Source organism: Pseudoalteromonas sp. HL-AS1, assembly GCF_031198785.1.
Classification (GTDB): domain Bacteria; phylum Pseudomonadota; class Gammaproteobacteria; order Enterobacterales; family Alteromonadaceae; genus Pseudoalteromonas; species Pseudoalteromonas distincta.
The window spans coordinates 2,941,244-2,998,914 of sequence record NZ_CP133569.1 but is presented as its reverse complement, the minus strand read 5'-3'; the positions used below and the strand labels follow the sequence as shown (position 1 = coordinate 2,998,914).

Here is a 57,671-nt window from a genome sequence, read left to right as displayed (position 1 = left end):
ATAAGCGTCTTAGCAGCGCATTAGTTTTATCCATATTGTCTATGCCATCAGCCACCCAAATAATATCTTGTGAATGCTGGTGCTCTTCAATTTCTTCTTCTGTGTGTGCATAAATTATTTTAGCGCCCATGAACGATAAATAACGGTACATTGTTTTTTCACGTTCTAGGTGATTACTAACTACAACAATTTGCTTACCATTTAATGCACCTTTATGTGCGTACTTAATTTTACCCGATGTGCTAAAGGGCAGCTCTACTGTAAACTCACTGCCAATTCCCGTATGACTAGTTACATGAATAGTACCTAGCATAAGCTCAGTTAAGCTTTTACAAATAGAAAGACCTAAACCGGTGCCACCATATTCTCGGGTAATTGAGTTTTCGGCTTGAATAAATGGATTAAATATTTCGCGAAGTTGCGCCTGCGACATGCCTTTACCGTTATCAGTTACGCAAAAGCGTAAGGTAAAGTGATCAGTCGTATTATGAACCACCTCTGCTGATATTTTTACATGGCCTTGGGTTTTTTCATCAGTGCTAGTGAATTTAATTGCGTTGCTACATAGGTTATAAAGCACCTGACGTACACGCACACTATCACCAGTAAGATTGACTGGAATATCTGGTGCTATTGCTAGTTCTAAATCAAGCTCACGTTTTTTAGCAACTGATGAGAGCACTCGAGCAACTTCTTCAATGGTATCGGTTACCGAAAATGGGATCGGGTCAATATTTAGCTTTCCAGCCTCAATTTTAGAAAAATCTAAGATATCATCCAAAATGCTCAATAACGAAAATGCTGATTCACGAATAATTGTACTTAAACGATGTTGAGCGCCATCAAGTTCTGTCTGGCGCAGTAAATCAATAGTGCCTATAACACCATTCATCGGTGTTCTTATTTCGTGGCTCATTGTGGCTAAAAAAGTCGTTTTTGTTTCGCTTGCTCGCTCTGCTTTTAATGTGGCTTGCTCAAGCGCTATAGTACGATTTTGCACTTCGGCTTCTAGGCCATTTTGTAATTTATAAAGCTCTTTTTGTGCGGCGTCATTCTCACTCATCGCAGTCTGTACTTTTTGTAGCAGTAAGTTAATGTTTTTTGCCACTACACCTAAACCAATATCAAGCTGCTCATCAACACTACTATTGTAATTAGCATTTTCGGTGATTGCCTGCAGCTCTTGTGTAAGAGTGTCAGTACTTTTTCGTAAGCGACTATTAATGTACATATTAAACATTAAAGTAAATATAAATAATGCAGCTACGCTTGCTATAGCAATAATGTAGGCAATAACTTGAGAGTTTTGAGCGCTTAAAGGAGCGGTTGGTAGGTTTTGCTTAATAATAAGCTCGCCAATAGGTTGATCGTTTAACAGCAGTAAGTGGTGTAGGATGCCTTCTTCTACTAGATGCTTTTCAGTTTTAATTGAAGCGATAGCAGGTTTACTACTGCTATATACCAATTGAGTACCTGATGTTGGATTGAAGCGATATAGAGTATATTCAAAGTCATCATCTAATAACGACGTTAAATCAAGTAACTGCCTTATTTTACCTTGACCATACATAGTTAATGCATCAACCATAGGTAAGTCTAATCTATCGGCAAGCGTTACAATATTAACAGATGATGCAGGTTGGGCTGTCTTAACTTCAGTTTGTGAATAAAATGAGTGGGCAATAATAGCAAGCGCTGTTACTGCAATATTTATGATTAAAAAAAGAGGTAATAAGCCTTTGACTGGCGATGAAAATTTACTCTGCATTGATTGTTTCCAATTGATGTGATTTTACTACGATAAGTCCCTATCGTACGTATCTAAGCTAATCGTAACATTTACAAAAAATAATTCACTACGGTTTTAGTCTGATTTATTTATATTTATAGTTCGATTTGTGGTAAAAATGAACGTTATTAATAAAAAATACACTGAGTTGTCTGAAAACCGTTCAAACAGTTATAAAGAATAAAAAAAAAGTTGACTTGTAAGGGCAAAACTCGTTTAATACGCCGCACGCCCAGATAGCTCAGTCGGTAGAGATGAGTGGGAATTGCATTAAAAATACTTTAAGATTTTTAATTAGCACTGTTTAAGTGCCTCGATAGCTCAGTTGGTAGAGCAGAGGATTGAAAATCCTCGTGTCCCTGGTTCGATTCCGGGTCGAGGCACCATTTATTAAAGTAGTGGTGTTTAATCAACAGTTTAAACATTATTACGCGTGCCTTAGCACACAGTTTTGTGTGCCGACTTAGCTCAGCTGGTAGAGCAACTGACTTGTAATCAGTAGGTCAACCGTTCGACTCGGTTAGTCGGCACCATTTATATAAAGTTAATTGTAAAGTATCACAATTAATTAGCACAGTTTATGTGCCTCGATAGCTCAGTCGGTAGAGCAGAGGATTGAAAATCCTCGTGTCCGTGGTTCGATTCCGCGTCGAGGCACCATTTACTTTAAGTTCTCAATCTTTAAAATTGAACGTGCCTTAGCACACAGTTTTGTGTGCCGACTTAGCTCAGCTGGTAGAGCAACTGACTTGTAATCAGTAGGTCAACCGTTCGACTCGGTTAGTCGGCACCATTTATTTAAAGTAGTTTGAAAAGAAAAACTGTAATCAGTAGTCTGTTCAAATTACCTGTCGACTCGGTTAGTCGGCACCATTTATGAAGTTAAAGGTTAATTTTATTAATCGGTAACTAGCACAGTTTATGTGCCTCGATAGCTCAGTCGGTAGAGCAGAGGATTGAAAATCCTCGTGTCCGTGGTTCGATTCCGCGTCGAGGCACCATTTATTGAAAAGCCTTGCTTATGCAAGGTTTTTTTATTTTAAGTGCTTTATAAAAGTTCTCAATCTTTAAAATTGAACGTGCCTTAGCACACAGTTTTGTGTGCCGACTTAGCTCAGCTGGTAGAGCAACTGACTTGTAATCAGTAGGTCAACCGTTCGACTCGGTTAGTCGGCACCATTTATTTTAGGTAACTTGAAGCAACTGACTTGTGATCTGTAGTCTGTATAAGTTACCCGCTCGACTTTGTTAGTCGGCACCATTTATTTAAAAGCCTTGCTTATAGCGGGGCTTTTTTGTTTTTGTATAGTTAATCTCTTAAACACATTACAAAAAGTTAATTTTAGTATTAAAAATTGCTGATCATTTACTCATTTTTACCGTATAACTGGCTATTATGTTAATTCATCGCTAGCTATGTAATGTTATGTAAAGTAAGTTGAGCAAAATTTGCCAAAGTGCTTGAATTACGTTCATAAATAGCAGTAATTTAGGTTTAATTATGATTTGGCAATGCAAGCCAACCCTACTGGCAATTAGTGTGATGCTGCTGAGCGGCTGTGCGAGTGATTTAAACTCGTCTCAGCGCATGCAAGTCCCTAATAATATGCCTCAGCAATGGCAGCAAGAAATATCAAGCTCAGTATTAAAAATACAAGAGCAATGGCTTACACAATTACAAAATCCTACGCTTAATAAATTTGTACAACAAGCACTTAAAAACAACCAACAGCTTTTGCAAACGAGTTATGATGTTGAAATTCAAAAGCAGCAACTTATAGTCTCGGGCGCTGCACTTTGGCCAAGCCTCGATTTATCAACACGTACAAGCCGTAGTAAAGACAACCGCCCTGTAAGTTACGCCAACGCAAGCTCAGCTAGTTTAAACTTAACTTACGAGGTTGATTTATGGGGTAAGCTTTCGGATTCAAAGCGCGAAGCTAATCTTAACTATTTAGCCCAGCAGGCACGGTTTGAGCAAGCTAAACAGCAACTTGTTGCTGATGTGGTAACAGGTTGGTTTGATGTGGTTACGGCGCAGCAATTACTGGATTTATTTAAACGTCGTGAAGCCAATGCACAACAAAATCTCGATATTATTGAAGCTGGCTATCGCCAAGGCATAAACGAAGCGCTCGATGTGTATTTAGCGCGTAATGAGCTTAATAATGAACGCTCTCGCATTGCCACTCAAACAGCGAGTTTATCGGCATCAGCACGTGTACTTGAGCGTTTACTTGGTGAATACCCAAAAGGCGCTATTACTGCTAGTAGTGACTTACCTGTTATTAATACCGATATTCCTCTAGGATTACCTTCTGAACTTATAACGCGAAAACCTACTCTACGTGCAAATTGGTATGAGCTTTTAGCAGCCGATGCATCATTGGCATATGCGCACAAACAACGCTTTCCAAGTTTAGATTTAACGGCTTCATTAAGTGATAGCACCGACAGAGTAAGCGACTTGTTTTCTCCATCAAGCCTTGCATGGTCTTTATTAGGTAGTATTTCAGCGCCACTTTTTGAAGGTGGGCGCTTAAAAGCCAACGAAGAAATAGCGCGTCTTAACACTCAAAAGCAAGAGCAGCTTTATTTGCAAACGCTTTATAACGCATTTGGTGATGTGGAAAATGCTATTTCACAGCAGCAGTCCCTCAAAGCTCAATATACAAGCACGTTAGAGGCACAAGAAAACGCACTTGCTGCAGAGCAATTATCGTTTGAGCAGTATCAAAGTGGCTTGGTAACTTACACGACAGTGCTTGATGCCCAAGATCGCTCTTTCGATGCGCAAAGCTCCTTAATCGATATTAAAAACCAATTAATAGCCAATAGAATTAACCTACACATTGCCCTTGGTGGTGATTTTGCAAAGCCCTCAAGTGAACTAAAGAGCAATAACGATGAAAACTAAAACAGCAAAAATTATTATTCCAGCGGTGGTTATTGTTGCCACAATTTTAATTGTTATGTTTATTAAGGGGAATCCACCAGAGGCTAAACGCTTTGGGGCACCTCCTAAGGCATCAATAAGTGTGGCTGCGCTTGAGCTAAAACCACAAAATTATCAAGTTATGATAGACAGCTACGGTACGGTAAAACCACGTACACAAAGTTTGTTAGTGGCTCAGGCATCTGGACAAATAATTGAAGTAAGTGATGACTTTAGAGAAGGCGGTTTTTTTGAAAAAGGCGATGTACTTTTAAAACTAGACGACAGAGACCATCAGGCTGAAGTTAAATCTGCTCAAGCCAATTTATTAACTGCAGAGCAAGGTTTACTAGAAGAAAAAGCGCGTGGGCAACAAGCTATTACAGATTGGAAGCGCCTTGGCGGTTCAAATCAAGCAAGCAGCTTAGTACTACGAGAGCCACAACTAGCAGCCGCTGAAGCTGAGGTTTTATCGGCTCAGGCTGCACTTGAAAAAGCGATGCTTGATTTAGAGCGCACTAAAGTAACGGCGCCATATGCGGGACGTATACTTAGCCGCAGTGTTGATTTAGGGCAAGTTGTTACTAACAACACACAGTTAGCTACCATTTACGCAATCGATAGCGTTGAGATTCGCTTACCAATTAAAAATAAAGATCTCCCATTTGTAAATTTACCAGAGCAGTATCGCGATGGTGCTAAAAACCAAGCGGGTTCAATTGTTAAATTTACTTCTGACTTAGTAGGTGAGCAAACGTGGCAAGGTCAATTAGCACGCACAGAAGGTGCTATAGATGAAGGCGCACAGCAGCTTTATGTAGTTGCTAAAATTAATGACCCGTATAAAGCAACAGCAAATAACCAGTACCCAATAAAAATTGGGCAGTATATAAAAGCGCAAATTACCGGCAGAACAGTATCTAACGCACTTATAATTCCAAACAGTACAATTTATCAAGGAACGTACGTTTACATTGTTGAAGATGACGTACTAAAGCGCAAAGACATCACACTAGCTTGGCAAAATGCGACTCAGGCGATGATAAAAACCGGTTTAAACGCAAATGATAAGCTTGTTATTACTCCACTTGGTCAAGTAAGTTCAGGAACTCAAGTAAGTATTTTAGGTGAACAAAGCGCAGATCAACCTAAAAGCCGTGGAGCGAATGGACAAGGTAAAGGAAAGCGCCCGACTCCAGAGCAGCTTGAACAAAAAGCAAAAGAGCTTGGTATTAGTGTTGAAGAGTTAAAAAAACGCCGTCCAGCAAAGCAAGGAGATAAGCCATGATAGCTTGGTTTGCCAAAAACCATGTTGCAGCTAACTTATTGCTAGTAACACTGCTGCTGTCGGGGCTTTTTAGTTTATCGACTAAAATACCGCTTGAAGTATTCCCTTCATTCGAAACCGACATGATAAGCGTGAACGTAAGTTTGCGTGGCTCAACACCAGAGGATGTAGAGCAAGGCGTAACAATTCGTATAGAAGAAGCCGTACAAGATTTAGAAGGTATTAAGCAAATATTTAGCCGCTCTTCTGAAGGCTCAGGCTCTGTAACAATTGAAGTTGAAACGGGCTACGACCCGCGTGAGCTTTTAGCTGATATTAAAAGTCGTGTAGATGCAATTAACACCTTTCCAGCCGATGCTGAAAAGCCAATAGTCGCGCTTGCTGAGCGAATTCGCGAAGTTATCGCGGTTACCGTATCAAGTGATTACGGCGAAAAAGAAACCCGTGAATATGCAGAAACAGTACGCGATCAAATTCTACGCTTACCAAATGTGACGCAGGTAGAGCTAAGTGGTGTTCGTGATTACGAAATTGCCATTGAAGTAAGCCAAGACGTTCTTCGCCAGTACGATTTAAGCCTTGCACAAATATCGAGTGCCATTGCTAATTCAAGCTCTGATATTTCTGCTGGTAACTTAAAAACTGAAGGTGGGGACGTACTTATAAGCTCTAAAGGGCAAGCATATCGTAAAGATGAATTTGCCAATATTGTTGTTAAAAACCAAGCTGACGGCACGATTATTCGTTTAGGCGATATTGCAATAATTAAAGACGATTTTGAAGAAACCCCAGTACGTACTCGCTTTAATGGTAAGCAGGCTGCATTTATCGACGTATATCGAATTGGTCCACAAAGTGCGATTACTGTTGCTGACGAAGTTAAAAATTACATAAAAGAGCAACAAAGCTCCCTTCCACAAGGATTTGAACTAAGTTACTGGGATGATGATTCGGAGCTGGTTAAAAGTCGAATTGCCACACTAACGACCAATGCCCTACAAGGCGGTATTTTAGTACTTGCTTTACTTACTTTGTTTTTACGCCCTGCAATTGCATTTTGGGTATTTATTGGTATTCCAGTTTCGTTTATGGGCGCGTTTATAGCGATGCCTATTTTTGGCGTAACGCTTAATATTATGAGCTTATTTGGCTTTATATTAGTACTTGGGATTGTTGTTGATGACGCCATAGTTACTGGCGAAAATGTCTATACCCATTTAAAAACAGCTAAGTCGGGGGAGCAAGCTGCAATTTTAGGTACTCAAGAAGTCGCAACACCAGTAACATTTGGTGTATTAACTACCGTTGCCGCCTTTTTACCTTTGGCCTTTATTGAAGGGGCGCGCGGTGCTTTGTTTGCACAAATACCGGTAGTGGTTATTCCGGTATTATTGTTTTCATTGATTGAATCTAAATTTGTACTACCAGCACATTTAAAATATATAAAACTACGCCACGAAAAAGGCGAACCTTCAAAGTTTGATGTTATTCAACAGCGTTTTGCAGATGGATTTGAAAACGCGATTTTAAAATACTACCAACCCACTTTAAATTTAGCACTGCGCCATAAATTGGCTTCGGTAAGTTTGTTTGTTGGTGTGTTTATAATAATTTTAACTATGATCACTAGTGGTTGGACTAAGTTTGTATTTTTCCCGCGTATACCAAGCGAAACAGTCCGCGTTAACTTAACACTACCAACAGGTACGCCGTTTGAAGTCACTAATAAATACGTAATTGATATGTCGCAAAAGGCGCAGCAATTACAAGAAAAATACCGCGACCCAGATACAGGTGAAAGCGTTATTTTAAATATATTAGCCACAACAGGTGGGCGCGGTGGTGTATCTAATTCAGGTTCTGTACGCTTTGAAATAACACCGGCTGAAAAGCGTGAATCAGACATAGGATCAAGAGAGCTTGCCAGCGAATGGCGGGATTTAATTGGTGTCATTCCAGGCGTTGAAAGCTTAACGTTTAGAGCTGAAATTGGCCGAAGTTCTGACCCAATTGATGTTCAGCTTAGCGGGACTTCGTTGACTATTTTACAAGACGTGGCTGATCACATTAAAACCCGTTTATCGACCTACCCAACGGTATTTGATATTGCAGATAGCATGTCTGATGGTAAAGAAGAGTTACAAATAGAGCTTACGCAGCAGGGCTTAGCGCTGGGCTTAAATAGAGTCAATGTTGCAGGCCAAGTGCGTAACTCGTTCTTTGGCTCGCAAGTCCAACGTATTCAGCGCGGGCGTGATGATGTACGTGTAATGGTTCGCTTGCCTATAGACGAGCGCCGCTCAGTTGCCGATTTACAAAATATACTCATCAATACACCTACTGGTGGTTCGGTGCCGTTATCGCATGTTGCAACTCTTACCGCAGGGCAAAGTCCGTCAACTATTAACCGAATAGACCGCTACCGTACTTTAAATGTAACAGCGGATATCGAAAAAAATAACACCAATATGACCATACTCCAGGCTGACTTAACGGAGTATTTAGATGAATTAATGCAGCAATATCCTGGAGTAGATTACAAACTAGAAGGTGAGGCTAAAGAGCAGCGAGAGTCGTTTGGCTCATTGGCTTGGGCACTTGTGTTTGTATTTTTCATAATTTATGCGCTATTAGCGATACCGCTTAAGTCTTACTTACAGCCAATTATAGTAATGAGTGTAATTCCATTTGGCATGATAGGTGCTGTAGTCGGGCATTGGATTATGGGCATGGATTTAACCATTATGAGCTTGCTTGGTATGCTCGCTCTAACTGGGGTGGTAGTAAATGACTCCCTTGTACTAGTTGATTTTATCAATAAAAAGCGCAGTGAAGGCGGCAAATTACTAGATGCAGTTAAACTTGCCGGTGCATCGCGTTTTCGCCCTGTAATGCTAACAAGTTTAACGACCTTTATTGGCTTAATGCCGTTATTATTTGAAAAAGCAACTCAGGCGCAGTTTTTAATACCTATGGCGGTAAGTCTAGGGTTTGGGATTATTTTTGCGACCTTTATTACTTTATTGTTAGTGCCAATAAACTACATGATGATGGAGCGCTTTCAAGGTTGGTTTAAGTAAATAAGCGTAAGCATTTAAAATTTAGCTGTAAGTAAGAAATTGCTTGCAGCTTTTTTTTGCCAAAAATTATAAAAATAATGTACGAAGGTATAGCAAAAAAATGAATAAGTAATAAGAGGGGGTATTAAAATAAGAAGGTGTTCCCCAAGATACGGTACTCGGTTTCAGTCCTGAAACCAGAAGGTTTCAGGGCGGAAATCTGCGGTTTACCGTAGGCTTCTCGGTACATGCCGAGCTTGCACAATAGTAGACGAACAGAAATCCTGGTATAAAATTTATCGGCTCAGGGACTTAACCAAGCTCCGGTACCCCAGGGAACAATTTAAGTATATAAGACATAATCCAATCCTTAAACCCCAAACGTAAAAAATTAAACCGTTCGCTTAGTTTTCCCGCACCTTTAACTCGCCATTTACTTTATCGCATGGTTTTTGAGCTTGATCATACAATTAATTGGAGTTGCTTTTTATCGAGTGGTAGCATTGCCTTAACTTGCAAAGCGAAGATTCGATTATGAACGATTTACCCGATTACGAAAAAGCTCAACTGCTTTTAGAAAAAAACGAAATATTTGTATCACCTGCCGAAGCGCATGGTGTAATTAGTGGTTTACTTGCGTGTGGTTTAACCATTGACGACAAAGAATACTTAGGCCTTTTGAGCGATGTGTTTAACGATGGTGAATCATTTAGTAACGATTTAAAGCAGTTTTTTGGCACTATTTATAAGCAAGTAGTTGCGAGCTTTAATGATGACGAATTTCAGTTTGATTTATTTTTACCAAACGATGACGAAACACTCATCGATCAGGCTAATGGCCTCGTATCATGGGTAGCAGGCTTTATGCTTGGTTTTGGCTTAAAGCAAAAAGATTACGGTAAACTATCGAGCGATGTTAAAGAGGTTATTACTGACTTTAGCGAAATCACTCGCCTAGATACCACTTTTGAAGAAACCGAAGAAGACAGCCAAGCGCTGCACGAAGTGATTGAATATGTGCGCGTATCAGCACTACTTTGTTTTGCAGAGCTTGGTAAAGAGCAAAACACGCAAAGTACTAAAAAAACACTTCATTAGTTTAAAAAGTTAAACGGGTTGGTTAATAATGGTTGAAGTACAAAAGTCAGAATTTAAAGCACGCCGTGAGCGTTTACTTGCGCAAATGGATAAAAATAGCGTTGCTATTATTCCCGCTGCGAGCGAAGTTACCCGTAGCCGCGATACCGAATATGCATTTAGACAAGATAGCGACTTTTTCTATTTAACAGGCTTTAACGAACCCGACGCTGTACTTGTACTATGTAACAACAGCGATGCTCCCAGTACTTTATTTTGCCTAGATAAAGACAAGCTTGCCGAAATTTGGCATGGCCGCAGAGTTGGCTTTGATAAAGCTAAAAGTGACTACTTGTTTGATGAAGCTTACCCGCTAAGTGAATTAAACGATAAGCTACTGACTATACTAAATGAAAAATATGCGATTTATTTTGCACAAGGTGCTTATCCTTCATTTGATACTAAAGTGTTTTCGTTACTAGGTATGCTTAGAAGTGGTGCGCGAAAAGGCCTTAAAGCACCGAGTACTTTAAAAGAAATACGTGGCCTTATTCATGAAATGCGTTTGTTTAAATCGCCAAGCGAGATAGATGTTATGCGAGAAGGCTGTGAAATTAGTGCGCGAGGGCACATGCGTGCTATGCGCTATTCACATGCTGGGGCTACTGAATTTCAGCTAGAAGCAGAGCTACATCATCATTATGCCATGAATGGTGCGCCGCATCCTGCGTACGGCACAATTGTTGGTAGCGGCAACAACGCCAATATTTTACATTACACGCAAAATAGCGACGTATTAAAAAATGGCGACCTGGTACTTATAGACTCCGGTTGTGAGTTACAAGGTTACGCTGCTGATATAACGCGTACATTTCCAGTAAATGGGCAATTTAGCGAAGAGCAAGCCGCGCTTTACAATATTGTACTTAAAGCGCAAGAAGTTGCCTTTGATGAAGTAAAGCCAGGTGGTTATATGTCGCACGCTAATAAACTAGCAATGGAAGTAATGACCCAAGGTTTACTTGATTTAGGTATTTTAACCGGCGACTTTGACGAGCTAATGGCAAAAGGTGCATGTAAAGAATATTACATGCACGGCCTTGGGCATTGGCTTGGTTTAGATGTACATGATGTTGGCGATTACAAAGTAAATAACGTTGAGCGTGCATTTGAGCCGGGTATGGTACTCACCATAGAGCCTGGGCTTTATATAAGTGAAGACTCAAGCGCACCGCAAAAATACAAAGGCATTGGTATTCGTATTGAAGATAACTTGCTAGTTACCGAAACCGGCCATGAAAACTTGACCCTAAGCGTGCCTAAAAAAATTAGCGATATAGAAGCACTTATGCAAAGTGCTAAAAACGTATAAAGCTCGGAGAGTAAAGTGGCTAAGCAGTTTGATGTAGTTGTTATTGGCGGTGGTTTAGCGGGAGCAAGCTGCGCGTTAAGTGTGGCTAAAACTAATCCCGCGTTAAATATTGCCGTTGTAGAAGCTAATCAAGTAACCGGCGACTACCACCCAAGCTTTGACGACAGAAGCATTGCACTTGCTCAGCAATCGGTAGAGTATTTACAAAGCCTCAATTTATTTGAACAAAATGCCCCTTACACCGCAGCAATCAAAAAAGTGAGCGTGTCTGATCGAGGCCACTTTGGCAAAGCGCATATTAATTGCGACGAATTTGCTAAGCCTTCACTTGGTTACGTAGTAGAAGTTAACCCATTTGGCCGAGCGCTTCACCTGCGTTTAACGCAGTCAAACATTGCGCTTTACTGCCCCGATAGCGTAATTGCTATTGAGCAAACATTGCATAGCAATACACTTACCCTGCAAAGCGGCGAGCAATTAAACGCAGCGTTATTAGTTATTGCAGATGGTGCACAATCTCCCACACGTAATTTACTTGGGCTTGGTTTTAATACCCAGCCTTATGAACAAGGCGCAATTATTGCTAATGTAGAAGTGGCTGGTGGGCATAATAATCATGCCTTTGAGCGCTTTACACAAAGCGGGCCTATGGCGTTATTACCTATGAGCAATAACCGTTATTCGTTGGTGTGGTGTATGAGCCAAGATCAGGTTGAACAGCACATGGCACTCAATGAACAAGACTTTATAAGTGCCCTACAAAGTGCGTTTGGTTATCGCGGTGGTCAATTTACTAAAGTAGGCATGCGCACGAGTTACCCGCTCGTTTACGGGCAAGTCGAGTCTTTGACTGCGCACCGTACAGTGGTCATTGGTAATGCTGCACATGCTATTCATCCTATTGCAGGACAAGGTTTTAATTTAGGCCTTCGCGACGTGCAAGTACTTAGTAATTTAATAGCAAACAGCCAACACGGTTTAGGCAGCTATGCGTTTACACGTGAATATTCTAAAAAGCGCAGTGATGATATAAAAACCGTAATGAGCTTAACCGATGCACTTGTTAGGCTTTTTTCAAACTCATCGCGAGTGCTCGCATTGGGGCGCAGTATTGGGTTGTTTTCGATGGATTTATTTCCCGCATTAAAAGCGCCATTAGCCAAACAGTTAATGGGGCAAGTTAAACAAGGTAGGCGTTTATGAAGCAAGCACAGGTTTGTATTGTAGGTGGTGGCTGCGTAGGGCTAACACTAGCACTTGGATTGGCAAAAGCCGATATAAGCGTCGTTGTACTCGACGGCGCACCAACACAAGTGTTGCCAACTGACGAATATGGTTTGCGCGTAAGTGCGCTAAGCATTGCAAGTCAAACCTTGCTTGAGCAATTAAATGTATGGCCAGAAATTATCGCACAGCGAGCGTGCGCTTATACGCATATGGACGTACGTGATGCCGACAGTTTTGGCAAAATAGCATTTAATAATGAACAACTTGAGCTTGAGCATTTAGGCCACATTGTTGAAAACGACATTATCCGCTACGCGCTTATAAAAGAGCTAGAGCAACAAAGCAGCGCAACACTAATGTTTGATACGCAGTATCAGCAAATACATCAAAGCGAATCAGATGTATTTATAACGCTTAAAAGCGGCGAGCCAATTATTGCAAAACTGCTGGTGGCCGCTGATGGGGCAAACTCAGCTATACGTAAACAATTTAATATGGCGCTTAGCTTTAAAGATTACGATCACCATGCGCTAGTTGCGACTGTTAAAACTAAAGAGCCGCACGCGAATACCGCACGCCAAGTGTTTTTACCAACCGGGCCGCTGGCATTTTTACCACTGAGCGATGCAAATACCCATTCAATAGTATGGTCTACCAGCCCAAACCACTGCGATGAGCTGCTTGCAATGGACGACAGCAGCTTTAATAAAGCCGTAATGGCAGCCATAGATGGCCAATGCGGGCTATGTGAAGTGCAAAGTGCGCGCGCAGCTTTCCCACTTAAAATGCGATACGCTCAGCAATGGGTTTCAGGCAAAGTGGTACTCATTGGCGATGCTGCACATACAATCCATCCACTTGCAGGGCTTGGGATGAACCTAGGCCTAAAAGACGCCGCTTATTTAATTGAGCTTTTAACAAGTAATAATAAAGAATTTGCAAGCACGCGCACACTTCGCGATTACGAACGTACCCGTAAGCTCGATGCACAAAAGCACATAGCCATGATGCAAGGGTTAAAAGAGCTATTTGAAGGTGCAAACCCGGTTAAAAAACTTATCCGCGGAGTAGGGCTATCATTAGTTGATAATTTAGGCCCAATAAAACACCTGTTCGCCAAAGAAGCGATAGGCAAATAAGTAGGTTGGGTTGAGCGAAGCGAAACCCAACGCATAAAGTAAAGTGATGAGCTTGATTAAAAAACTGATGTTTAATTTAAACATCGGTTTTTGTTTTATGGTGGTTTTAAATATATTAAAAGCTTCGCTTTTCACGCGAGCAAGCTCGGCGTCTACATGCAAAGTTTCACACTGAGCTTAATTTTACCTGTAGGCGTTTAGCTTGCTGACGCGACGAGCGTTGCTCGTAATTACTATCGTTAGCTAAAAAGTGCTTTGCGTTAAATCAGTTACAAATTCTCTTGCGCTTCATTCACCATATCCTTGAGCGCATCAATTAACATTGGATCTCGCGAGTTTTGCTTAGCAAGTTCTAATGCGTGTTTCATACTGGTGACGGCCTCTTTGAACTGCTTATTTGCAGTATAGCCTTGCGATAAACGCATGTGAGAATAGGCTGCATTTGGGTAATGGGTAGTAAAGTGTTTAAGCGTGGTAATAGCTTTGGCTGTGTTACCAAATTTTTGCTGGCTATGAGCAAATTCTACATATACATCTTGTGGAATTTTAAGCTCAAACCCGTACTTATCACTCAGTGCTTGGTAGTAACCTGTAATGAGCGATACATCAGCAAATCTTCCGTGCTCGTCAGTAACGTTAAAAATTAGGTCGCCAAATAAGTGAATTAGGCTATCGCTAAGGGCTGGTAGTATGGTGCCCATATGACTAAAGGCAGGGTAATGCTTATATTCCCATTTTAGCTGTGTTGGCATTTGTTGTTCTAAATTTACTAAAGTATTTAATACACCTGTATAAAAGCGTGACCCTTCACTTGCTACACTAATAAATAACGATTGACCGCCTTTAGGATTTTTAGTGTATTTTATAATATTATTTTTTAATTCTTCATCACTCCACCAACTGTTTGGGCTTATAGCTATATAGTTATTAAATAACTCAGGCTGATTAACTAAAGTATAAAGCGCTAAAGTACCTGCATTAGAGTGGCCAATTAAGGTGTTGTAGCCGTTAGTTGAGTAATTACTGTTTATATAAGGCATGAGTTCATCAGACACAAACTTTAAAAACTTGTCGGTTTGCCCAGCATCAGGCCATTTATTTTTTACAAAGGTTTGAAACTCAGTTTTAGGCTCACCTTCTACTTTTGGTAAATAATCGCGAACACGGTTAGTTGTATCAATACCAACGAGCATGGCATTAGGTATCTGCTCGTAATCAACAAGGGATTTAATAACACCAGACGCCGTATGAAAGTGCTCAACACCATCAAGTAAATAAATAACATAAAGCGGCTGTTCGTCTTTTACAGTGTCAGGTATGAAAATTTTAATGGGTCTGTCTTCGTTAAGTATTTTTGATTGCAGAATGACTTTTTTACCAACGGTTATGTCGGTTGTATTGGTTTTTGCGTGGCTTAAAAATGGTGTACTAAAAGTAAGTATTAATACAAGCGATAGTAAGAGCTTCATAAATATCCTTATTTAATAATGTATTGCTTAATAATTGCACGGCTTTAAGTTTGAGTAAATACTTATATTTTGAGGCAGGTGTTAGACTTAAGTAATTCAAAGCTGCGCTTTATACGCGCGCAAGCTTGGCGTATATGATAAATATTAAACTGCGAGTTTAGCTTTTCCTTTAGGCCTACGGCTTGCTAACGGGATGAGCGAAGCTCGCAATAATTGCCTTTGAACTCTTATCTATAAAAGCTTAAAAAAACCTGCTTGCTTAATTATCCGTCTAAGCGTAAAATGCGCGCTCATTTCGGCTTTTAAACTATTAATTCCTTGCCTTAAACCGACCGGCCGAAACGGTAGAAGGCTCTATTAACCGTAAGGAATATCCATGCGTCATTACGAAATCGTATTCATGGTTCACCCTGATCAGAGTGAGCAAGTAACTGGTATGATCGAACGTTATACTGGTTCTATCACTGAAGCTGGTGGTACTATCCACCGTCTTGAAGACTGGGGCCGCCGTCAACTGGCTTACCCAATCAACAAGCTTCATAAAGCTCATTATGTTCTTATGAACGTTGAAGCACCTACTGAAGTAATCAGCGAGCTAGAAACTACTTTCCGCTACAACGATGCAGTGCTTCGTAACTTAGTTATGCGTACTAAAAATGCTGTAACTGAAGCGTCTCCTCTTGCAAGAGAAGAGAAGAAAGAAGCACCAGCTGCTTAATTGTTTTGAGTCCTAGCATGGCATGTAGTCAGCAGTTATTATAATGGTTAGCCCATATATGAATCAGCTGGTTATATCTGGGGTAGTTTGTAAAACTCCCAAGTTTAGCCAAAGCCCTGCTGGCATCCCGCATTGTATTTTTGTTGTAGAACATAAATCGATGCAAACCGAAGCAGACCTTAACCGTAATAGTTATGTGAGGCTTCAGGTAGTTGCCAGTGGAAAGCAAATGCAACAACAGACTCAACATTTGCACGTTGGGCAGGCATTGCAAGTGAGTGGTTTTTTAAATCGCCACGAAGGTCGTAACGGCCTTAGCCAATTGGTTTTGCATGCTCAGCATATAGAAAGAATTATTTGAGGAATTAATCTCATGGCACGTTATTTCAGACGTCGTAAGTTCTGCCGCTTTAAAGCGGAAGGCGTACAACAAATCGATTACAAAGATCTAGCTACTCTTAGAAACTATGTTACAGAAAGTGGCAAAATCGTACCTAGCCGTATCACAGGTACTAGCGCTAAATACCAGCGCCAGCTAGCAACTGCTATTAAGCGTGCTCGCTACTTAGCCCTTCTTCCATACACTGACTTACATAAGTAAGCAGCGGATTAACAGTTTTTAAAAGGTGTAGAAACATGCAAGTTATTCTACTAGATAAGATCGCTAACCTAGGTAGCCTAGGTGAACAGGTTGTAGTTAAATCTGGTTTCGCACGTAACTTCCTTTTCCCGCAAGGTAAGGCAGTTCCTGCGACTAAAGCTAACATTGAAACGTTTGACGCTCGTCGTGCAGAACTTGAAGCGAAAATCGCTGAACAGTTAGTTGCTGCACAAGCACGCGCTGAAAAACTAGAAGCATTAGCAGAAGTTACATTAGTATCTAAAGCTGGTGACGAAGGTAAGTTATTCGGTTCAATCGGTACTCGTGACATCGCTGACGCTATCTCAGCTGTTGGTGTTGAAGTTGCTAAGTCAGAAGTTCGTTTGCCTCTAGGTACTATCCGTGAGACTGGTGAATTTGACGTATCAATTTCAGTTCACTCAGACGTAACGGCTACTATCAAAGTAATCGTAATCGCTGAAGCTTAATTTTTAATTAAGCTAAAAAAGCCGTGCTATTAGCACGGCTTTTTTGTGCCTATAATTTGGCTAACTTCATTAGTTGAGGGCACAATTTAATACAACCTCGCATAAGCCCCTTTTTATTCAATTATTTTTTCATTCCTTTTAAACCTTTTCGAACTGTCATTACGTCTAACTTATCAATACACTTAAATAGCAACTCAACAATAATAATTAAAAGGCGGCATCACGGATGTTACACGTTAAACCCGAACCAACGCCTTTGTGCGAAGCTGCACTCATTGAGCGTGTTAAATCGGGTGATCAAGGCGCATACACAACGCTTTATGAGTTACATATAAAACGAGTATACGGTTTATGTTTACGCTTATTAGCAGACCAAGCACACGCCGAAGACGCCGCCCAAGAGGTATTTGTACAGGTATGGCATAAAATAGCATTGTTTGATGGGCGTTCGCAGTTTTCTACTTGGCTATATAGTGTTGCCAGTAATGTAGCGATAAGTTACCTGCGCAAGCAAAAAAACTGGTTACAAAAAGTAGTAAGTATTGAACACAGCGGTATGGATGAGCAATCAGCTAACGACTGCAAAGGCTTAAATGGCCTCGATAAGTTAATAGTAAGGCTTCCTGAGCGCGCACGTATGGTATTTGTATTATTTGCTATTGAAGGTTACAGGCACGAGGAAATCGCGGAGCAATTAGGTATGGCTGTTGGTTCAAGTCAGTCACAATATCATCGTGCTAGGCAGTTATTACAAGAGTGGTATGAAAATGAGTAAACCAAACTTTAACGACTACTTAAACAAGTCATTAAACACGCTTGATAAAGAAATTACGCCACAAAAAGATTTATGGGCGGGGATTGAGCGAGCAATTGTTAATAATAAGCAGAACCCAAACAGCACTATTATTTGGCCAAAACTAACGGCAATAGCAGCGTGTACTGTGGCTGCTTTAATTGCTGTTAATATATTTGTTATAGCACCTGAACCACAGCCCGTAGTGGCTATAAGTGATTACTTTTCGGCTCAAAAAAATAGTTTGTTAGTTGAATACGAAAATAAAGAAGCATTAACCACTAACTGGCAAACGCAACTACAAGAACTTGAAGAAGCTGAGCAAGCAATAAAGCAAGCTCTTGAAAACGAACCACAAAACCAAGCGCTACTGACAATGTTAGCGCAAATATATCAACAACAACTTGATTTAATTAACAAGGTGCACGCGCCACGTTGGCAGCACATTTAGGAGTACGATATGAAAGCGATTTTATTAGGACTGAGCTTATTTCCACTGGCGGCATTTGCGGGTGAAAAAATAGATAAGCAAATAGACGTACCAAGTGGCGGCACTATTTTTATTGAAAACCAACGCGGTGATATACATATTACAGGCTGGGATAAAAACGAATTTAAAGTATCTGGCGAGCTTGATGATAAAGCACAGGGTTATGAGCTTAAAACAAGTGGTGATAAAACACAGTTTATTGTAAAAATGCCCCGTAAATCAAATTGGGGCAATAGTGGTGACGGCTCAAACTTAACTATATTTATGCCTAAAAGCAGTAGTTTAGAGTTTGCTGGTGTTAATGTATCGGTGACTGCAAAGGAGCTTAAAAACGGCGCAGAAGTTGATGTGGTTAACGGCGAAATTACGGTAGATGATATTACTGGCAACATTAAGCTCACCACTGTAAATGGTGATGTGAACGCTGAGAACTTAAACGGGAATATTCAGTTTGAAACCGTAAATGGTGAAATTAACGATAGGCAATCAAGTGGTGAGCTGCGTTTTAGCGCTGTTAATGGTGATATTAAATCAACTTCAAACGCTAATGATGTACGCCTTGAAAACGTAAATGGCGATATAGAATTTACGCTATCGGCTATTAAAAACCTACGTATTAATACGGTCAATGGCGAAGCAGAAGTACAGATTAACGAGCTTTTAAAAGGCGGTGATGTACGTTTTGAATCAGTAAGTGGTGATGCCGACTTTTATTTCCCACAAAGTGTATCAGCAAAGTTTGAAATTAAAGCCCATGCTAATGGTAAAATCATTAACAAAGTCAGTAGTGACAAAGTCAGTAAAGCTAAATATGGCCCAGCCAGTGATTTAGAATTTAGCATTAATGGCGGTAATGCTAATGTTGAAATGGATACCATTAGTGGACGCATAGAGCTGCGTACCAAATAACACTCATTCCCCATCACGATTACAAAAAGCAGGAAAGATTTCCTGCTTTTCTATTTGCACAGCCCCTGCAAGTCGATAGAATAGAGCCATTCAATTTTACTACTGTGAAGTTATGGCCAAACCAGATAAGCAAGTCGATACTCTTAAAGTTCCTCCCCATTCAATAGAAGCTGAACAATCTGTTTTAGGTGGCTTAATGCTTGATAACCAAGCTTTTGACCGCGTAGCTGAGCTTGTTGTATCACAGGATTTTTATACCCGCACGCACAAGTTAATTTTTGAGGCGATGACGGCACTTGCTGAGATTGGCGATCCGATAGATTTAATCACTATTTCTGAAAGTTTAGAAAAAAATAATAAACTTGCAGGTATTGGTGGTTTTGCTTACTTAGCCGAAATTGCTAAAAATACGCCAAGTGCAGCCAACATTGATGCCTACGCAAACATTGTACGTGAGCGTGCTGTTGTACGTGAAATGATTGGCGTGGCAAATGAAATAGCCGAAGCGGGTTTTAATACCGAAGGGCGTACTAGTCACGACTTACTCGACTTTGCCGAAAGCAAAGTATTTAAAATTGCCGAGCAACGTACAAAAAGTACGGAAGGCCCGCAAAGTATTCATAACATACTCGAAAAAACCGTTGATAAAATAGAAGAGCTTTATCAATCGCCACAAGATGGTGTAACGGGTGTAAGTACAGGTTATGCCGATCTTGATAAAATGACGACGGGCCTGCAACCATCTGACTTAATTATTGTGGCAGCGCGTCCTTCAATGGGTAAAACCACTTTTGCGATGAACCTTGCAGAACATGCCGCAATGACTCAAGACAAACCCGTGCTAATTTACTCGCTAGAGATGCCTTCAGAACAAATTATGATGAGGATGTTAGCGTCTCTTGGCCGTATTAACCAAACTAAGGTACGTACAGGTCAGTTGGATGATGACGATTGGGCGCGACTTTCATCAACAATGGGCTTGTTGATGAAAAAAGGCAAAATGTATGTGGATGATGCCTCGGGCTTAACACCTACCGATGTTCGCTCTCGTGCGCGTCGTATTGCGCGTGACCACGGCGGCATTAGTATGATCATGGTCGATTACTTGCAGCTAATGCGTGTACCTAGCCTTGCTGATAACCGAACGCTTGAAATTGCTGAAATTTCGCGTTCACTTAAATCACTAGCAAAAGAACTAAAATGTCCGGTTGTTGCGCTTTCGCAGCTAAACCGTACGCTAGAGCAACGTGCCGATAAGCGCCCAATTAACTCAGATTTACGTGAGTCAGGGTCGATAGAGCAGGATGCCGATTTAATCATGTTTATTTACCGTGACGAAGTTTACAACGAAGACAGTACTGATAAAGGTATTGCTGAAATTATCATAGGTAAACAACGTAACGGCCCAATTGGTAAAGTGCGTTTAACGTTCCAAGGTCAATTTTCTCGCTTTGATAATTACGCGGGACCAGCGGTAGATGACGATTACTAATGCGCTTAGCCACTGCTGAAATTAACTTAACGGCACTTGCGCATAATTTAGCGCAAGTTAAGGGCTTTGCACCTAACAGCAAGGTGATGGCGGTGCTAAAAGCAAATGCTTACGGGCATGGATTAGTAACGATTGCGCAGCATTTAAATAATGCTGACGCATTTGCTGTGGCACGTATAGATGAAGGGCTTGCCCTTCGAGCTGGGGGCTTAACAAAGCCAATTGTTTTACTAGAAGGCTTTTTTAACAAAGCCGACTTACCGATTCTGCTCGCCAACAATTTTCAAACTATTATTCACGATGAGTACCAATTAGCGGCGCTTGAAAAAGCAAAGCTAGATGCACCAATAACATGCTGGTTAAAAGTAAATACAGGTATGCATCGATTAGGTATTGCGCCAGAGCAGTTTGAAGCGTTTTATAACCGCTTACAAAAAACACCTAACGCTAAAAATACCGTTAATTTAATGACCCACTTTTCGTGTGCTGATGATGTTGATAATGCCAAAACGGTTCAGCAAATTACGTTGTTTGATAATTTAGTGAATGGCATTGACCAAGCGCATTGTTTATCAAATTCTGCTGGTATTATTGCCTGGCCAAGCGGTCATGGCGATTGGGTACGTCCTGGGCTTATGCTCTATGGTGTATCGCCAATGGCAAATAGTATTGGGCAGCAACACAAATTAAAACCAGTTATGCGCTTAACTACGCGCGTAATTGCAGTGCGTGATGTGCCTGCTAATGAGGCTGTTGGGTATGGTGGTCGTTGGAAAAGCGATAAACCAACCAAGTTAGCTGTTGTAGCTATGGGTTATGGCGATGGTTATCCTCGACATGCTAAAGAGGGGACACCGGTAATAATTGGTGAGCAGCGTTATGGTATTGTAGGAAGCGTAGCTATGGACATGATCAGCGTTGATATAGGTGCTAATGAGCATAATATTAAAGTTGGCGACAGAGTCACTATGTGGGGCCCTGAGCTACCAGTTGAAGAAATAGCACTGTGCGCTGATACTATTCCTTACGAGCTATTATGTAATATTACACCACGCGTAAGTTATGAGTATCAGCCATAGTTAGTTTTTAGCGTATACCAATTGGGTATAATTACTCTTTTATAAAGTAAATGTCGCTAAAGCCCATACGGGCAAACTCTTGGTCGCGAAAGTTACGAACAGAAGCAGACCCTTTTGAGGTCATTTCTATTTGGCGTACCATGTTTAAGTAATTTGTTAAATCAATACCCTCGGCAGCAGCAATAGCTTGATACATGTCGTGGTATTTATCTTTTGCGAAGTTAATTTCGCGCGGTTGGTTTTTAAATGTATACGTTATTCTGCGTGCCATAATAAGCTCAGTTAAATTGAGTGTTAGTATAATTTTACACTGTATTGAACTGGCATTGAATGATTTGTTTAAATCAAATAATTAAAAAGTAGAGTTTAAAATGAAATTATCAGTAGAGATCAGTAAATATCCACTTCACCAAGATTACATTCCGTTTATTAAAGGCTTTATTGACCGCTTAAACGAATACGAAAATTTAAAAGTGATTACTAATACGCTATCAACGCAAATTTTTGGTGATTATGATTTAGTAATGCAGGTGTTAAATACCGAAATTAAGCGCTCATATGAAGAATTTGGTAAAGCTATTTTTGTATGTAAGTTTCTCTCTGGCGACTTATCGCCTGAATAATCTATAATACCAATCTGCATAAATCTTTGATCAATTTAACGAATTAAATTGCACTAAAACGTCGTTAAAAATTTTTTATTTAGAACAACTAGATACAAAAATTTTTGCCTAGTTCTAGCGTAATTTCCTTAACGTTAAATAGACCCCGTATATAAGCAGATTGGTATAACAATCTGCACAACTAAACGGTAACTGCATAATATGGATTTTTTAACACAAACCTTAAGCGGTTTTACAGCAATGTCGCATTGGGAATACATTGCGGTAGGATTGTCGATGGCGTACTTATTATTGGCAATAAAGGAAAGCTTATGGTGTTGGCCAGCGGCATTTTTTAGCACGCTCATTTATACAATTATGTACTGGAATGGCGCATTGCTCATGGAGTCATTACTTAATTTTTATTATATGTATATGGCTGTGTTTGGATGGGTTGTATGGCGAAAAGGCAAAGCTGAAAATTTAAATATTACATCGTGGTCGATAAACCGTCATGCTGTTTTAATTAGTTTAACAACCGTAGCTGCAATTACAATTGGTTACGTTATGCAAAACTATACGCATGCCGATTTTGCTTATCTTGATAGTTTTACAACTTGTTTTGCCGTAGTAACTACTTACTTAGTTGCTAAAAAAGTCCTCGAAAACTGGCTGTACTGGATTGTAATAGATGCAGCTTCCATGTATTTATATTATGAAAAAGGCTATTACCCAACGCTTGCGCTCTTTATATTTTATACTATTATGGCAGCGTGGGGCTTTAAAACTTGGTACGAAGAGTACGAACAAAGCCAAGCTAAGCCGCTAGCTCAGCTTTAATTAATGATTGATCATCATCAGTTAGTAAAAATATGTAGTGCGTTTATAGAGCCTACGAGCGTTATTTCAAGCGAGCGACTACTTAATGGTTTTAGTAACGATAATTTTTTAATACGTACCAAACAACAAGGGTATTTATTAAAGTGTTATAAAAGCCATTGGCCAGCCATAGGGCTTGAAGCACAGCGTTTTTTAAGTGAGCTTAATATATGTCCTGCGCCTGTTTGGCTCGATAAAAAGAATAGCCGTGCGGTATTTAATTATATTGAAGGTAATACAGCGCAATCGGATATAACGCTTAGCTTTATTAATAAACTTGCTCAAGTGCACAATTACACAGTGTCTACTGCGCCAATGGATATAGCTAAAGAGCTGCATTTTTATCAAAGCACCGGCGTATATACGCAATATAAACCTCAAATAGAGCAGGCACTCAAAGTAGTTGCAGCCATGCAATTTGATGAAGGCTTTTGTCATAATGACTTGGTAAAAGATAACATTATTGTAAATGCTTCGGGCATGTATTTAATTGATTTTGAGTACGCGCAAACCAACGATGTATATTTTGATTTGGCAGCTCTTGCAGTGAGCTTTAATCTTAATGAGAGCAGCGAAAGTACATTGTTAAATAACTATAAAAATAGCGTTGATGAAACAAGTACGTTTTACCCATCAATAGATAAGCTAAATTACTATAAGCTGTTTTTTTTGGTGTTGTGTATTGCTTGGTATGAGGAGCGCAGCATAACTAGTAAATCTATAATGTTACGTGCGCAGCTAAATAAACTTGTTACTAATACTTTTTTATAAAAGTTACAAACCACCAAAGCGTTCAGCGAGCTCTTTGTACTTTGTTACTTCTGCGGCATCAAATTGTGGCTCGCCGTTTTCGTCTTCTGACTTAGCTATTAGTAAACTCTCGCGAGCAAGACGCTTAACACGCTCAACTTTTACACCTAAAAATTCAGCGGTTTGCTCAGTAGACATTAAACTCATTATTATTTCCTCGTATTAAACTAATCCTCACAGCGACAATCATAATTTTAATGTTACTAAACCGTTACTGTTTCTTATCTAATAAGAATAAATAGCGTGTTTTTAAGCCTTTGTGAAGTGTTTTATTTAAAACAGCTTAATTAATAAGCATATAAGCTGATCTTACTGGTATTTATTTAAAGATCTCTTTATCATTGCCAGTGCTAAAGCACTGATATCGCGAGTTGGTGTGGCGGCAACAAATGTGCTCTCGTGGTGAAATGGATATCACGTGGCCCTCCGGAAGGAGAGCTATAAGAAAGCGGGAGTACAGTAATAGTGGGCTTACAATACATCTTTGTAAGTTCACGTTACAACTAAAAGTTAGTACCCCTTAACGTTATAGTCCATGTTTTATTGGCCGCCCGTAGCTCAGCTGGATAGAGCGCACCCCTCCGGAGGGTGAGGTCAGAGGTTCGAATCCTCTCGGGCGGGCCATCTTCTCTTATAGTCCTTGGGACAGTTTAGGGACACTCAATATTGAGTGTTTCATATTGTCATCATTAGGACACTCTATGCTTTATTCAAAATCAACTTGCTTTACACGAATCCACATTAATTGTTGGGGCAAATTTTCAGTTTTTTTTGCCCCATTATTCCCTTCTTTTTTTTGCGATGATTCTCAGTATTGGTCTACTCAGTTGGTTTGGGGGTTATAAATGGCAACTATTAAAAAGCGTGAAAATGGTAAGTGGCAAGCAAAAATTAGGCGTAAGGGATATCCCGTACAATCAAAAACGTTTGTCACTAAAACTGAAGCGACAAAGTGGGCTCGCGATATTGAGTCTGATATGGATAAGTCTACCTTTAAGTCTACAAGTTTAGCTGAGCAGAAAAAAATGTCTGATGCGCTTGAAGATTACTGGACAGAGGAACTTACGGAAAAAAAATCAGCCAAAACTATTCGTTGTATGATCAATCGATTAAAGCTTGTTTTTGATGGATTAAGTTTGCTCGATGTTACTGTACATACCATGCGCGATTATAAAGCTTATCGACTTGAAAAAGTGCAGGGTGATACTGTTCGTAAAGAAATGGCTTTAATAAGTCGTATGTTTAAGTATGCAATAAATGAATGGGGAGTTTATTTACCGCACGGTAACCCTGTAATTCCAGTCTCACTTCCTGCAAAAGGTAAACAGAGAAATCGGCGTTTTAAAAGTGGTGAAGAAGAGCAATTAATTTCATATGCTAAAAAGTATCAAGGTATTATTCACGACATCATAATACTTGCAATCGAAACAGGTATGCGGCGTGGTGAAATGGCTAATGCGCGAAATAGGCAAGAACTTGAGAAATCAGGATATTGCTGTATTTGCTGGGAAGGGTTTAATGCAAAAGAGTCCACTCTTTTTTTAAAAGATACAAAAAATGGTGACAGTAGAGTTGTACCTTTGTCGCGACGAGCCAAAGAAATTATTTTAAAACAACCTAGAAAGCTAAATGGGCCTATTTTTGATATTTTAAGTGATTCGGTAGGACATGCTTTTAACAAAGTTGCTGAGCGAGCAGGGATTGATGACTTTAGGTTTCATGATCTTCGGCATGAGGCAACAAGTCGCTTGTTCGAAAAAGGCTTGCAAATGATGGAAGTATCAGCAATCACCGGCCATAAAGATTTAGCGAGCTTAAAGCGCTACACACACCTTAGAGCGACAGATTTGGTTAAGAAGTTGATGTAATATACATTATAACCGAGTGATTATCAGGTCTTATAATTGGTAATCACAACTATGTAATCGGATATTCTTCAACATACCTAAATATTATAGTGACACCTTCCAACTTCTAGTAATTAAAGAGGATATACGTTGCATGACATATCTCTTTAAATTTATTAACTGCGTGATCTTTTAAAATTTTTAACCCACTAAAGCCTATTGCATAGGCCGCTACACGGCGGGTTTTTGCAAAGCAAAAAAAAAGCAAAAAAAAACCCAAAAAAATTTGAAAAAAATAAAATGTGATATAATACGTTATAACGTATCTTGGGGGTGGTTATGAATAGTTGCATAGTAAATGATGAAAATCTCAAACTAGAAATCACAGATAAAGGACTTAAAAACCTTTTGTTGAATGAAGGCACTGAAAAAGTTATTTCGTATGTTTCTTCTGTTCTTAAAGAAAAGATTCTAGAGTTTCAAAGCATATCTGATTTTGAAGAACAGCTTAGAAACCATGCAAAGTTAAATAGATTAATACAAATACGTATGCTTCATGATGAAATCTTTAATGATGCTAAACATCAAGTCACAGTTGCTCCGGCAAAGATTAAACGGTGGGTATCTTTACTACATGAATTGGAATTATCAAATATTAGTAATAAAGAAATCGCTGTTTGTGCAAGCTTGTGGCTTGATAAAAATGCAAACATAGATTCAAAAGTGTTACAGGATATTTGTCATTCTCTAATGCTATTATCAACATGTTTCTTGTGCCAAAACGGTAATTTTATTGGGGATCAAAATTATTCTAATAATAAATTTATTAATTGCTTAGCAGATGTCGCAATTCAATCTGAAACGCGTGAACGATGTACTTCATTTGAAAGAAGGGAGGTTACTGATGAGTAATGTTAAAGCTTTTGCTGCTGTTCGTACTCACTATTATAAAGCGGATAAAGCATTCAATATATTGGATCACTCTAATGCTAAAAGAAACGGGTTTACGCGCTCAGCTAACGTAAATTCTGAGTTCAGCCATAACAACGTCGGTTTGTATGCAAAAGGCTGTAAGAACGGCACTGAGGCTCTTAATAAAGCATGCGCTCGTTACAAGGAGGTTACGGGTAAAAAAGCTCGAAAAGATTTCAATTTGTTGTTTGAACATATTGTTATATTAACTGAGTGCCAATACATTAAAATTGAGAAAAAATATGGAGATGTTAAAGCGAAGAAGCTTTTAGTTAATTACTTACGTAAATACGCAGTTCAAATAAGAAAGGAGTTTGGCTTTGAGCCAATAGGAATTGATTTACACCTTGATGAAGGACGTTATGAAGGAGGGCGATTTGTTCGTAACATTCATGCCCATGTATCCTTTTTTAACTACGATTTTAAAAACAAAGTAGCTCCCCTGCGTCATCTAATGGCAAAAGGGAAAAACTCAAAATCAAGAACTAATCAGCTCAATCCAAACTTTGAAAAGATGCAAGATATTGTTGCTAATACATTTAAACCACTTGGCTTTGAACGCGGGGAGTCAAAAAATGTTACTGGGCGTAAACATCTACAAAAAGAGAAATTTGTAAAAGAAAAGCTCAATGAAATGACGCAAACAGTCGAAGTACTTAATAGTCGTAATCAAGAGCTTGAAAGCCAGTTAACCTCACAAAAACTTAAGTCAGATCAGCTCTCAAATGAAATTCAGATACAAGAAACCAAAAAGAACTGGTTAGAAAGTAAAATTAGCAATCTTACTAATATGGCCGATGAGCTTGAGCTGGCAATTAAAAAGCGCTGCAAAAGAACACTGAGCTTTATTTCTAGGAAGGTAGCAAATACTTACAAATCACCGACTTTTAAAAGGTAATTGGAGTAAATAATTAGTGCAATCATTTACTAAGCCACCTAGGTTTAGGTAGAAAGATAATTAATTAAATGTTGAAGTATTTAATTAATTATCTTATAATCGGCGGCAGACCAATTAGGGTCACGCGTCGTCCGGTACGGCGGGACTTAAGCCACTTTTTAGTGGCTTTTTGTCTTTTAATGGCTCAGAAAAGCAATAGTACTTAACCCCCATAGTGTTTATATCTTCTACATGTGCATCAACAATCAGTTTTTTATCCATTAAGAATATGTAAGGTGGGTAACTTTTGTCATATCCCCCTTTGATTAATGGATACAACACAATATCAGCAAGCTGCATTAATCTACTTGCTTTTGTTTGGAATTTTACATTTTTGGTAACTAACTTAGACAACTCTTCTTGTAAAATAGGTGAGTAAGCAGAGCTACTAGCAACATTAAATTCCATACCTTGAGTGCGAAGTACATCATGATAGCCTTGGATTTTTTTGTCTTCTTTGCGTCCTGTTTTCTCTACATAAACAATCAGTTTAGTACCACCTACTGAACGAACAAATTTTACAGATCTTTCTATTAATATTTGATAAGCACTTCGGCAAAGCTGCCATTTATCATCATGAGAATTGCCATATCGATCACGGTACCCGGGTCGGTCAATCACACAAGCATGCGCAAATATTGGTAACTCTGAAATTAATTTGTTTAAGCCGCTATAAAATGATTTAGCGTTTTTTTCACATTTTAGCCATTCAAAATGGCTTTTTTTGCATCTAATTTTTGTTGAGTGTAAATGACGTTTAAAAGAGCCATCAGGGCATTCTAAACTTTGACTGATCATGAATTGCTTATGTTGCTCTTTAACATGCTCAACATCCGATTCAGCTATTAAAAAACCACCAAGGGCAAATGCATCTAAGCCATCATTTCTTACTAATTGCTTTTTATCAGGGCACGGTGAACCACTGTCATCAACAAATAAAAAAAAAGTTTTTTTGCTCGGGTGCATGATCAATCTCATTTGGCTCGGTATTTAGTTATAATACTACTGGATTATATTTAGGTAAATAAGTTTTGTTAGCTTTTCTGTATATTAGTTGTGGATAAGTGCTTTTTATCCACATCATTACTTTGTGTTTAGCGCTTAGGCACGGGTAGGTGCTTTTGAGGTGAGTTAACAAAGCATAAAGCATTGTAAATAATTCGAAAGTTCATATTGAACACACCAGCTTAGTATAATTATGAGGTAATACATTATAAAGTGTTATTACTCCCTTACTTTCAATATAATCAGTACAACGCTCAAAGCCGCAATTACTGACTGTGATGTGACAAATGTATTTAGTGCTTTAATAGCAATTTTATTTTTGGCTTAACCGCTTAGAACACAGTAATGTACTGGGTAATGTTGCTTGAGCAAAATACAATCATCGGTTATGTTGCTCAAGCATGGATGAGAATACTAAATACCACTTAAAGCCTTTAACGCATCAAATAGTAAGTGGCTAAAATAATTATATAAACATTTAAATAGGCTCTATAGCCTATGCAGGGATAAAACAATAATGTTTGAACAAACTTTTAAAAACATCGACGACATTTTCCATAAAGACTCAGGCTGTTCCAGCGAACTAGACTACACCGAGCAATCGTCGTGGATGCTATTTTTAAAATACCTTGATGATTTAGAGTTTACTAAGTCTCAAGAAGCCGAGCTAATGGCAGAAGACTACCAATATATTATTGATGAAGAATACCGTTGGAGTTCGTGGGCTGCACCGAAAACCGCTAAAGGTGAGTTTGATCACGACAAGGCCTTAACTGGCAGCGACTTAATGGATTTTGTCGATGGCAAGTTATTCCCTTACCTTAAAGGTTTTAAACTACGTGCCAAAGGCCCTGACACCATTGAATACAAAATTGGTGAGATATTTAGCGAGATCAAAAATAAAATTCAAAGTGGCTACTCACTTCGTGACGCGCTAGAGAAAGTAGACGAATTGCGTTTTCGTTCACAAGAAGAAAAACATGAGCTTTCTCACCTGTACGAAGTAAAAATTAAAAACATGGGTAACGCTGGCCGAAACGGGGGCGAGTACTACACACCACGCCCATTAATCCGCGCGATGATCGACGTATTACAGCCACAAATTGGCGAAACCATATACGACGGTGCCGCAGGCTCGGCGGGTTTCTTATGTGAAGCCTACGACTACCTCCGCCAAGGTGGTGCAAGCAACAAGCAGCTTTCAACCAGCGATTTAAAAACCCTGCAAGAAAACACTTTTTACGCCAAAGAGAAAAAGTCTTTGGCTTACGTTATCGCCATTATGAACATGATTCTACATGGCATCGAAGCACCTAACGTTATTCATACCAATACCCTGGGCGAAAATCTACAAGACATTACCCCAAGCAACCAGCACGATATTGTATTAGCTAACCCGCCGTTTGGTGGTAAAGAGCGCAAAGAAGTTCAGCAAAACTTCCCAATCAAAACCGGTGAAACCGCCTTCTTGTTTTTGCAGCACTTTATCAAAATGCTCAAGCCTGGTGGCCGCGCCGCTATTGTTATTAAAAACACTTTCTTATCGAATACCGATAACGCCGCCATTGCCTTGCGTAAAGAGCTATTAGAAAACTGTAATTTACATACTGTACTCGATTGCCCAGCAAAGACATTCTTAGGCGCTGGGGTTAAAACCGTGGTGTTGTTTTTCACCAAAGGGGAACCGACACAAAAAACGTGGTTCTATCAGCTTGAACCTGGCCGCAGCTTGGGTAAAACCAACCCGCTCAACGACAACGACTTAAAAGAATTTATCGAGTTACAAAAAGGCTTTGAAGCCAGTGCTAAGTCTTGGTCATTAACTACAACTGAACTGGATGAGGCAACATGGGATTTATCGGTAAAAAACCCGAATCAAGTGGAAGAAGCCCCACTGCGTGAGCCGAAAGAAATTATCGAAGAAATCATCGCGCTGGATAAAGAGAGCGAAGCGATTCTGAGTAATATTCAGGAGTTATTGTGATGGGGTGGTCTAAAGCTCAGCTAGCAGACTTGTGTGAGGTTTTTACTGATGGAGACTGGATTGAAAGCAAGAGCCAGTCCTCGGAAGGGGTTCGCCTAATTCAAACCGGTAATGTTGGTGAAGGTAAATTTAAAAACAGACCTGATAAATCTAGGTTCATTTCTGAGGAAACTTTTGATCAGCTAAAATGTTGTGAAATATTTGAAGGTGACTGCTTGGTCTCACGTTTACCTGACCCCGTTGGGCGCTCCTGTATTCTTCCTAAATCGGAAGATAGGATGATAACGGCTGTTGATTGCACGATTCTTCGTTTCAAAAAAGATAAGTTGATTCCTGAATTTTTTAATTATTTTTCACAATCATCTATATATCTGAATAAGGTTGAGTCATTAACTTCAGGAGCAACTAGAAAGCGTATTAGTAGAAAAAACCTTGGATTAGTTGATATTCCTACGCCCCCTATTTCAGAGCAAAAACGCATCGTCGACATTCTCGATCAAGCTTTTGCCGATATAGAACAAGCCTGCGCTAAGACCGAGCAAAACCTTAAAAACGCCCGCGAACTATTTGAAAGCTATTTGCAGCAAGCATTTAGTAATCAAATTGACAATTGCATGGTTCGTTCCATGTCAGATAAAACATTGCTAACAATGATTGATGGGGATCGAGGGAAGAACTATCCAAAGAAATCAGAGTTTCTTTCGGAGGGGCATTGTTTGTTTTTGAGTACTAAAAATGTTCGTTCAGATGGCTTTTTATTTGAGCAAAAAATGTTTATAGATGAAGAACTTGATTCTCTGTTGAGAAAAGGAAAATTAGAGAGAAATGATGTTGTGTTAACTACTAGAGGTACTATTGGTAATTTAGCTTTATACGATGACACTGTTGATTATGAGAACATTCGTATTAATTCAGGCATGTTAATTCTTAGACCTAATGTTGCAGAAATCCTGCCTTCATATTTATTTGAGATAATGCGATCAGAAATAATACGTAGTCAAATAGAAGCTAAAGTTTCAGGTGCTGCTCAGCCTCAACTTCCTGTGAATACATTGAATACATTCACTTTCCCAGTACCACAGTTATTGGGTGATCAGTTAAAAGCTGTAGAGTTAATTAGGGAGGCAGAGGTAACAATTAAAAAATTAATTAGAATTTATAATGACAAACTAGCTTCTTTAGGCGAACTTAAAAAATCTATCTTACAAAAAGCCTTCTCAGGTGAGTTAACGAAAACGCTTGAAGGTGAAACAAGCAAAGGAGCAGTGGCCTAATGTCACAAGCAAGGACGCGTAACGAAGCCGACACCAGAGCGGATTTAATCGACCCTAAATTAGTTGCTGCCGGTTGGGGTGAAGTTGATAACAGCTTTATTCGCCGCGAGCTTATTTGCCCAGGCCAAATTATGGCGGGTGGCAAACGCGCTAACAAAGTGCCTTGCGATTATGTGTTGGTATACAAAGGCCGTAAGCTTGCCGCAGTAGAAGCAAAAAAAGAAAGCCTTACTTATAGCGAAGGTGTGCGCCAAGCCAAAGACTATGCACAACGCCTGCAATGCCGTATTGCTTATGCCACTAACGGCCATGATATTTACCAGATTGATATGCTTACAGGCATTGAGACGCTGGTAGATGAATACCTGTCTCCGCAAGTGCTATGGGATTTAACCTTTGAGCAAAAAGGCGATACGCCAGAAGCGGATTATACGACAGCTTGGCGTGATGCGTTCTCTACCATTCCCTTTGAAGCCAAAGGCGATTGGGCACCGCGTTATTATCAAGAAAACGCCATTCACAATGCCCTTGAAGCCATTGCCCAAGGCGAACCTCGAATTTTGCTAACGCTTGCTACCGGTACGGGTAAAACGTGTATTGGCTTTCAAACCGCGTGGAAGTTATTTCAAACCCGCTGGAGCTTAACCGCGCAAAAAGACATTAGCCTTGCTAAAAAGCGCCCGCGTATTTTGTTTTTGGCCGACCGTAATATTTTAGCCAACCAAGCATTTAACGATTTTGGCTCATTTGGTGAAGACGCCATTGTGCGTATCACTCCTGAAGATATTCGCAAACGAGGCGGCGTTCCTAAAAATGCGAGTGTGTTTTTTACAATTTTTCATACTCTTATGTGTGGGCCTAAAACCGAATTAAAAGAAGCCACAACAGAAGAAGATGAAAATACACCAATCAAAAAGGCAGAAAACCCGTATTACGAGCAATACCCAGCTGATTTTTTTGATTTAATTATTATTGATGAATGTCACCGTGGTGGTGCGAACGATGAAAGTGCATGGCGTGATATTCTTAATTACTTTGCCCCTGCTGTGCAACTGGGTTTAACCGCCACACCAAAGCGTACCGATAACGCTGATACTTATGGTTACTTTGGCGAACCAGTTTACAGCTACACATTAAAAGAAGGTATTAACGATGGCTTTTTAACGCCATTTAAAGTGTTACCCATTGTTGGCACTATGGATGAGTACAAGTACATAGAGGGGGATGGTGTTGTTGTAAAAGGCGATCCTGAGCCTGGTAAACTGTATAAAGAAGGTGACTTTAACCGCATTATTACCATACCTCAGCGCGAAGAGCGCCGTGTGCACTATTGGATGGATCGCTTTAATCCTAAAGAAAAAACCATCGTGTTTTGTGCAACACAAGTTCATGCAGGTATGGTACGCGATTTTATTAATCAGTACGCAGTTAAAAAAGGCTGGACCACCAACACTAACTATTGTGTTCGTGTTACTGCTAACGATGGTGTAGCGGGTGAAAATGACTTAAAAACCTTTTGTGATAACGAAAAAACTACTCCGACAATTTTAACCACATCACGCAAACTCTCTACCGGCGTAGATGCTCGTAATGTTCGCAATATTGTGCTTATGCGCCCTTGTAACAATATGATTGAGTTTAAACAGATCATAGGCCGAGGTACTCGTACATACGATGGCAAAGACTACTTTACCATTTACGATTTTGTAAAAGCCCATCATAACTTTGCTGACCCAGCTTGGGATGGAGAGCCTATACCTAGCGAAGTATGCCCTGAGTGCGGCACAACTCCATGCCAATGTGAAGACACTGGTGGCGATGGTGCCGGTGAAAAGAAACCCTGTAAAGTGTGTGAACAAAAGCCATGTGTTTGTGAAAAGCCAGAGCCTGAAGGCTGTGATAAATGTGGCGAAAGGCCATGTATATGTGAAAAGTTAGAAATTAAGCTCTCAGACGGCCGTACACGACAAATTAAGCATATTTCCTCGGCAATGTATTGGAGTGCTGAAGGCAAGCCCATTACAGCTAAAGAGTTTGTTGAACGTATGTTTGACGACTTACCGCGCTTTTTTGAAAACGAAGACCAACTACGTGAAATTTGGAGCGACCCAACCACTCGCGAAAAGCTATTAGAAGACTTAACCGAAGCGGGTTACGATAGCGAAAAACTCGATAGCATGAAAGCCGTAATTGATGCACAAGACAGCGACGTATACGATGTTTTATCCTACGTAGCCTATGCCGCAGAAGCACAAACCCGCACCGAGCGAGCCCAACAAGCAAAACCTAAAATAAACTCAGCGTTTAGCGATTATAAACAACAAGAGTTTATAAACTTTATATTAAGTAAATATATTGAAGACGGCGTTCAAGAACTGGCACCTAAGAAAATGCGTAGCCTAGTAGAGCTTAAATACAACACCATTAACGACGCCGCCATTGAGTTTGGCTCACCAGCCGCGATACGCGACACATTTATAGGTTTTCAGAAGTATTTATATGCAAGGTAATTACTAGAACCGGCATATAAAACTATGGATATTTAATTAAGTAAGGGAATATATGAAGTACGAGTTTACTGAAAAAGAAACTGAGATTGATGTTTTAGGGTGGACGACACTATTTGTTTATGACTTTTGGGTTAAAGGTAAAAATTTAGCGGAAATAAAAGCAATTATATTAGAACAGACGGCGAGAAAAAATAAAAAAGATAGCGATTTTTATACTCATACTGAGCAATATATTGAAAATACATACAACTTATTACTGGAAGATAATGAAAAGTGCCTGCATGCAGCTAAAACAATGTGTTGTTATTTAGCTGTTTTTACGGCTAAAAAAGTTGTTAATACTAGAGATGTTAAGCAAACTCATAAGCTGAAATATACTTTGTCTGAACTACAAAGAATTGGTACTAAATTGGGGGTTTTTAGCGAGAGTACCTCAAGCTCATACACAAAAGATGATGTTCAAGCCAATGATCAACTTTTAATTGATGAGATAAAGCGTCATGAAGATAAAATTTCTGACGAAAATGAACTTTCAGCTGAGAGCTGCTCAAAGCTTATGAAAGTAACTGAGCAAGTGATATTACATCGGCAGAAAGCAGATAGACAAGGAGCTAAAAATACTCTAATTCTATGGGTGATAATAATCGGAGCTATTATTGTTATTAGTAGCTCTTAACAAGCTCTAATATACATTGCGGCTTGTTTATTTGGTCAGCTTAGGTTGACCACATAGATTATAAAACCTAGAGGTAGTCTCAACGTAGCCGTTTCAGGACCTGTAAAGTCATATTGTATTAACTTAATATAGGTTTTCATTAAGGTAGTTACAGATAACTGTTCTATTTCATTTGAATAATTAAGAGGGAAAGTATGGCTAAGATTCCACATCCTAAAGAGCTGAATCCAAGACCTGAAATACCTACTTTTGATAGGCTGTTTGACACAGCTTGTTATAGTGGTCTTGATTTCACGCTGGCCATGTTTATGCCGGCTGTATTACAGGAGCAGTTTGAAACTATTTATTTCATTGGTGAGCATGGGGTTGCTATAGATATCTCTGAAGAAGATAGAAATGAAAAGGCTGAGTTAGTTAAGGACAATCACAGTAGGGAACAGCGTGAGGTTATTAAAAATAAGTATATAGAAAAACGAAAAATTAAAAGAAATATAGTTTTATCCGATTTGGAACATATATTATTGGTTATGACCGCTGGTAAAAACCTTGATGATTATAATGCCTATGAAGCAATGAAACTGTTAACTGAAGCACTGGAATTAGCTGAGCATACCTACCCATTATTAATGACTAATTTTGAACCGTCTTTGGGAGACCCCAGTGATGTAGATTTGAGTTTTCATCCCAGAAGAGTTTAACAGCATACTTAAGTTTCCCAATCTAGTTATAGAAATATAATTGACAACTGACATGACAGACAATTTTAAGGATGGCGGTAATGGCAGTTGTCATTGTGTTACTCATCAGCTGATGTTAGGGTTTTTCAAAAATCTTTCCATAGATCTTTGACCTTGCTGAGTTAGATTGATTTTTCTAATGTATCCCTTGGCTTCGAGTTGCTGTAATACTGTTCTGCATTGCTCCGATGTTTTGAGTCCTGTCCACCCTTTCCGTTGCAGATCTCTGAGTGAGAATTGCGTTGGAAGTCTTTCTAACTTGCTGATAAGTTGGTTTATTGTACTTGAATCGTTTGTTTTAGATATGAACTCTTGAATGCTGCGATTATGAGAAAGTAAAAGTTCAGAGAAGGAAATCGCTTGATTCAGTGAAGAGCAAGATACTTCGTGACCTGGTAAGAAGGTCTTATATTCTGTACAAGATTCTGCATCAGTCATAAGTTGAAATATTAAGCTTAATTTTGCTACTAAAGATGGATGCTTACCCATCACCGATTGCATTTTGCTATCAGCCTTGACAGTATCTTCAACTTGTTTTTCTGCCCATTTGTTCCAAATCAATTGAGCCTCAAGAGTGAAATTTGCGCAAATCTTAATATTATTCTCTTTTATAGAAGCCAAACAACAAAATATATGTTCCCAATTTTTTTGTAACCCTTCTGTTGGCACTGTGTCAGTATAAGTTCCATGAAGTTGAGCAATAGTACTAAGTTGAAAACGTTCATAAAACCCGTCATTGCTTATACCATTACTTCTACCTTTCAGCAGAGGTTTAAGCATATCCGGTTGAATGCTACCCAAAATACCAATGTGCATTTCGTCTATCTGAACTGGGGCTCTTGATATCCGTTTTTGTATATATGAATTATTACCGTCAAAGCCTTCTGTATAGATTGATTTATCATTTGTATTTTCGGATTGCATTATTTTTGAGAGCCACCCATGGATCTCATCTCTTACAACTAAACAACCGTTAGGGTTTGATTTTAAATGTACTAGTAATGCCTCTGTAGTACAGTCATTAATAATTACATCTCTCTGTGGCTCAATTGAGTTCTTTATTTTTTCAGCTTGCTCTAGAAGTATTTTGGCGCTTTCTTCATCATTTACATCCATAGCTTCGTTAGCTTGAGCGAAAAGAGCAGCAGCTTTTTTTTCTTTAATTAAAGCATCATTTGCTCTGATAAGGTTATTCGGGTTGATTACTTCATTTTGGGCTAGTTTGAGCAGTTGTATTCCGACCTTTAGTGTTGGACTTTTCAGGTTTGAAGGCTCTGCAATATTTAAACACCACAATGCTTGCCCGACAGACCACTTTTTATCGTATTGCTTGGGGGTGATTTTACAGCTAGTCCCAATTAACGCAGAGGCACATGCTAAGATAGGGCCGACAACAAACTCTGGAGAAGCATTATTGAATCTGTACGCTTGATCTTTACTGTATTCAAATAAATTACTTGGGAGCATTTTATCATTAAGCTCATGAACAGATGAATGGCAGGGTTCTATTTGTGTTGAAGTTGGCCAAGGTTTTTCTGTTTCATGTACTACTTTTTCTATAGTTCTATCGACTTTATCCATCCTTTTATTACGCGAGTTAAAAACGTTTGAAATTGCGAAAATGACTTTCGTTGCGTACTTCATAGTGAGTTCCTTGTTTCACTGTTCATATTCGAAAGTAACGTATATCAAAAAATAATTTTTGTTGACTTATGCATATATCATTTTGAAATAAGCAAGTATCTTTTTGTTATATTTGGTTCAAAGTTTTATATATTAAGTAAAGATTCTATGCTTGTTACTTTGCGACAACCGACATTACTGACTCGTATTCACATAGTCAGTAATGTCGGTTATTTTAATATATGCACATATTTACATTTAGTGAATTAAAAGAAGCCACAAAAGAAGAAGACGAAAATGCGCCAATTAAAAAGGCAGAAAACCCGTATTACGAGCAATACCCAGCTGATTTTTTTGATTTAATTATTATTGATGAATGTCACCGTGGTGGCGCAAATGATGAAAGTGCTTGGCGTGATATTCTTAATTACTTTGCCCCCGCTGTACAGCTAGGCTTAACCGCAACACCCAAGCGTACCGATAATGCTGATACCTATGGTTACTTTGGCGAACCCGTTTACAGTTATACTCTAAAAGAAGGCATTAACGATGGCTTTTTAACGCCATTTAAAGTGTTACCCATTGTCGGCACTATGGATGAGTACACTTATATAAAGGGTGATGGAGTTATTGTAAAAGGCGACCCTGAGGCTGGTAAACTGTATAAGGAAAGTGATTTTAACCGCATTATTACCATACCTCAGCGCGAAGAGCGCCGTGTACACTATTGGATGGATCGTTTTAATCCTAAAGAAAAAACCATCGTGTTTTGTGCAACACAAGTTCATGCCGGTATGGTACGCGATTTTATTAATCAGTACGCAGTTAAAAAAGGCTGGACCACCAACACTAACTATTGTGTTCGTGTTACTGCTAACGATGGTGTAGCGGGTGAAAATGACTTAAAAACCTTTTGTGATAACGAAAAAACTACTCCGACAATTTTAACCACATCACGCAAACTCTCTACCGGCGTAGATGCTCGTAATGTTCGCAATATTGTGCTTATGCGCCCTTGTAACAATATGATTGAGTTTAAACAGATCATAGGCCGAGGTACTCGTACATACGATGGCAAAGACTACTTTACCATTTACGATTTTGTAAAAGCCCATCATAACTTTGCTGACCCAGCTTGGGATGGAGAGCCTATACCTAGCGAAGTATGCCCTGAGTGCGGCACAACTCCATGCCAATGTGAAGACACTGGTGGCGATGGTGCCGGTGAAAAGAAACCCTGTAAAGTGTGTGAACAAAAGCCATGTGTTTGTGAAAAGCCAGAGCCTGAAGGCTGTGATAAATGTGGCGAAAGGCCATGTATATGTGAAAAGCTTGAAATAAAGCTCTCAGACGGCCGTACACGACAAATTAAGCATATTTCCTCAGCAATGTACTGGAGCGCTGAAGGGAAGCCTATTACAGCTAAAGAGTTTATTGAACGTATGTTTGACGACTTACCACGCTTTTTTGAAAACGAAGATCAACTACGCGAAATATGGAGTGACCCAACCACTCGCGAAAAGTTATTAGAAGATTTAACTGAAGCGGGCTACGACAGTGAAAAGTTATTAGAAGATTTAACTGAAGCGGGCTACGACAGTGAAAAGCTCGATAGCATGAAGGCCGTAATTGATGCTCAAGATAGCGATGTATACGATGTTCTATCGTACGTAGCCTATGCCGCAGAAGCGCAAACACGCACCGAGCGAGCTCAACAAGCTAAACCTAAAATAAACTCAACGTTTAGCGATTATAAACAACAAGAGTTTATCAACTTTATATTAAGTAAATACATTGAAGACGGCGTTCAAGAACTGGCACCTAGAAAAATGCGCAGTCTAGTAGAGCTTAAATATAACACGATTAACGACGCCGCCATTGAGTTTGGATCACCAGCCGCGATACGCGACACATTTATAGGTTTTCAGAAGTATTTATATGCAAGGTAGTTAAATTTATAAAAAGAAGTGTACAAATAATTACTTACTCTTACCCTTGCTTAAGCAAGGGTAAGAGTAAGTAATTATTTTAATCTGAATACGAATAGTGAAGTTTATTTTTCAGTCGTTTATCTAACGTGAATCTAAAAATGAAAATGCCTATTTTTTCCATAGCACAGGCATTTTCTGTACTAAAGTCAGACTCAATCTAATTGTAGTGATTTTTCAACAGCTTCGATTACTTCATGAAACGGAACATAATCAATAGACGGCATTAGCGAAGATTTATCGCTCATATCAAATACAGTGTATTAGTTCAGACAAGATCTGACACATCAACTTGAAAAAGTGAGAGTTACCCGTTTTGATAAAAGGTGTCGAATCTTTAAATCAAAACATATAAGAGGTAACTCTCATGCTACATACTAACAATCCAATTATTAAACACAAAGCGGGTTTACTTAATCTTGCAGAAGAACTTGGCAACGTATCAAGAGCCTGCAAAGTGATGGGCGTATCCCGTGATACATTTTATCGATATCAAGAACTCGTCGAAGACGGTGGACTTGATGCGTTAATTGATAAAAGTCGTAGAGCGCCAAACTTAAAAAATAGAGTTGATGAAGCAACTGAACAAGCCGTCATTAAATACGCTGTCGATTATCCAGCTCATGGCCAACACAGAACGAGTAATGAACTCAGAAAACAAGGCGTATTCGTTTCTGGCAGCGGTGTTCGTTCAATATGGCTACGTCATGACCTAGAGAACTTCAAAAAGCGTCTCAAGGCACTAGAAAATAAAGTTGCTAACGAAGGTATCATTCTCACCGACGCTCAAGTAGCTGCGCTTGAAAAGAAAAAACATGATGACGAAGCGTGTGGTGAAATTGAAACGGCTCACCCAGGTTATCTAGGCTCTCAAGATACATTTTACGTGGGTAATCTCAAAGGCGTTGGGCGTATCTACCAACAAACCTTCGTTGATACATACAGCAAAGTAGCGTTCGCTAAGCTCTACACCACGAAAACGCCAATTACTGCGGCTGACATACTCAACGACAAAGTACTGCCGTACTTCGAACAGTACGAGCTTCCCATGCTACGTATTCTAACCGATAGAGGCACTGAATATTGTGGCAAAGTCGAACATCATGATTACCAGTTATATCTGGCTATTAATGATATCGATCATACAAAAACCAAAGCTATGTCACCGCAAACAAATGGTATCTGCGAACGCTTCCACAAAACGATACTCAATGAATTCTATCAAGTTACATTCCGTAAAAAGCTATATAGCTCATTAGCGGAATTGCAAAAGGATCTGGACGAATGGATGATTTATTACAATAATGACCGAACTCATCAAGGAAAAATATGCTGTGGCAGAACGCCATTAGAAACTTTATTAGATGGAAAATTGATCTGGGCTGAGAAAAATTTAGCTCAAATCTAGACTGACAGTCACCGATTAAAAAACGGGTAACTGTCAGATCAAGTCTGAGCTAGTACAAATACAGAACAAAGTTCACTCTCCATATTAATACAAATATTACTATCCGTTGTTTCTATAGATTCAAAATCACCATCGTTATCGTAGTTGATGTGCTCTGATAACTCAATGGTACCTTTATTGGTTACAAGATCGAATGTTACCATGTCAAAATCAGTGATAGTTTCGATACGTGCATTTTCAATGTAGAATTTAGTCATATTAAGTTTCGCCTTTTTGAGTTTATCTTTGGTGTAATAATAAAGCATACTCACTCATTAAGTTATGAGTGAGTATGCTTTATTACGTCCAGATTTCTGCTCTAATATTTTACCTTCGCTTATTAATTCTCTGCATGATGTTGAGATATTTTTCTTTACAGTACCGATGCGTAATCTTGGCATTTTAGATTCGTATGCATCATTTAAATCAGATTGATCTACATATTCTTTATCTGAATCCTTCAAGGAAGAAATAATAAAGTCTTTTGCACAATTGCTCGAGCTACTGCCCATTTTTTGAACACTTATCACTTCATCAAGTACTAAAGTTGTGAGTGTATTTCCAAAGTTATCCTCTATATCTAAAGATCTTTCACTAAAGTCGAGCATATGAGACACATTTGTTGATGAGTCTTTTGATTTAGTTAAAGTTAGTTTTGTTGAAATTTTTTCCTCCGCGTCAAATGAATTTCGTTTTTCTCTTTTCGTTTCCATAATGAAATCAACGTTCCCATATAAAGCGGTACTACCCCTATACTTGCCTTCCTTGTTTTTGTGATGAATATTTAGCACTGTTATATTGTGTTTTTCAGAGATTTCTTTGCAAATGTTTATATACCTAGCGATATCCCCAGCGCTGTTTTCATTAATACCTGCGCTACATTGTGAAAATGTATCTACTATAAGTAGTTTAGGGCTTTCACCGAGAGTAATTTTTAATTCATTTAGCAAATCGTGTAGCATTTCTACTTCATTCTGAATTAACATTGCAATTGGGCGATTAATCGTAACTATTTTGTCTTCAACATTTGTACAATGTTTATCCTCGATAGCTTTGATTCTTTTAGGAAAACTGTTTGAGCCCTCTGCGCATATAATAACAACAGGTCCTTTATTTACTCGAAGATCACCAAAAGATATTCCTGTAGCCAGATTAAAAGCCCACTGTGCTACCAAAAAAGATTTTAAATCTTGCGAGTCACCAAAAATAAAGCCTACGGAACGGCTCGGAACATAATTTTCGATTAACCATTCAGTCCCATTTTTCCATCCTAGACTACCGAAAGAGAGTGCCAGTGGGCTTTTAATTCTTTTCCTTAAATTTACAATTTTTGTCCACAAAATAAGTTCTTTGCAAGATATTAGCTTTTTGAAAGTACCGCTAACAAAACGTTTCATAATAAATATCCTCTTATCAAATTCGATTAATAGTTTTTTTTGCGGTGATGATTACTTTTGGAGTTTTATCTTTCATTTCAGAAAGCTTGTGTTCAACCCATCCATCAATTGCACATTTTGGCCATAGCCTTCTTCTTCCAATCTTTATGCTTTGCGGGATATCGACTCCATCTCCGCCCTTATTTATTGTGTTGTAAACTTGTGCTTTGCTTGTGCGAAGGAAAGTTGCTAACTCACCAGCTGTAAATAATTTATCCATTTATTAATCTCATCTTTGATTTATGTGCTGCGATAAGGTGTATTCTTACAGAGATAATTAAAACTAACAGAGGCATTATTTATAATAATTTTGCCCCAACTTTTCTATAAGGAAAGTGATATGTACAAAATATTTGGGAAGTTGAGAACACAGTATTGGTATTGGTTCGTGCGAGATCAGTTAATTGGACTTGAGCTGGAAGAGCGTATAAATAGTAATAAGCGAGAGAAGTTTAATCAGTTGAAGAAAAATCCGACTCTTCGTTATATTTACTCAAGTAATAAAATGGGTCAAAAGCTGCGTAAACTATCACCGTTCTCAAACTTTGATTCAGAGTTTTTGAGTAATGGTAATAAATATAAAAATGGAACAAGGGTGGCACCTGAGCAATTAGTAAAGCGTATTGACCAAGTGATACCAGGAAGTATGCTTGCTTATGAGGAGGGGCCTCAGAAATTATTCTTAATTATTGAAAGTAAAAGTCTGCTCGAAATAGTTTATAAGGTAGCAATTCAACTATTAATAATTTGCAATAGTAATGATAAAGCATTGCTTGAGGATAAAGTTTTATTTTCTTTAGTTAACTCTTTATCTAGTGAAGTGAATCTCAGTGTCTTTGGCGGAGCTGTTAGAGTATTTAAGGCAGTGGATAATATTATCAACCACTTATTTCCAGATAATAAATGGGATCAATTTATCTCAGTAATTTATATTGAAAAGATAGAGTTACATGAGTTAGAAACAAAGTATTTTTATCAGCCAAAATATTTTGAACTTAAAGAATTAGCTCCAGTTTTAATTGGCTATGGCTTTTTTATGGCTAAATACTTTTCTCAAGGTTATTCATTAGCTAGAGTGTGTTATGAAGAGCGATACTTATCCTTATTAAATAAAGCTTTTCTAATTAAAGAAGATTTTTGGCGATTAGAAACTAAGAAAAAAGTTAAACTTTCTAAAAGTGAACTTGAGATTCAAGACTTGTTTCAAGGAGCTAATTACATGGGCGCCCCCAAATTTTTTGCAGAACCAAATTCCAAGCTTAGTGAAGGTTGACTTATTACAGAGTAGGGACAATACTGGGACACTGAGACAATTAAATGGAGTTATCTTAAGTTAACTCCATTTAATTCAAGTTAACGAAGTTCCGAGGCTGTAAGAGAATAACATCCTAATAATAGACTGCCTATTAGCCCTCCGGAGGCTGAGTTGTAGGTTCGATCCCTACCGAGAGCGCCATTTGCTTTTATATGTATCAATTATCCTCTTTATATTACCTAGCTTCTTATTAATTACTCTTATATTTAAAAGTGCATTTACTGCAAAAACTTTGAAAGTTAATTTTAAAAAACAGCTTTCTAGTTATTTATACAATGCAAAATTAGCATCCAAAAATCATGTTGTAATTATTTACATATAAGATTTAGTGATAAATGAGGAAGACCTATTCAATGTTAAATAGTCAATTAGAGATACTAGCTCAAGGACACGCTTATCTTGAAGGTGTAACTAAAGAGGACTATTCCCAAGTCATTACTCCTAACTTTATTAGCTCGGCAGGAGCTCATATGCGACATATTATCGATCATTATCAATCTTTAATGACCGGCTTTAGACGCAAAAAGTAGATTATGATTGCCGCTTAAGAGGAGGAGATATTGAAAACTCTCCAACTGCTGCAATAAAAAAAATTGCCGAAATAACAACGTGGATTGAACAGCTAAGTCCAGATGATTTTAATAAACCGTTATCGCTTTCAAGTGAAGTTTCGATTAAAAGCAAAAATGTACAAACAGTAACAACATCACTTGCGCGAGAGCTTATTTTTGTAGGCAGTCACGCTGTGCACCATTACGCGATGATTTCACAAATTTCTTTTGCTCAAAAGTCGCAGCTCGATCAAAGCTTTGGTTTAGCACCAAGTACAGCTACTTTTTTAAGAGAAAATAGCCAGCCAGCACAACCAAAATCGATGCAAAATTAAAATGTGCACGTTAAGCTACTTTTTAACTGATGATGGCTACGAGCTATTTTTTAATCGCGATGAGCAAAAAACACGAGAAACGGCAATCGCTCCAAGTAAGCACCAGGGCAATGCAATTTTCCCCATTGATCCGCAAGGAGGAGGTACTTGGCTTGGGGTATCGCATTTTGGGCAAACACTCGCATTATTAAATGATTACCAAAGTGTATTTGATATAACTGCGGTAAAGCATAGTAGAGGTCTGTTAATCCCTCATTTACTGAGCAATAAAGCCCCTGCATTGTACCAATTACAAAACATGGATTTATCGGGCTACGCGCCTTTTAAGTTGTGTATTTTTCCGGATGGACTATCGATAAATAACAATAACGTGGTTTTTGTTAGGTGGGATGCAAAGCAGTTGATCCACTGCCAAGTTGAACCACTTGCTACGTCATCAGGTGTTGAGCTTGAAACGGTGACACAAAAGCGTAAACAACAATTTAAGCAACTTATTGATTTAAGACATCCTGAAAGTGAGCAGTTTTTAGCGTTTCATTACAGTAAAGCCGAACAAGGGCAATATGGCGTAAACATGCTAAGAGAAGATGCAATGACGGTCAGTATTAGTCATATTAAAGTTGGTAACACTATACGCTTTAATTATTTTGATAAGCAGTCTCAGCTCATTAGTAGCATTGGTTGTTTAAAAGTGGCTGCAGCTTAACTAAATATTTTTATAGCCATAACTATTACATAATTAAAAACAAAAAAGTCGATGTAATTAATTACATCGACTTTTTTGTTAACTGTATTTTACCTGCTATATTAAGCAGCAGGTAAAAATTATGAGTGATTTATATAATCATCCTTTTTATCACCAAGGTAGAGCCTAAGTAGCTTTTCAGGCGCACTTGGTAGGTGCACACTTAAAAGTAATCCAGGGGTGTGATTAAAGTTGCTATCAATGCCCATGCAATGAAATTGAGCGCCTAGCTTATGATATTGCTTTAATAAAATCGGTATGTCTTTTTTATCTTCTTCTATTCCCATAACCAATGTTGATACATGATCTATGTTTAACGTGTGATCACTAATGAAGTCTTCAAACTCTGGATGAATTTTATTATTAAAAGGCGTATTTGCGCTAACACCTTGTTTATTATTAACCATAGCATGGTCAATAATTGCGACAGAACGAGGGTCGTAAAGCTTACTTAATGAAACCGTGCCATATAAAGTCCTATAACGTGGGTTTTGCGCCATAAACGCACCAATCCCTTTAAATAGCAGTAATAAGCCATGGTAACTGCCTTGATGTTTTTGAACTATAAACGAGCGACCCATTTCCAAGCACGGCTGTTGCTGATTAATAAAAGAGGGTTCAAAATTAAACATTTGCGATAAATAAAGGGCGCTCACGTCGCTATTTTTTTGTAATAAATCAGTTTGTCCAATTCGATAAGCTCCAATGATCTCTTCATTTTTATGATCAAAAATAAATAAATGCATGTAGCTTGCGTCAAACTTATCTGTATCACATGGCTCACCGCTTCCTTCGTTTAATGTACGAAAGGTTATTTCTCTAAGGCGTGTTATTTCAGCAACACAATTAGGTATTTGATCTTGATAACCGTAATAAACGGAGTAACTTTTAAAGTCTAATAAGTGCTGCTCGCATGGTAAGCTAGCAAGTTCACTCGTCATTTTTGTTTTATCAACATCCTGCATAATCGCTTTTAGTTGCATTGACTGGGCATCTTCTTGCTAAGGTGTTACAAAGCGTTCATCGTTTAAATAGCAAAGCAGGCGCGCAATATCGTTAATGTCGTCAGTTTTCTCAAATTTATTTAATAACTTGGGTGTAAGTAAATTACCAGCACCTAAATTAATGGACCTTTTTTGAATTTTAAGTAATTCACGTATTAGCATTAATAATCTAAATCGGTAGTAAATACGTCCCAAATTGTAAAACATAGGGCTATTTTGACCACTAATAAACACAGGTAATAAAGGGGCTTGTGTTTTTAAGGCTAGTTGAGCGGTTAAGCGATTCCATTGACCGTCGGTTACACGTTGTTTTTTTGATTGAAAAAATGACACTCTTCCAGCAGGAAAAACCACAAGTAAACCATCGTTATTTACATGTTTAAAACACTGTTTAATTGCACTGGTATTAATAGCTGCTTTTGGTTTTAGCGGATTGGCAAAAATAAAATAATCTTTAATTTCTGTAAATATTTTTAAACCAACGTTAGCCATTACTTTAGTATCGCTACGATAATGGGTGAGTAATTTGGCAATTATTACGCCCTCAATCATGCCATAAGGGTGGTTACATACTACTATGCAAGGGCCTTGTTTAGGTATTTTGTTAATAACACCTTGTGCGCCAAGTACATTAATACCCAATACATTTAAAAGCTTTTCACTAAACTCCTGCTTATCTAAACCCGATAAATTATTAGAGAGGTATATATCACGCAGTTTATTTATACCTAATAAGCTATCGAGTAGTGGAGCGGCTACTTTTAATATATGACCCAAAGGCGAGGCTGTGTTTATTGCAGCCACACTTAGGTTTGATACGGGGTGATTTAATTTTGTCATATACGTTGATGCTCTTAAATTTTTATAGCTGTTGTGTATATTTAGACCGAGGAAAAACCACATTATGTTCAAATTAGGTTAATTAAGTTTGTTTAAAAGCGTAAAAATAATACTCAAATAGTCTTTTAAGTGCTAAATGGTTGTAGGTTATTAAGAAAATAGAAGAGGGTTTTAATTATCCATAAAATAAGGTTACCCACTACAGCTAATAAGAGTGATACAGCAAGTAATCCTTTGTAGTTATATATCACTACTTACAACTCAAAAACTAGACTTTTAGGCTTAATTAATGATATTTAAGGTACATATTCCTTAATAGAAAAATCCCGCCTTTATGCTAATTACTTTGCCCGTATCTGAGCTTACTCCTGGTATGTATGTTGATAGCGTTACTAAGCAACATGAAGGGATCAATAGCATAAAAATAAAGACCAGTGGCTTAGTGCGCGACAAATCTATTATTAAGCGTTTAGTGTCTGAAGGGGTGCTTGAGCTGCTTATAGATTTTGCTAAAGGTGATGCCCCAGTTCCTGCCAAATATAAGCCTCAAAGCAAACCTAAAACATCTAATAGCCAGCAAAAAGCCGAAAAAACACCTATAGCAATCTCAATTGAACAAGAATTTGCTAAAGCGAGTGTCAATTACGATCAGCATGGCCGAAAGCTACAGTCGTTATACGGTGACTTAACATCTGGCCTGAGTGTTAATATAAAAGTGCTTGATGAAATAGCCAGCGAAATAGTCAGCTCAGTTTTTCGTAACGCCAACGCCATGACTATTCTTACTCGTATAAAAGATAAACACAGCTATAACTGGCGGCATATGATCAACTGCGCCATTTTTACCGCTGTATTTGCTAAATACTTAGGGTACAAAATGGCTGTTGTGCAAGAGCTTGCCATGGGCGCGTTACTTCATGATTTAGGCCAAGCTAAATTACCGCAGGGTATATTTTCAAAGCCAACTAAGGTTACTAATAATGAGCTCTTAGCGATTAAAAAGCATGTAGCGCAAGGTTTGGGTTTAGTTAAAGGCGAGAAGGGTATAACACCCCTTATGCTTGATATGATAGTGAATCATCATGAGCGCTTAGATGGCTCTGGTTATCCGCGAGGTCTACAGGCAGAGAAGTTAAGTCGTCCAGCGCGTATAATGGCAATTGTAGATGTGTACGATGCAATGACTGCCGATAGAATGCATCAAGATGGTGATGAACCAATCAACGCATTGCGGTACTTATTAGCCAATAAGCAATTGTTTGATGGTGAGTTAGTACAGCGTTTTATAAAGTGTTTAGGGGTTCATCCGGTAGGAACTATTGTAAAATTAACGAATGAACGTTTAGCCTTAGTGCTTGAAGGGAACGTATTAAATCCTATTAAACCTAAAATTAAGCTATTTTATAATGCTAAGCACAATCATCATGTTACACCGAAAGACATCGATTTAAGTGAGCACACCCAAGAGCTTAAAATACTATCAAGTGTTAAGCCCTTAGATTATCAGATTAATTTGTCTCGCCTGCTAAAAGAGCATTTGTTGAATTAGCCTTACTGCATTGCCTTTTTTTAGTTTGTTTTGCAGAAATAAACGCACCCAAAAAGCAATTTCCCATCAGTGTTAACCATAACAAAGTGCCTAGCTCTACGTGCAATGCAAAACAACACAGCGCTAAAGAAATCAACGCATTTAACATTGCCCCTAGCCAATAATGGTTTACGGGGTTATCGCATTGTCCTGCTTGAGTACATGCACAGTAGTTTGCTTTGTAAAAGCAAAACACACTCGCCCCACAAAATATTAGCCCTGTAATAATAAATAAAATGATCACAGTTTTACTTCCATTGCGATTTTATAATGAGTGTAAGTTGCTACTAATTTCAAGTCAATCTAAATGATAATTAATTACATTTAGAGTGTTTGCTCTAATACCACACTTCTCATCCGATGAGTTTTAAATAGTTGTTAAAATGTCGTTAAAAAACATGTTTTTTACTGTCTTTTGACGTATTAATAGAGTTTTTTACAAAAAATTAAGGTAGTGTAATCACGTTTTAAATCCTAATAACAACACACATAGTACCCAGACAGTCAGTTTGGTTAAGGACTCAACAATGAAATTTTCTAAAACTCTTATTGCAGCTTCGCTTGCATTTGTTTCAGCTGATAGCTTTGCAGCTGCGTTTCAATTATCAGAGCAAAATGCATCGGGTTTAGGCCGTGCATACGCTGGTGAAGCTTCTATCGCAGACGACGCGTCTGTAGTTGCACGTAACCCTGCACTAATGACTTTATTTAAAGAGAAGCAACTAAGCGTTGTAGCAATTGGCGTAATTCCAGATGTAAGCTTAGAAGGTGAAAGTGCCCCAGCAGGTATTGATGAGTCATCATTAGATGACGATAGCATTGCACCAAGTGCAGTGGTACCAGCAGCTTACTTTACTATGCCTTACAGCGATAAAATCTCACTTGGTTTTGGTGCATTTTCTAACTTTGGTTTATCAACAGACTTTGATGATGATTACTCAGCAGGTCAAATTGCGGGTAAAACAGAAATATTTACTGTTAACTTAAATGCAAGCGTTGCTTATAAAGTTACTGAAAAGTTTAGCTATGGTATTGGCTTGAATGTGATTTATGCAGAAGCTGAAATTGTTCGACATTTAGGTGAGACTCCATTACCTCTTCCAGCTCAAACAGAAGCAAGAAATTTAAAAGGTGATGATACTGGTTTCGGCTTAAATGTGGGATTGATGTACCAGCTAGATGATAATAGTCGTTTTGGTTTTAATTACCGTACTGAAACAGATATTACATTTGATGGCGATTTCTCTAGTGCTCTACCAACAAATTTAGGTGGTACTAATGGGGTGAAATATCCTGGAGCTGTTGATATTACGCTTCCTGCAATAGCAGAGTTTTCTGGTTCTCATCAGTTAGATGATAAGCTAGGCCTACATTACAGTGTATTATGGACAGGATGGAGCAGTTTTGAATCATTAGAAGCGCAAGTAACTGCGCCGACGGGTGATAAATTTATTGGATTTAGTAAAGATGAGAGTTTTTCTGATTCTATGCGCTACGCAATAGGTTCTGATTATCAATACAGTGAAAACTTATTGTTACGCGCAGGTGTTGCTTACGACGAATCACCTGTATCACAAGATCACTTATCTATCTCTATTCCAGATACAGATCGTTTTTGGTTCTCATTTGGCGGTAATTACGCAATTGACCAGCAATCAAATGTTGATTTAGGTGTAAGTATTATTCGCGGTAAAACTCAAAACTTTAAAGAAGATGGATTTGAGTTTGAGTCAGAAGGTAATGCAGTACTTATTGGTGCTCAGTACAACTACAAATTCTAATATTTGTATAAATGCTTAGAGCTTAGGCTCTGGGCACAAAAAAGCCGCTCACTTTAATTAAAGTGAGCGGCTTTTTTAATGCCTATTAAATAGTGTTAATAGGCATTTTATGAAAGCTTATAAGCTTTCTATTTTAGTTTTTTGCTCAAGTAGCTTAGTTTTAGCATCGCTAAACTCAGCCAGTTTTGCATTTTCTTTAGCAAGTACCGCTTCAGGTGCGTTATTAACAAACTTTTCGTTAGCGAGTTTGTTTTGCACTTGTGCTAGGCCTTTTTCTGCTTTTTCGAGTTGCTTATTAATACGCGAAAGCTCGGCTTCTACATCAATTAAGCCCGCCATTGGGATCATGATCTCAAGGTTGCCAACATAAGAAGTCGCACATGCAGGTGCCCCGTCTTTGTTTTCAAGCATTGTAAACTCTTCAATTTTTGCAAGTGATGCTAAAAATGATTTGTTTTCTTCAATGCGGCGCACGTCGTCGCTTGATGCATTAGCAAGTAATACGCTAAGCGGTTTACTTGGGCTAATATCCATTTCACCACGAATATTACGAATAGCTAAAATGAATTGTTTAACCCACTCTAAGTCGTCCATCGCTTTAGCATCAACGCTTGCTTCATTATATACAGGGAACGGCTGAACCATAATGCTGGTGTTTGTTGTTTCAAGGCCTGCAAGAGGTGCAACACGTTGCCAAATAGTTTCAGTGATGTACGGCATCATTGGGTGCATTAAACGCAGTAAGCTTTCAAGTACGGTAATAAGTGTATTACGTGTACCACATTGCTGCGCTTCATTACCTTTAAATAATACCGGCTTAGTTAGCTCTAAGTACCAATCACAGAACTGGTTCCAAGTGAATTCGTAAAGCGTGTTAGCAGCTAAGTCAAAGCGGTAGTTATCAAGGTGCTCAGTGTATGTTTTAACTGTTGACTCAAATTGACCTAAAATCCAGCGGTCAGCTAATGAAAGCTCTTTTTGTGCGTCGTTTGCAAAACCACAGTCTTGCTCTTCTGTATTCATTAATACGTAACGGCTCGCGTTCCATAATTTATTACAGAAGTTACGGTAACCTTCAAGGCGGTTCATGTCCCAGTTAATATCACGACCGGTAGATGCCATTGCAGCAAGTGTAAAGCGAAGGGCGTCGGTGCCGTGTGCCTCAATACCGCCTGCAAATACTTTACGCGTATCTTTTTCGATTTTAGCGGCAAGTTTTGGCTGCATCATGTTACCAGTACGTTTTTGTACTAGGTCTTCAAGTTCAATGCCGTCAATCATGTCTAGTGGGTCAAGTACGTTACCTTTTGACTTAGACATTTTATCGCCATTATCGTCACGTATTAAACCAGTTACATACACGGTTTTAAACGGAACTTGTGGTTTGCCATTTTCGTCTTTTACAAAGTGCAGCGTCATCATAATCATGCGCGCAACCCAGAAGAAAATAATATCAAAACCAGTTACCAGCACGTCAGACGGGTGGAAGGTTTTTAAATCATCGGTATTTTCTGGCCAACCTTGTGTAGAGAAAGTCCAAAGCGCTGATGAGAACCATGTATCAAGTACGTCTTCGTCTTGGCTTAGCGTTACGTTATCTGCAATGTTGTTTTCACGGCGAACTTCGGCTTCGTCGCGACCAACAAATACATTGCCTTCACTGTCGTACCAAGCTGGAATGCGGTGACCCCACCAAAGCTGGCGTGAAATACACCAATCTTGTACGTCGTTCATCCACGAGAAGTACATGTTTTCGTATTGCTTAGGTACAAATTGAATGTCGCCGTTTTTAACAGCGTCTTTTGCAGGTTCAGCAAGTGGTGCAACACGTACATACCATTGGTCGGTAAGCAGTGGCTCAATTACCACACCAGAGCGATCGCCGTAAGGAACCGTTAAACCATGGTCTTCAATTTTTTCAAGTAAACCTAGTTCTTCAAATTCTGCCACAATTGCTTTACGTGCTGCAAAACGATCAAGGCCGTGCAAGCGCTCAGGTATTGGTGCATCAAACTCAAGCTCTTTACCGTCAAAGGTGTATGTTTCACCTTGGGTAAGAATAGCGGCGTCTTTATCGAAAATGTTGATCATAGGCATTTGATGACGCTTGCCCACTTCGTTATCGTTAAAGTCGTGCGCTGGGGTTATTTTTACACAGCCCGTGCCTTTATCTTTATCGGCGTGTTCGTCAGCAACAATTTTAATACGACGATTAACGATGGGTAATAAAATCTCTTTACCGATTAAATCTGTGTAGCGTTCGTCATCAGGATTTACTGCAACACCTGAGTCACCCAACATGGTTTCAGGACGTGTTGTTGCTACTACTATGTAGTCTTTTCCGTCTTGTGTTGTAACGCCATCAGCCAGTGGGTAACGTAAGTTCCACATGTGGCCTTGCTTGTCTTTGTTTTCAACTTCAAGATCAGAAATAGCCGTGTGTAATTTTGGATCCCAGTTTACTAGGCGTTTGCCTCGGTAAATTAGGTTTTCTTTATGAAGGCGTACAAACACTTCTTTAACGGCTTCAGATAGGCCATCGTCCATGGTAAAGCGTTCACGATCCCAATCAACCGATGCGCCAAGGCGACGAAGTTGCTTAGTGATAGTGCCGCCAGATTCTTTTTTCCATTCCCAAATTTTATTAATAAAATCTTCGCGGCCTAAATCGTGGCGTGTTTTGCCTTCTTCGGCATGCAGTTTACGCTCAACCAACATTTGCGTTGCAATACCTGCGTGGTCAGTACCTACTTGCCATAATGTGTTGTTACCTTGCATACGTTTAAAACGCGTTAGGGTATCCATTATTGTATCTTGGAAGGCGTGGCCCATGTGTAAGCTACCAGTGACATTTGGCGGCGGGATCATAATTGAATATGGTACGCCTTGGCCAGATGGCTTAAAGTAGCCTTTTTGTTCCCAGTCTTGATATAGAGACTGTTCAATATCTTGCGGATTGTAGGTTTTATCCATTACACAGAACCTTAAATAAGTACTTAAATTAGTTGGTTAGTTTGCCTAATTGGCTAGCTATTAATATCTTGCGTGGTGAGATTGGCACCGAGTTGGCGTAGCTTTTTAAAACGCTCGCGGGCTGCTTGCTTAGCAGCTGGTTCTACGGGTACAAAATCAAAAACTTGGTTAAACCGACGAATGTAATCCGGTAACTGAGTAGCCAAGTTAATTAAAACTTTACGATTGCCAACAGGTGGCGTAATACCAATTTCTACAGGTGCGCCGCCTTTAGGGCCTTCACCTTGTAAATTATGTGGCACAAAACTATCTGGATCGAATGCCCAAATTATTTCATCAATGGCACAGGCTGCTTCGTTATCGTTAACACAAATAAACACACGCTGCCCATTTCGATACTGATCGGCTGCAATTTGAGCTGCCAATGCAAAATGATCGTCAGCCTTCGCTTTAGACTCATCTTGTTGCTTTAGAACGAAAAATTTAGCGTTCATGTTCATTGTATCGGGGTTTCCCATGACATTGAATGTATACCAAATTGATATACACAAATTAAGAGGCAGATTTTGCCATATAACGGGGTTTGCTTCAATTAATACACAAATAAATAAGGCGCCAAATGGCGCCTTATAAATAGCTAAATAGATTATTAATCGTGCGTAGCTTCGCTTACACCCGCTCGGTTTAATAAATACTGAGTAAGCATAGGAACAGGACGGCCCGTTGCGCCTTTTTTAGCGCCACTGCGCCACGCTGTACCGGCAACATCTAAATGTGCCCAATTATACTTTTTAGTAAATTTAGATAAGAAACATGCCGCAGTAATAGTACCCGCAGAGCGTCCACCTAAGTTCGTAAAGTCAGCAAATGGGCTTTCTAGTTGATCTTGATAGTCATCCCATAACGGTAACTGCCATGCACGGTCGCCACTTTGCTCAGACGCTTTTAATAAATCGTGTGCAAGTGGGTTATGGTTTGATAGTAAACCAGTCGCATGCGCGCCAAGGGCTACAATACACGCGCCAGTAAGTGTTGCTACGTCAATAACAGTATCCGGGTTAAAACGTTCAACGTACGTTAGTGCGTCGCACAACACTAAACGACCTTCAGCGTCGGTGTTTAACACTTCAACTGTTTGCCCCGACATTGTTGTTAAAATATCACCTGGGCGATACGCATTTGAGCCAGGCATGTTTTCACAACCCGCTAAAACACCAATAACGTTAATCGGCAATTGCATTTGTGCAAGTGCACGCATTGCGCCAATAACGCCTGCTGCTCCGCCCATGTCGTATTTCATTTCGTCCATGCCTTCGCCTGGTTTTAATGAAATACCGCCTGAATCAAACGTTAGACCTTTACCAACAAGTACAATAGGGGCTTGGTCATCAGCGGCGCCTTTGTAGTTAATAATCGACATAATCGATTCGTTATCACTACCTCGGCCAACAGCTAGGTAAGAATTCATACCAAGTTCTGCCATTTGCTTTTCGCCAATAAGATCAACAGTGATGTTGTCAAAATCAGTTGCCAGCTCTTGTGCTTGTTCACCTAAGTACACAGGGTTACAAATATTTGGTGGCATATTAGCTACGTCTTTACATAGCTTACTACCTGCTGCAATGGCTAAACCATGCTCAATAGCGCTTTCGCCAATAGTTAGTTCGCGTCGTGTTGGTACGTTAAACACCATTTTGCGAAGTGGACGACGAGGGTCTACTTTTTTACTTTTCAGTTGGTTAAACGTATATAGGCAGTCTTGCGTTGTCTCAACTGCCTGACGTACTTTCCAGTAGGTGTCGCGACCTTTAACGTGTTGCTCTGTTAAAAAGCAGACTGCTTCCATAGAGCCCGTTTCGTTTAAGGTATTTATAGTTTTAGAAATGATTTGTTTATATTGCTTATCATCAAGCTCACACTCTTTACCACAACCAACAAGCAATATGCGCTCGCTTAATACATTAGGTACATGATGCAATAATAAAACTTGGCCTGGCTTACCTTCTAAATCGCCACGGCGAAGTAAATTAGAGATATAACCATCACTAATTTTATCGAGTTGTTCACCAATGGGGGATAACCTACGTGGCTCGTAAACGCCAACCACAATACATGCGCTGCGCTGTTTTTCTGGACTACCACTTTTTACGTTAAATTCCATTGTTACTCCTGGTTTTGAGTCGTTTAAGTTACTAAGTTGGGGCTAAAAAAGTATTTTCTAGTCTTATCTACGTAACTTATGTAAGGATAATTCTTATTTTAGCTGATTTTGCTAGACTCTTACTGTGTAATTGAACTTTATATGCTTAAGGGCTACTAATGCAACATTATATCGTGCACTTAGGTAGGATAATTAATTTTGATGGCTTATAATAATAGCCTATTTGCCGGTATTAATTGGGTAAAATAGCTATTTAACTATTCAATTCTCACTATCGTAGTGAAATTCCATGTTTAACAGGGGCGAGCATTGCTAATTTTCCGTTATTTGACCGCTGAGGTTTTAAAATCGCAGGTCGCCGTATTTTTAACTTTGATGACAATATTTTTGTCACAAAAGTTAGTTGGTATTTTAGGTGATGCCTCTGAGGGCAGCATTCCTGCTAAATTAGTGCTATCGATGATTGCACTAAAACTTCCACAACTAGCCTCGCTAATACTTCCGCTGAGTATATTTTTAGGCATTATTTTAGCCTACAGCCGTATTTACGCCGATAGCGAAATGACCGTACTTAAAGCCTGTGGCGTAAGTGAATGGTATGTTGTGCGCGTAACCCTTATATCAAGTGTAGGGCTTGCTATATTAGCCGCAGCACTGACTATGTATATAGCTCCGTGGGCAAGCGAGCAAGAGTATCAATTAAAAGAGCAAGCCAAAGCCGATGCGGGGTTATCTGCACTCAGAGCTGGGCGGTTCCAAGAAACCGGTAACGAAAAAGCCGTGGTGTTTATTCATAATATTGAAAAGGGTGGCAAAGAGCTCAATAAGGTATTTGTTGCACAGTTACCCGATAGCGAAAAAGGCAACTTAGCGCGCTTAGTATATGCAGAGCAAGGTGTTGTGGTTGAAGCCGTAAATGGTGAGCAACAGCTCGTACTAACAGACGGTAAACGTTACGAAACAGATGGCGCAACGCCTGCACTTAACTTAACAGAATTTGATGGTTACAGCGTACAAATACGAGAACAAGAAATAGAGCACCAACGCCGTAAATTAGAGGCTGTGCCTACTAATCAATTACTCGCCATTAATACACCAGAATCTATTGCTCAATGGCAGTGGCGACTCGCTATTCCGTTATCAATTCCGCTACTTACTTTACTGGCAGTACCGCTAAGTGTGGTTAATCCTCGCCAAGGTAAATTTGCAAAACTAGTGCCTGCTATAAGCTTGTACTTAGGCTATTTTATTTTACTAAATGCCGCTAAATTTGCAGTTGAAGATGGCAAAATTCCGCCTTCAATTGGCTTGTGGTGGATTCATCTAAGTGCCTTGTTTATAGGTGGATTATTAATTATAAAAGGGCGACCGTTGGGCGCTTGGCTTAAAGCCGTTGTAACTAAGCGGGAGTTAGGCTCATGATGAAAACACTTGATTGGTATTTAGGGCGCAGTATTTTACAAACTACCGGCTTTGCATTGTTGGTACTTGTTGGTATTAGCACCTTAATTAAGTTTATCGACCAGCTAAAGTCGGTAGGGCGTGGTAGTTACGATTTAATGACGGCAATGCTTTACACTTTGTATACAATACCTGGTGATCTTGTTGTGTTTTTCCCTATGGCTGCGCTAATTGGTGGCTTAACGGGGTTGGGGGCACTTGCCTCAAACAGTGAGCTGGTAGTGATGCAAGCGGCTGGTATGTCGCGCTTACAAATAATTGGCTC

The 57,671-nt window shown here is 39.1% G+C and carries 52 protein-coding genes, 7 tRNA genes, 1 other RNA gene and 1 pseudogene (2 of these 61 running past the window's edge); 44 read left to right on the top strand and 17 right to left on the bottom strand.

What is annotated here, in order from left to right; genetic code table 11:
* Window positions 1–1,768: the 5' portion of an ATP-binding protein gene (locus RB214_RS13900; protein ID WP_309167582.1), read on the bottom strand. 1,010 nt of this gene lie to the left of the window's left edge; only the first 1,768 of its 2,778 coding nucleotides appear in the window; its start codon is at window positions 1,766–1,768; the stop codon falls past the left edge of the window.
* Between the two features lie 331 nt (window positions 1,769–2,099).
* On the opposite strand from RB214_RS13900, the gene RB214_RS13895 reads away from it, so the two are divergent.
* The 9 genes from RB214_RS13895 (at window position 2,100) to RB214_RS13855 (ending at window position 9,092) form a co-directional block, all read left to right on the top strand.
* Window positions 2,100–2,175 (top strand) — tRNA-Phe (locus RB214_RS13895).
* 71 nt (window positions 2,176–2,246) lie between these two features.
* A tRNA-Thr gene (locus RB214_RS13890) sits at window positions 2,247–2,322 on the top strand.
* Window positions 2,323–2,373: 51 nt separating this feature from the next.
* Window positions 2,374–2,449 (top strand) — tRNA-Phe (locus RB214_RS13885).
* Window positions 2,450–2,506: 57 nt separating this feature from the next.
* Window positions 2,507–2,582 (top strand) — tRNA-Thr (locus RB214_RS13880).
* 132 nt (window positions 2,583–2,714) lie between these two features.
* Window positions 2,715–2,790 (top strand) — tRNA-Phe (locus RB214_RS13875).
* Window positions 2,791–2,892: 102 nt separating this feature from the next.
* Window positions 2,893–2,968: transfer RNA gene (locus RB214_RS13870), tRNA-Thr, on the top strand.
* A gap of 322 nt (window positions 2,969–3,290) precedes the next feature.
* Window positions 3,291–4,706, top strand: coding sequence for a TolC family protein (locus RB214_RS13865; RefSeq protein WP_309167580.1), 1,416 nt, complete (start codon window positions 3,291–3,293; stop codon window positions 4,704–4,706).
* Window positions 4,696–6,012: an efflux RND transporter periplasmic adaptor subunit gene (locus RB214_RS13860; RefSeq protein ID WP_182682388.1), complete on the top strand. Its 1,317-nt coding sequence runs from the start codon at window positions 4,696–4,698 to the stop codon at window positions 6,010–6,012. The genes RB214_RS13865 and RB214_RS13860 overlap by 11 nt, the downstream gene beginning before the upstream one ends.
* A complete protein-coding gene (locus RB214_RS13855; RefSeq protein WP_197098635.1) occupies window positions 6,009–9,092 on the top strand; it encodes an efflux RND transporter permease subunit in 3,084 nt (1,027 codons plus the stop codon). Before RB214_RS13860 ends, RB214_RS13855 begins: the two co-directional genes overlap by 4 nt.
* A 137-nt stretch (window positions 9,093–9,229) precedes the next feature.
* Here RB214_RS13855 and ssrS read toward each other — a convergent pair.
* Window positions 9,230–9,412, bottom strand: a non-coding RNA gene (gene ssrS / locus RB214_RS13850) — 6S RNA.
* A gap of 193 nt (window positions 9,413–9,605) precedes the next feature.
* Here ssrS and RB214_RS13845 point away from each other — a divergent pair.
* From RB214_RS13845 to RB214_RS13830, 4 genes are read left to right on the top strand one after another with little or no spacing between them, the layout of a single operon-like run.
* Window positions 9,606–10,169, top strand: a complete 564-nt coding sequence (locus tag RB214_RS13845) for a UPF0149 family protein (protein WP_002962745.1) — start codon at window positions 9,606–9,608, stop codon at window positions 10,167–10,169.
* A gap of 28 nt (window positions 10,170–10,197) precedes the next feature.
* The gene (gene pepP, locus RB214_RS13840; RefSeq protein ID WP_309167577.1) at window positions 10,198–11,520 is read left to right on the top strand and encodes a Xaa-Pro aminopeptidase; all 1,323 of its coding nucleotides are present in this window, start codon (window positions 10,198–10,200) and stop codon (window positions 11,518–11,520) included.
* A 15-nt stretch (window positions 11,521–11,535) separates the two neighbouring features.
* Window positions 11,536–12,723: a 2-octaprenyl-6-methoxyphenyl hydroxylase gene (gene ubiH / locus RB214_RS13835; RefSeq protein WP_309167576.1), complete on the top strand. Its 1,188-nt coding sequence runs from the start codon at window positions 11,536–11,538 to the stop codon at window positions 12,721–12,723.
* A complete protein-coding gene (locus RB214_RS13830; RefSeq protein WP_309167575.1) occupies window positions 12,720–13,886 on the top strand; it encodes an FAD-dependent monooxygenase in 1,167 nt (388 codons plus the stop codon). Before ubiH ends, RB214_RS13830 begins: the two co-directional genes overlap by 4 nt.
* A gap of 269 nt (window positions 13,887–14,155) precedes the next feature.
* Here RB214_RS13830 and RB214_RS13825 read toward each other — a convergent pair whose 3' ends face one another.
* Window positions 14,156–15,355, bottom strand: coding sequence for an alpha/beta hydrolase-fold protein (locus RB214_RS13825; protein WP_309167573.1), 1,200 nt, complete (start codon window positions 15,353–15,355; stop codon window positions 14,156–14,158).
* 376 nt (window positions 15,356–15,731) lie between these two features.
* Here RB214_RS13825 and rpsF point away from each other — a divergent pair, with 376 nt between their 5' ends.
* The 9 genes from rpsF to alr all read left to right on the top strand — a co-directional run bounded on the left by rpsF (window position 15,732) and on the right by alr (window position 21,925).
* Window positions 15,732–16,073, top strand: coding sequence for a 30S ribosomal protein S6 (gene rpsF / locus RB214_RS13820; protein WP_002962750.1), 342 nt, complete (start codon window positions 15,732–15,734; stop codon window positions 16,071–16,073).
* Window positions 16,074–16,116: 43 nt separating this feature from the next.
* Window positions 16,117–16,434, top strand: coding sequence for a primosomal replication protein N (priB, locus tag RB214_RS13815; RefSeq protein WP_004588456.1), 318 nt, complete (start codon window positions 16,117–16,119; stop codon window positions 16,432–16,434).
* A gap of 12 nt (window positions 16,435–16,446) precedes the next feature.
* Window positions 16,447–16,674: a 30S ribosomal protein S18 gene (gene rpsR, locus RB214_RS13810; protein WP_002962753.1), complete on the top strand. Its 228-nt coding sequence runs from the start codon at window positions 16,447–16,449 to the stop codon at window positions 16,672–16,674.
* A 35-nt stretch (window positions 16,675–16,709) separates the two neighbouring features.
* Window positions 16,710–17,162, top strand: a complete 453-nt coding sequence (gene rplI, locus RB214_RS13805; protein ID WP_002962755.1) for a 50S ribosomal protein L9 — start codon at window positions 16,710–16,712, stop codon at window positions 17,160–17,162.
* Between the two features lie 226 nt (window positions 17,163–17,388).
* The gene (locus RB214_RS13800) at window positions 17,389–17,937 is read left to right on the top strand and encodes a sigma-70 family RNA polymerase sigma factor (protein ID WP_309167568.1); all 549 of its coding nucleotides are present in this window, start codon (window positions 17,389–17,391) and stop codon (window positions 17,935–17,937) included.
* Window positions 17,924–18,406, top strand: coding sequence for a hypothetical protein (locus RB214_RS13795; RefSeq protein WP_024596807.1), 483 nt, complete (start codon window positions 17,924–17,926; stop codon window positions 18,404–18,406). The genes RB214_RS13800 and RB214_RS13795 overlap by 14 nt, the downstream gene beginning before the upstream one ends.
* A 9-nt stretch (window positions 18,407–18,415) precedes the next feature.
* Entirely contained in the window at window positions 18,416–19,354 is a 939-nt protein-coding gene (locus tag RB214_RS13790) for a DUF4097 family beta strand repeat-containing protein (protein ID WP_182682394.1), read from the top strand.
* A gap of 112 nt (window positions 19,355–19,466) precedes the next feature.
* A complete protein-coding gene (gene dnaB, locus RB214_RS13785; RefSeq protein WP_309167564.1) occupies window positions 19,467–20,846 on the top strand; it encodes a replicative DNA helicase in 1,380 nt (459 codons plus the stop codon).
* The gene (gene alr, locus RB214_RS13780) at window positions 20,846–21,925 is read left to right on the top strand and encodes an alanine racemase (RefSeq protein WP_138489606.1); all 1,080 of its coding nucleotides are present in this window, start codon (window positions 20,846–20,848) and stop codon (window positions 21,923–21,925) included. Before dnaB ends, alr begins: the two co-directional genes overlap by 1 nt.
* 31 nt (window positions 21,926–21,956) lie before the next feature.
* Here alr and RB214_RS13775 read toward each other — a convergent pair whose 3' ends face one another.
* Window positions 21,957–22,196, bottom strand: a complete 240-nt coding sequence (locus tag RB214_RS13775) for a DUF2960 domain-containing protein (protein ID WP_002963045.1) — start codon at window positions 22,194–22,196, stop codon at window positions 21,957–21,959.
* A gap of 100 nt (window positions 22,197–22,296) precedes the next feature.
* On the opposite strand from RB214_RS13775, the gene RB214_RS13770 reads away from it, so the two are divergent.
* The 3 genes from RB214_RS13770 (at window position 22,297) to RB214_RS13760 (ending at window position 24,177) form a co-directional block, all read left to right on the top strand.
* Entirely contained in the window at window positions 22,297–22,548 is a 252-nt protein-coding gene (locus tag RB214_RS13770; protein ID WP_002963043.1) for a hypothetical protein, read from the top strand.
* Window positions 22,549–22,749: 201 nt separating this feature from the next.
* On the top strand, window positions 22,750–23,367 hold the full coding sequence (gene pnuC, locus RB214_RS13765; RefSeq protein WP_002963042.1) for a nicotinamide riboside transporter PnuC: 618 nt from the start codon (window positions 22,750–22,752) through the stop codon (window positions 23,365–23,367).
* 3 nt (window positions 23,368–23,370) lie between these two features.
* Window positions 23,371–24,177: a phosphotransferase gene (locus RB214_RS13760; protein WP_188162214.1), complete on the top strand. Its 807-nt coding sequence runs from the start codon at window positions 23,371–23,373 to the stop codon at window positions 24,175–24,177.
* Window positions 24,178–24,180: 3 nt separating this feature from the next.
* Here the strand turns inward: RB214_RS13760 and RB214_RS13755 are convergent, their stop codons facing one another.
* Window positions 24,181–24,363, bottom strand: coding sequence for a hypothetical protein (locus RB214_RS13755; RefSeq protein WP_024604886.1), 183 nt, complete (start codon window positions 24,361–24,363; stop codon window positions 24,181–24,183).
* Between the two features lie 400 nt (window positions 24,364–24,763).
* On the opposite strand from RB214_RS13755, the gene RB214_RS13750 reads away from it, so the two are divergent.
* The 4 genes from RB214_RS13750 (at window position 24,764) to RB214_RS13735 (ending at window position 27,933) form a co-directional block, all read left to right on the top strand.
* Window positions 24,764–24,840, top strand: a tRNA-Arg gene (locus tag RB214_RS13750).
* 221 nt (window positions 24,841–25,061) lie between these two features.
* Complete coding sequence (locus RB214_RS13745) at window positions 25,062–26,084, top strand: site-specific integrase (protein ID WP_309167558.1); 1,023 nt, start codon at window positions 25,062–25,064, stop codon at window positions 26,082–26,084.
* 318 nt (window positions 26,085–26,402) lie between these two features.
* Entirely contained in the window at window positions 26,403–26,975 is a 573-nt protein-coding gene (locus RB214_RS13740) for a hypothetical protein (protein ID WP_309167557.1), read from the top strand.
* Window positions 26,968–27,933 carry a hypothetical protein gene (locus RB214_RS13735; RefSeq protein WP_309167556.1) on the top strand — a complete coding sequence of 322 codons (966 nt, stop codon included), beginning with the start codon at window positions 26,968–26,970 and terminating at the stop codon, window positions 27,931–27,933. Before RB214_RS13740 ends, RB214_RS13735 begins: the two co-directional genes overlap by 8 nt.
* A 120-nt stretch (window positions 27,934–28,053) precedes the next feature.
* Here the strand turns inward: RB214_RS13735 and RB214_RS13730 are convergent, their stop codons facing one another.
* A complete protein-coding gene (locus tag RB214_RS13730) occupies window positions 28,054–28,938 on the bottom strand; it encodes a DUF3800 domain-containing protein (protein WP_309167554.1) in 885 nt (294 codons plus the stop codon).
* Window positions 28,939–29,494: 556 nt separating this feature from the next.
* Between RB214_RS13730 and RB214_RS13725 the strand changes: the two genes are divergently transcribed.
* The 5 genes from RB214_RS13725 (at window position 29,495) to RB214_RS13705 (ending at window position 36,119) form a co-directional block, all read left to right on the top strand.
* A complete protein-coding gene (locus tag RB214_RS13725; RefSeq protein WP_309167552.1) occupies window positions 29,495–30,961 on the top strand; it encodes an N-6 DNA methylase in 1,467 nt (488 codons plus the stop codon).
* Window positions 30,961–32,235: a restriction endonuclease subunit S gene (locus RB214_RS13720; RefSeq protein ID WP_309169022.1), complete on the top strand. Its 1,275-nt coding sequence runs from the start codon at window positions 30,961–30,963 to the stop codon at window positions 32,233–32,235. The genes RB214_RS13725 and RB214_RS13720 overlap by 1 nt, the downstream gene beginning before the upstream one ends.
* Window positions 32,235–34,745 carry an EcoAI/FtnUII family type I restriction enzme subunit R gene (gene hsdR / locus RB214_RS13715; protein ID WP_309167550.1) on the top strand — a complete coding sequence of 837 codons (2,511 nt, stop codon included), beginning with the start codon at window positions 32,235–32,237 and terminating at the stop codon, window positions 34,743–34,745. Before RB214_RS13720 ends, hsdR begins: the two co-directional genes overlap by 1 nt.
* 52 nt (window positions 34,746–34,797) lie before the next feature.
* A complete protein-coding gene (locus RB214_RS13710; protein ID WP_309167548.1) occupies window positions 34,798–35,421 on the top strand; it encodes a hypothetical protein in 624 nt (207 codons plus the stop codon).
* A gap of 194 nt (window positions 35,422–35,615) precedes the next feature.
* A complete protein-coding gene (locus RB214_RS13705; RefSeq protein ID WP_309167546.1) occupies window positions 35,616–36,119 on the top strand; it encodes a hypothetical protein in 504 nt (167 codons plus the stop codon).
* A 105-nt stretch (window positions 36,120–36,224) separates the two neighbouring features.
* On the opposite strand, the gene RB214_RS13700 is transcribed toward RB214_RS13705, so the two are convergent.
* The gene (locus tag RB214_RS13700) at window positions 36,225–37,802 is read right to left on the bottom strand and encodes a DUF3987 domain-containing protein (protein ID WP_309167545.1); all 1,578 of its coding nucleotides are present in this window, start codon (window positions 37,800–37,802) and stop codon (window positions 36,225–36,227) included.
* A gap of 239 nt (window positions 37,803–38,041) precedes the next feature.
* Here RB214_RS13700 and RB214_RS13695 point away from each other — a divergent pair.
* Window positions 38,042–39,730: pseudogene (locus RB214_RS13695) on the top strand (type I restriction-modification enzyme R subunit C-terminal domain-containing protein); the annotation flags it as partial.
* A 194-nt stretch (window positions 39,731–39,924) separates the two neighbouring features.
* On the opposite strand, the gene RB214_RS13690 reads toward RB214_RS13695, so the two are convergent.
* A complete protein-coding gene (locus RB214_RS13690; RefSeq protein ID WP_309167542.1) occupies window positions 39,925–40,017 on the bottom strand; it encodes an AcrF10 family anti-CRISPR protein in 93 nt (30 codons plus the stop codon).
* Window positions 40,018–40,136: 119 nt separating this feature from the next.
* Between RB214_RS13690 and RB214_RS13685 the strand changes: the two genes are divergently transcribed.
* The gene (locus tag RB214_RS13685) at window positions 40,137–41,177 is read left to right on the top strand and encodes an IS481 family transposase (RefSeq protein WP_138488686.1); all 1,041 of its coding nucleotides are present in this window, start codon (window positions 40,137–40,139) and stop codon (window positions 41,175–41,177) included.
* A 38-nt stretch (window positions 41,178–41,215) separates the two neighbouring features.
* Here RB214_RS13685 and RB214_RS13680 read toward each other — a convergent pair whose 3' ends face one another.
* Genes RB214_RS13680 through RB214_RS13670 form a run of 3 tightly spaced genes read right to left on the bottom strand, consistent with a single transcriptional unit; the run spans window position 41,216 to window position 42,872 of the window.
* A complete protein-coding gene (locus RB214_RS13680) occupies window positions 41,216–41,434 on the bottom strand; it encodes an AcrF10 family anti-CRISPR protein (RefSeq protein WP_309167540.1) in 219 nt (72 codons plus the stop codon).
* Window positions 41,435–41,491: 57 nt separating this feature from the next.
* On the bottom strand, window positions 41,492–42,613 hold the full coding sequence (locus RB214_RS13675; protein WP_309167539.1) for an AAA family ATPase: 1,122 nt from the start codon (window positions 42,611–42,613) through the stop codon (window positions 41,492–41,494).
* 16 nt (window positions 42,614–42,629) lie between these two features.
* A complete protein-coding gene (locus RB214_RS13670) occupies window positions 42,630–42,872 on the bottom strand; it encodes a helix-turn-helix domain-containing protein (RefSeq protein ID WP_309167538.1) in 243 nt (80 codons plus the stop codon).
* A gap of 120 nt (window positions 42,873–42,992) precedes the next feature.
* Between RB214_RS13670 and RB214_RS13665 the strand changes: the two genes are divergently transcribed.
* The 4 genes from RB214_RS13665 (at window position 42,993) to RB214_RS13650 (ending at window position 45,559) form a co-directional block, all read left to right on the top strand.
* Entirely contained in the window at window positions 42,993–43,925 is a 933-nt protein-coding gene (locus RB214_RS13665; RefSeq protein ID WP_309167536.1) for a hypothetical protein, read from the top strand.
* Between the two features lie 395 nt (window positions 43,926–44,320).
* Window positions 44,321–44,497: a hypothetical protein gene (locus tag RB214_RS13660; protein WP_309167535.1), complete on the top strand. Its 177-nt coding sequence runs from the start codon at window positions 44,321–44,323 to the stop codon at window positions 44,495–44,497.
* A gap of 215 nt (window positions 44,498–44,712) precedes the next feature.
* Complete coding sequence (locus RB214_RS13655) at window positions 44,713–44,853, top strand: hypothetical protein (RefSeq protein ID WP_259365577.1); 141 nt, start codon at window positions 44,713–44,715, stop codon at window positions 44,851–44,853.
* A gap of 1 nt (window position 44,854) precedes the next feature.
* Window positions 44,855–45,559, top strand: coding sequence for an NRDE family protein (locus tag RB214_RS13650; RefSeq protein ID WP_002963038.1), 705 nt, complete (start codon window positions 44,855–44,857; stop codon window positions 45,557–45,559).
* A 119-nt stretch (window positions 45,560–45,678) separates the two neighbouring features.
* On the opposite strand, the gene RB214_RS13645 is transcribed toward RB214_RS13650, so the two are convergent.
* Together RB214_RS13645 and RB214_RS13640 are read right to left on the bottom strand one after the other, a co-directional pair.
* Entirely contained in the window at window positions 45,679–46,581 is a 903-nt protein-coding gene (locus RB214_RS13645; RefSeq protein ID WP_309167534.1) for a GNAT family N-acyltransferase, read from the bottom strand.
* Between the two features lie 18 nt (window positions 46,582–46,599).
* A complete protein-coding gene (locus tag RB214_RS13640) occupies window positions 46,600–47,442 on the bottom strand; it encodes a lysophospholipid acyltransferase family protein (protein ID WP_309167533.1) in 843 nt (280 codons plus the stop codon).
* Between the two features lie 334 nt (window positions 47,443–47,776).
* On the opposite strand from RB214_RS13640, the gene RB214_RS13635 reads away from it, so the two are divergent.
* On the top strand, window positions 47,777–48,991 hold the full coding sequence (locus RB214_RS13635; protein WP_165743318.1) for an HD-GYP domain-containing protein: 1,215 nt from the start codon (window positions 47,777–47,779) through the stop codon (window positions 48,989–48,991).
* On the opposite strand, the gene RB214_RS13630 is transcribed toward RB214_RS13635, so the two are convergent.
* Window positions 48,951–49,274, bottom strand: a complete 324-nt coding sequence (locus RB214_RS13630; RefSeq protein ID WP_165725768.1) for a hypothetical protein — start codon at window positions 49,272–49,274, stop codon at window positions 48,951–48,953. The genes RB214_RS13635 and RB214_RS13630 overlap by 41 nt on opposite strands.
* 283 nt (window positions 49,275–49,557) lie before the next feature.
* On the opposite strand from RB214_RS13630, the gene RB214_RS13625 reads away from it, so the two are divergent.
* Window positions 49,558–50,811, top strand: a complete 1,254-nt coding sequence (locus tag RB214_RS13625) for an outer membrane protein transport protein (protein WP_309167531.1) — start codon at window positions 49,558–49,560, stop codon at window positions 50,809–50,811.
* A 117-nt stretch (window positions 50,812–50,928) separates the two neighbouring features.
* Here RB214_RS13625 and RB214_RS13620 read toward each other — a convergent pair whose 3' ends face one another.
* The 3 genes from RB214_RS13620 to pepA all read right to left on the bottom strand — a co-directional run bounded on the left by RB214_RS13620 (window position 50,929) and on the right by pepA (window position 55,945).
* Complete coding sequence (locus RB214_RS13620) at window positions 50,929–53,784, bottom strand: valine--tRNA ligase (protein WP_309167529.1); 2,856 nt, start codon at window positions 53,782–53,784, stop codon at window positions 50,929–50,931.
* A 53-nt stretch (window positions 53,785–53,837) separates the two neighbouring features.
* Window positions 53,838–54,284, bottom strand: coding sequence for a DNA polymerase III subunit chi (locus RB214_RS13615; RefSeq protein ID WP_002962020.1), 447 nt, complete (start codon window positions 54,282–54,284; stop codon window positions 53,838–53,840).
* Window positions 54,285–54,433: 149 nt separating this feature from the next.
* Window positions 54,434–55,945: a leucyl aminopeptidase gene (pepA, locus tag RB214_RS13610; RefSeq protein ID WP_309167527.1), complete on the bottom strand. Its 1,512-nt coding sequence runs from the start codon at window positions 55,943–55,945 to the stop codon at window positions 54,434–54,436.
* Window positions 55,946–56,254: 309 nt separating this feature from the next.
* Between pepA and lptF the strand changes: the two genes are divergently transcribed.
* Window positions 56,255–57,367 (top strand): LPS export ABC transporter permease LptF, encoded by a 1,113-nt coding sequence (gene lptF, locus RB214_RS13605; protein WP_138489600.1) that lies wholly within the window; start codon window positions 56,255–56,257, stop codon window positions 57,365–57,367.
* Window positions 57,364–57,671, top strand: the 5' portion of a protein-coding gene (gene lptG, locus RB214_RS13600; protein WP_024603537.1) for an LPS export ABC transporter permease LptG. It continues 760 nt past the right edge of the window; only the first 308 of its 1,068 coding nucleotides appear in the window; its start codon is at window positions 57,364–57,366; the stop codon falls past the right edge of the window. The genes lptF and lptG overlap by 4 nt, the downstream gene beginning before the upstream one ends.

What these genes read in the sequence shown, in the direction of transcription:
- RB214_RS13660 (WP_309167535.1), top strand. Translation starts at nt 44,321, where the DNA reads ATGTTAAATAGTCAATTAGAGATACTAGCTCAAGGACACGCTTATCTT.
- RB214_RS13770 (WP_002963043.1), top strand. Translation starts at nt 22,297, where the DNA reads ATGAAATTATCAGTAGAGATCAGTAAATATCCACTTCACCAAGATTAC.
- RB214_RS13825 (WP_309167573.1), bottom strand. Translation starts at nt 15,355, where the DNA reads ATGAAGCTCTTACTATCGCTTGTATTAATACTTACTTTTAGTACACCA.
- RB214_RS13720 (WP_309169022.1), top strand. Translation starts at nt 30,961, where the DNA reads ATGGGGTGGTCTAAAGCTCAGCTAGCAGACTTGTGTGAGGTTTTTACT.
- pnuC (WP_002963042.1), top strand. Translation starts at nt 22,750, where the DNA reads ATGGATTTTTTAACACAAACCTTAAGCGGTTTTACAGCAATGTCGCAT.
- RB214_RS13625 (WP_309167531.1), top strand. Translation starts at nt 49,558, where the DNA reads ATGAAATTTTCTAAAACTCTTATTGCAGCTTCGCTTGCATTTGTTTCA.
- RB214_RS13615 (WP_002962020.1), bottom strand. Translation starts at nt 54,284, where the DNA reads ATGAACATGAACGCTAAATTTTTCGTTCTAAAGCAACAAGATGAGTCT.
- hsdR (WP_309167550.1), top strand. Translation starts at nt 32,235, where the DNA reads ATGTCACAAGCAAGGACGCGTAACGAAGCCGACACCAGAGCGGATTTA.
- RB214_RS13735 (WP_309167556.1), top strand. Translation starts at nt 26,968, where the DNA reads ATGAGTAATGTTAAAGCTTTTGCTGCTGTTCGTACTCACTATTATAAA.
- RB214_RS13680 (WP_309167540.1), bottom strand. Translation starts at nt 41,434, where the DNA reads ATGACTAAATTCTACATTGAAAATGCACGTATCGAAACTATCACTGAT.
- RB214_RS13710 (WP_309167548.1), top strand. Translation starts at nt 34,798, where the DNA reads ATGAAGTACGAGTTTACTGAAAAAGAAACTGAGATTGATGTTTTAGGG.
- pepP (WP_309167577.1), top strand. Translation starts at nt 10,198, where the DNA reads ATGGTTGAAGTACAAAAGTCAGAATTTAAAGCACGCCGTGAGCGTTTA.
- RB214_RS13830 (WP_309167575.1), top strand. Translation starts at nt 12,720, where the DNA reads ATGAAGCAAGCACAGGTTTGTATTGTAGGTGGTGGCTGCGTAGGGCTA.
- RB214_RS13860 (WP_182682388.1), top strand. Translation starts at nt 4,696, where the DNA reads ATGAAAACTAAAACAGCAAAAATTATTATTCCAGCGGTGGTTATTGTT.
- RB214_RS13795 (WP_024596807.1), top strand. Translation starts at nt 17,924, where the DNA reads ATGAAAATGAGTAAACCAAACTTTAACGACTACTTAAACAAGTCATTA.
- RB214_RS13855 (WP_197098635.1), top strand. Translation starts at nt 6,009, where the DNA reads ATGATAGCTTGGTTTGCCAAAAACCATGTTGCAGCTAACTTATTGCTA.
- RB214_RS13640 (WP_309167533.1), bottom strand. Translation starts at nt 47,442, where the DNA reads ATGACAAAATTAAATCACCCCGTATCAAACCTAAGTGTGGCTGCAATA.
- rplI (WP_002962755.1), top strand. Translation starts at nt 16,710, where the DNA reads ATGCAAGTTATTCTACTAGATAAGATCGCTAACCTAGGTAGCCTAGGT.
- pepA (WP_309167527.1), bottom strand. Translation starts at nt 55,945, where the DNA reads ATGGAATTTAACGTAAAAAGTGGTAGTCCAGAAAAACAGCGCAGCGCA.
- dnaB (WP_309167564.1), top strand. Translation starts at nt 19,467, where the DNA reads ATGGCCAAACCAGATAAGCAAGTCGATACTCTTAAAGTTCCTCCCCAT.
- RB214_RS13755 (WP_024604886.1), bottom strand. Translation starts at nt 24,363, where the DNA reads ATGAGTTTAATGTCTACTGAGCAAACCGCTGAATTTTTAGGTGTAAAA.
- rpsR (WP_002962753.1), top strand. Translation starts at nt 16,447, where the DNA reads ATGGCACGTTATTTCAGACGTCGTAAGTTCTGCCGCTTTAAAGCGGAA.
- RB214_RS13675 (WP_309167539.1), bottom strand. Translation starts at nt 42,613, where the DNA reads ATGAAACGTTTTGTTAGCGGTACTTTCAAAAAGCTAATATCTTGCAAA.
- RB214_RS13725 (WP_309167552.1), top strand. Translation starts at nt 29,495, where the DNA reads ATGTTTGAACAAACTTTTAAAAACATCGACGACATTTTCCATAAAGAC.
- RB214_RS13635 (WP_165743318.1), top strand. Translation starts at nt 47,777, where the DNA reads ATGCTAATTACTTTGCCCGTATCTGAGCTTACTCCTGGTATGTATGTT.
- alr (WP_138489606.1), top strand. Translation starts at nt 20,846, where the DNA reads ATGCGCTTAGCCACTGCTGAAATTAACTTAACGGCACTTGCGCATAAT.
- RB214_RS13790 (WP_182682394.1), top strand. Translation starts at nt 18,416, where the DNA reads ATGAAAGCGATTTTATTAGGACTGAGCTTATTTCCACTGGCGGCATTT.
- RB214_RS13685 (WP_138488686.1), top strand. Translation starts at nt 40,137, where the DNA reads ATGCTACATACTAACAATCCAATTATTAAACACAAAGCGGGTTTACTT.
- RB214_RS13705 (WP_309167546.1), top strand. Translation starts at nt 35,616, where the DNA reads ATGGCTAAGATTCCACATCCTAAAGAGCTGAATCCAAGACCTGAAATA.
- RB214_RS13690 (WP_309167542.1), bottom strand. Translation starts at nt 40,017, where the DNA reads ATGAGCGATAAATCTTCGCTAATGCCGTCTATTGATTATGTTCCGTTT.
- RB214_RS13745 (WP_309167558.1), top strand. Translation starts at nt 25,062, where the DNA reads ATGGCAACTATTAAAAAGCGTGAAAATGGTAAGTGGCAAGCAAAAATT.
- RB214_RS13670 (WP_309167538.1), bottom strand. Translation starts at nt 42,872, where the DNA reads ATGGATAAATTATTTACAGCTGGTGAGTTAGCAACTTTCCTTCGCACA.
- priB (WP_004588456.1), top strand. Translation starts at nt 16,117, where the DNA reads ATGGTTAGCCCATATATGAATCAGCTGGTTATATCTGGGGTAGTTTGT.
- RB214_RS13645 (WP_309167534.1), bottom strand. Translation starts at nt 46,581, where the DNA reads ATGCAACTAAAAGCGATTATGCAGGATGTTGATAAAACAAAAATGACG.
- RB214_RS13650 (WP_002963038.1), top strand. Translation starts at nt 44,855, where the DNA reads ATGTGCACGTTAAGCTACTTTTTAACTGATGATGGCTACGAGCTATTT.
- RB214_RS13865 (WP_309167580.1), top strand. Translation starts at nt 3,291, where the DNA reads ATGATTTGGCAATGCAAGCCAACCCTACTGGCAATTAGTGTGATGCTG.
- RB214_RS13845 (WP_002962745.1), top strand. Translation starts at nt 9,606, where the DNA reads ATGAACGATTTACCCGATTACGAAAAAGCTCAACTGCTTTTAGAAAAA.
- RB214_RS13620 (WP_309167529.1), bottom strand. Translation starts at nt 53,784, where the DNA reads ATGGATAAAACCTACAATCCGCAAGATATTGAACAGTCTCTATATCAA.
- RB214_RS13740 (WP_309167557.1), top strand. Translation starts at nt 26,403, where the DNA reads ATGAATAGTTGCATAGTAAATGATGAAAATCTCAAACTAGAAATCACA.
- RB214_RS13760 (WP_188162214.1), top strand. Translation starts at nt 23,371, where the DNA reads ATGATTGATCATCATCAGTTAGTAAAAATATGTAGTGCGTTTATAGAG.
- RB214_RS13700 (WP_309167545.1), bottom strand. Translation starts at nt 37,802, where the DNA reads ATGAAGTACGCAACGAAAGTCATTTTCGCAATTTCAAACGTTTTTAAC.
- RB214_RS13730 (WP_309167554.1), bottom strand. Translation starts at nt 28,938, where the DNA reads ATGCACCCGAGCAAAAAAACTTTTTTTTTATTTGTTGATGACAGTGGT.
- RB214_RS13775 (WP_002963045.1), bottom strand. Translation starts at nt 22,196, where the DNA reads ATGGCACGCAGAATAACGTATACATTTAAAAACCAACCGCGCGAAATT.
- RB214_RS13665 (WP_309167536.1), top strand. Translation starts at nt 42,993, where the DNA reads ATGTACAAAATATTTGGGAAGTTGAGAACACAGTATTGGTATTGGTTC.
- RB214_RS13800 (WP_309167568.1), top strand. Translation starts at nt 17,389, where the DNA reads ATGTTACACGTTAAACCCGAACCAACGCCTTTGTGCGAAGCTGCACTC.
- rpsF (WP_002962750.1), top strand. Translation starts at nt 15,732, where the DNA reads ATGCGTCATTACGAAATCGTATTCATGGTTCACCCTGATCAGAGTGAG.